At 63.9% G+C, this 56,115-nt stretch carries 57 protein-coding genes and 1 tRNA gene; 18 read left to right on the forward strand and 40 right to left on the reverse strand.

Features of this window, described 5'->3' with window-relative positions; translation table 11 throughout:
* From WN73_RS17690 to WN73_RS17705, 3 genes are all read left to right on the forward strand, one after another.
* A partial coding sequence (locus tag WN73_RS17690) for a Crp/Fnr family transcriptional regulator (RefSeq protein ID WP_271554015.1) occupies positions 1-442 on the forward strand: 442 nt, incomplete at its 5' end.
* Positions 443-1,009: 567 nt separating this feature from the next.
* On the forward strand, positions 1,010-1,411 hold the full coding sequence (locus tag WN73_RS17700; protein WP_271554097.1) for a hypothetical protein: 402 nt from the start codon (positions 1,010-1,012) through the stop codon (positions 1,409-1,411).
* 193 nt (positions 1,412-1,604) lie between these two features.
* Positions 1,605-1,868, forward strand: a complete 264-nt coding sequence (locus WN73_RS17705) for a tyrosine-type recombinase/integrase (RefSeq protein ID WP_271554088.1) — start codon at positions 1,605-1,607, stop codon at positions 1,866-1,868.
* Between the two features lie 163 nt (positions 1,869-2,031).
* On the opposite strand, the gene WN73_RS17710 is transcribed toward WN73_RS17705, so the two are convergent.
* From WN73_RS17710 to WN73_RS17720, 3 genes are all read right to left on the reverse strand, one after another.
* The gene (locus tag WN73_RS17710) at positions 2,032-2,352 is read right to left on the reverse strand and encodes a hypothetical protein (protein WP_271554018.1); all 321 of its coding nucleotides are present in this window, start codon (positions 2,350-2,352) and stop codon (positions 2,032-2,034) included.
* A 615-nt stretch (positions 2,353-2,967) separates the two neighbouring features.
* Positions 2,968-3,465 (reverse strand): MaoC/PaaZ C-terminal domain-containing protein, encoded by a 498-nt coding sequence (locus WN73_RS17715; protein WP_271554019.1) that lies wholly within the window; start codon positions 3,463-3,465, stop codon positions 2,968-2,970.
* Between the two features lie 17 nt (positions 3,466-3,482).
* On the reverse strand, positions 3,483-3,845 hold the full coding sequence (locus WN73_RS17720; protein WP_271554020.1) for a hypothetical protein: 363 nt from the start codon (positions 3,843-3,845) through the stop codon (positions 3,483-3,485).
* A gap of 59 nt (positions 3,846-3,904) precedes the next feature.
* On the opposite strand from WN73_RS17720, the gene WN73_RS17725 reads away from it, so the two are divergent.
* The gene (locus WN73_RS17725; protein ID WP_271554022.1) at positions 3,905-4,609 is read left to right on the forward strand and encodes an MFS transporter; all 705 of its coding nucleotides are present in this window, start codon (positions 3,905-3,907) and stop codon (positions 4,607-4,609) included.
* A 311-nt stretch (positions 4,610-4,920) separates the two neighbouring features.
* Here WN73_RS17725 and WN73_RS17730 read toward each other — a convergent pair whose 3' ends face one another.
* The 8 genes from WN73_RS17730 to WN73_RS17765 all read right to left on the reverse strand — a co-directional run bounded on the left by WN73_RS17730 (position 4,921) and on the right by WN73_RS17765 (position 15,130).
* A complete protein-coding gene (locus WN73_RS17730; RefSeq protein WP_271554024.1) occupies positions 4,921-6,972 on the reverse strand; it encodes a 3-hydroxyacyl-CoA dehydrogenase NAD-binding domain-containing protein in 2,052 nt (683 codons plus the stop codon).
* 14 nt (positions 6,973-6,986) lie between these two features.
* The gene (locus tag WN73_RS17735; protein WP_271554090.1) at positions 6,987-8,189 is read right to left on the reverse strand and encodes an acetyl-CoA C-acyltransferase; all 1,203 of its coding nucleotides are present in this window, start codon (positions 8,187-8,189) and stop codon (positions 6,987-6,989) included.
* A 62-nt stretch (positions 8,190-8,251) separates the two neighbouring features.
* Positions 8,252-9,427 (reverse strand): acyl-CoA dehydrogenase family protein, encoded by a 1,176-nt coding sequence (locus WN73_RS17740; protein ID WP_271554025.1) that lies wholly within the window; start codon positions 9,425-9,427, stop codon positions 8,252-8,254.
* Between the two features lie 16 nt (positions 9,428-9,443).
* On the reverse strand, positions 9,444-10,553 hold the full coding sequence (locus tag WN73_RS17745) for an acyl-CoA dehydrogenase family protein (protein ID WP_271554026.1): 1,110 nt from the start codon (positions 10,551-10,553) through the stop codon (positions 9,444-9,446).
* The gene (locus WN73_RS17750; RefSeq protein WP_271554028.1) at positions 10,550-12,028 is read right to left on the reverse strand and encodes a CoA-binding protein; all 1,479 of its coding nucleotides are present in this window, start codon (positions 12,026-12,028) and stop codon (positions 10,550-10,552) included. The genes WN73_RS17745 and WN73_RS17750 overlap by 4 nt, the downstream gene beginning before the upstream one ends.
* On the reverse strand, positions 12,025-13,191 hold the full coding sequence (locus WN73_RS17755; protein ID WP_271554030.1) for an acyl-CoA dehydrogenase family protein: 1,167 nt from the start codon (positions 13,189-13,191) through the stop codon (positions 12,025-12,027). Before WN73_RS17755 ends, WN73_RS17750 begins: the two co-directional genes overlap by 4 nt.
* The gene (locus WN73_RS17760; protein WP_271554031.1) at positions 13,188-14,249 is read right to left on the reverse strand and encodes an acyl-CoA dehydrogenase family protein; all 1,062 of its coding nucleotides are present in this window, start codon (positions 14,247-14,249) and stop codon (positions 13,188-13,190) included. Before WN73_RS17760 ends, WN73_RS17755 begins: the two co-directional genes overlap by 4 nt.
* Positions 14,250-14,365: 116 nt before the next feature.
* Positions 14,366-15,130 (reverse strand): IclR family transcriptional regulator, encoded by a 765-nt coding sequence (locus WN73_RS17765; protein ID WP_271554032.1) that lies wholly within the window; start codon positions 15,128-15,130, stop codon positions 14,366-14,368.
* A gap of 113 nt (positions 15,131-15,243) precedes the next feature.
* Between WN73_RS17765 and WN73_RS17770 the strand changes: the two genes are divergently transcribed.
* The gene (locus WN73_RS17770) at positions 15,244-16,020 is read left to right on the forward strand and encodes an enoyl-CoA hydratase/isomerase family protein (protein WP_271554033.1); all 777 of its coding nucleotides are present in this window, start codon (positions 15,244-15,246) and stop codon (positions 16,018-16,020) included.
* A 130-nt stretch (positions 16,021-16,150) separates the two neighbouring features.
* On the opposite strand, the gene WN73_RS17775 is transcribed toward WN73_RS17770, so the two are convergent.
* The 5 genes from WN73_RS17775 to mnmA all read right to left on the reverse strand — a co-directional run bounded on the left by WN73_RS17775 (position 16,151) and on the right by mnmA (position 19,646).
* A complete protein-coding gene (locus WN73_RS17775) occupies positions 16,151-16,630 on the reverse strand; it encodes a LysE family translocator (RefSeq protein ID WP_271554091.1) in 480 nt (159 codons plus the stop codon).
* A gap of 438 nt (positions 16,631-17,068) precedes the next feature.
* Positions 17,069-17,145 (reverse strand) — tRNA-Met (locus WN73_RS17780).
* A gap of 252 nt (positions 17,146-17,397) precedes the next feature.
* Positions 17,398-17,760 carry a hypothetical protein gene (locus WN73_RS17785; RefSeq protein ID WP_271554034.1) on the reverse strand — a complete coding sequence of 121 codons (363 nt, stop codon included), beginning with the start codon at positions 17,758-17,760 and terminating at the stop codon, positions 17,398-17,400.
* A 44-nt stretch (positions 17,761-17,804) separates the two neighbouring features.
* A complete protein-coding gene (locus WN73_RS17790; protein WP_011089732.1) occupies positions 17,805-18,443 on the reverse strand; it encodes a class I SAM-dependent methyltransferase in 639 nt (212 codons plus the stop codon).
* Positions 18,444-18,464: 21 nt separating this feature from the next.
* Positions 18,465-19,646 (reverse strand): tRNA 2-thiouridine(34) synthase MnmA, encoded by a 1,182-nt coding sequence (mnmA, locus tag WN73_RS17795; RefSeq protein ID WP_028173122.1) that lies wholly within the window; start codon positions 19,644-19,646, stop codon positions 18,465-18,467.
* A 343-nt stretch (positions 19,647-19,989) separates the two neighbouring features.
* On the opposite strand from mnmA, the gene WN73_RS17800 reads away from it, so the two are divergent.
* The 8 genes from WN73_RS17800 to flbD all read left to right on the forward strand — a co-directional run bounded on the left by WN73_RS17800 (position 19,990) and on the right by flbD (position 28,340).
* Positions 19,990-21,636 (forward strand): flagellar hook-length control protein FliK, encoded by a 1,647-nt coding sequence (locus tag WN73_RS17800; protein ID WP_271554035.1) that lies wholly within the window; start codon positions 19,990-19,992, stop codon positions 21,634-21,636.
* A gap of 13 nt (positions 21,637-21,649) precedes the next feature.
* Positions 21,650-22,357 carry a flagellar hook assembly protein FlgD gene (locus tag WN73_RS17805; protein WP_011089735.1) on the forward strand — a complete coding sequence of 236 codons (708 nt, stop codon included), beginning with the start codon at positions 21,650-21,652 and terminating at the stop codon, positions 22,355-22,357.
* 384 nt (positions 22,358-22,741) lie between these two features.
* On the forward strand, positions 22,742-23,017 hold the full coding sequence (gene sciP, locus WN73_RS17810) for a CtrA inhibitor SciP (RefSeq protein WP_002714638.1): 276 nt from the start codon (positions 22,742-22,744) through the stop codon (positions 23,015-23,017).
* Between the two features lie 180 nt (positions 23,018-23,197).
* Positions 23,198-24,811, forward strand: coding sequence for a flagellar basal-body MS-ring/collar protein FliF (gene fliF / locus WN73_RS17815; RefSeq protein ID WP_011089736.1), 1,614 nt, complete (start codon positions 23,198-23,200; stop codon positions 24,809-24,811).
* A gap of 17 nt (positions 24,812-24,828) precedes the next feature.
* Entirely contained in the window at positions 24,829-25,920 is a 1,092-nt protein-coding gene (gene fliG, locus WN73_RS17820) for a flagellar motor switch protein FliG (protein WP_011089737.1), read from the forward strand.
* Positions 25,920-26,540 (forward strand): FliH/SctL family protein, encoded by a 621-nt coding sequence (locus WN73_RS17825; protein ID WP_271554036.1) that lies wholly within the window; start codon positions 25,920-25,922, stop codon positions 26,538-26,540. The genes fliG and WN73_RS17825 overlap by 1 nt, the downstream gene beginning before the upstream one ends.
* 3 nt (positions 26,541-26,543) lie before the next feature.
* Positions 26,544-26,894 carry a flagellar motor switch protein FliN gene (gene fliN, locus WN73_RS17830; RefSeq protein WP_028173120.1) on the forward strand — a complete coding sequence of 117 codons (351 nt, stop codon included), beginning with the start codon at positions 26,544-26,546 and terminating at the stop codon, positions 26,892-26,894.
* A 60-nt stretch (positions 26,895-26,954) separates the two neighbouring features.
* Positions 26,955-28,340, forward strand: coding sequence for a sigma-54-dependent transcriptional regulator FlbD (gene flbD, locus WN73_RS17835; protein ID WP_271554040.1), 1,386 nt, complete (start codon positions 26,955-26,957; stop codon positions 28,338-28,340).
* Between the two features lie 165 nt (positions 28,341-28,505).
* Here the strand turns inward: flbD and WN73_RS17840 are convergent, their stop codons facing one another.
* Positions 28,506-28,838, reverse strand: coding sequence for a GYD domain-containing protein (locus WN73_RS17840; protein ID WP_028173118.1), 333 nt, complete (start codon positions 28,836-28,838; stop codon positions 28,506-28,508).
* Positions 28,839-29,213: 375 nt separating this feature from the next.
* Here WN73_RS17840 and WN73_RS17845 point away from each other — a divergent pair, with 375 nt between their 5' ends.
* Both WN73_RS17845 and WN73_RS17850 read left to right on the forward strand, forming a co-directional pair.
* Positions 29,214-30,464 carry a vanadium-dependent haloperoxidase gene (locus WN73_RS17845; RefSeq protein WP_271554042.1) on the forward strand — a complete coding sequence of 417 codons (1,251 nt, stop codon included), beginning with the start codon at positions 29,214-29,216 and terminating at the stop codon, positions 30,462-30,464.
* Positions 30,465-30,733: 269 nt separating this feature from the next.
* Positions 30,734-31,882 carry a M20 family metallopeptidase gene (locus tag WN73_RS17850; protein ID WP_271554043.1) on the forward strand — a complete coding sequence of 383 codons (1,149 nt, stop codon included), beginning with the start codon at positions 30,734-30,736 and terminating at the stop codon, positions 31,880-31,882.
* Between the two features lie 113 nt (positions 31,883-31,995).
* On the opposite strand, the gene WN73_RS17855 is transcribed toward WN73_RS17850, so the two are convergent.
* The 11 genes from WN73_RS17855 to opgC all read right to left on the reverse strand — a co-directional run bounded on the left by WN73_RS17855 (position 31,996) and on the right by opgC (position 41,445).
* Entirely contained in the window at positions 31,996-32,151 is a 156-nt protein-coding gene (locus WN73_RS17855) for a hypothetical protein (protein WP_027544964.1), read from the reverse strand.
* A gap of 96 nt (positions 32,152-32,247) precedes the next feature.
* Positions 32,248-32,829: a flavin reductase family protein gene (locus WN73_RS17860; protein WP_011089744.1), complete on the reverse strand. Its 582-nt coding sequence runs from the start codon at positions 32,827-32,829 to the stop codon at positions 32,248-32,250.
* A gap of 31 nt (positions 32,830-32,860) precedes the next feature.
* A complete protein-coding gene (locus WN73_RS17865; RefSeq protein ID WP_271554046.1) occupies positions 32,861-33,697 on the reverse strand; it encodes an ATP-binding cassette domain-containing protein in 837 nt (278 codons plus the stop codon).
* Positions 33,698-33,717: 20 nt separating this feature from the next.
* Positions 33,718-34,524: an ABC transporter permease subunit gene (locus WN73_RS17870; protein WP_271554047.1), complete on the reverse strand. Its 807-nt coding sequence runs from the start codon at positions 34,522-34,524 to the stop codon at positions 33,718-33,720.
* Positions 34,521-35,684, reverse strand: coding sequence for an FMNH2-dependent alkanesulfonate monooxygenase (ssuD, locus tag WN73_RS17875; RefSeq protein WP_271554048.1), 1,164 nt, complete (start codon positions 35,682-35,684; stop codon positions 34,521-34,523). Before ssuD ends, WN73_RS17870 begins: the two co-directional genes overlap by 4 nt.
* 16 nt (positions 35,685-35,700) lie before the next feature.
* Positions 35,701-35,823, reverse strand: a complete 123-nt coding sequence (locus tag WN73_RS17880; protein WP_257787562.1) for a hypothetical protein — start codon at positions 35,821-35,823, stop codon at positions 35,701-35,703.
* 2 nt (positions 35,824-35,825) lie between these two features.
* Positions 35,826-36,776 (reverse strand): sulfonate ABC transporter substrate-binding protein, encoded by a 951-nt coding sequence (locus WN73_RS17885; protein ID WP_271554050.1) that lies wholly within the window; start codon positions 36,774-36,776, stop codon positions 35,826-35,828.
* Between the two features lie 383 nt (positions 36,777-37,159).
* On the reverse strand, positions 37,160-38,326 hold the full coding sequence (locus WN73_RS17890; RefSeq protein WP_271554052.1) for a cytochrome P450: 1,167 nt from the start codon (positions 38,324-38,326) through the stop codon (positions 37,160-37,162).
* A gap of 186 nt (positions 38,327-38,512) precedes the next feature.
* Positions 38,513-39,046 (reverse strand): methyltransferase family protein, encoded by a 534-nt coding sequence (locus WN73_RS17895; protein WP_271554053.1) that lies wholly within the window; start codon positions 39,044-39,046, stop codon positions 38,513-38,515.
* 85 nt (positions 39,047-39,131) lie between these two features.
* On the reverse strand, positions 39,132-39,581 hold the full coding sequence (locus WN73_RS17900; protein WP_271554093.1) for an IS5 family transposase: 450 nt from the start codon (positions 39,579-39,581) through the stop codon (positions 39,132-39,134).
* A 490-nt stretch (positions 39,582-40,071) separates the two neighbouring features.
* Positions 40,072-41,445, reverse strand: a complete 1,374-nt coding sequence (gene opgC / locus WN73_RS17905) for an OpgC domain-containing protein (RefSeq protein ID WP_271554054.1) — start codon at positions 41,443-41,445, stop codon at positions 40,072-40,074.
* 482 nt (positions 41,446-41,927) lie between these two features.
* Between opgC and WN73_RS17910 the strand changes: the two genes are divergently transcribed.
* Positions 41,928-42,590, forward strand: coding sequence for a response regulator (locus tag WN73_RS17910; RefSeq protein WP_271554056.1), 663 nt, complete (start codon positions 41,928-41,930; stop codon positions 42,588-42,590).
* On the opposite strand, the gene WN73_RS17915 is transcribed toward WN73_RS17910, so the two are convergent.
* From WN73_RS17915 to WN73_RS17930, 4 genes are all read right to left on the reverse strand, one after another.
* Complete coding sequence (locus WN73_RS17915) at positions 42,585-44,816, reverse strand: MASE1 domain-containing protein (protein WP_271554058.1); 2,232 nt, start codon at positions 44,814-44,816, stop codon at positions 42,585-42,587. The genes WN73_RS17910 and WN73_RS17915 overlap by 6 nt on opposite strands.
* Before the next feature lie 35 nt (positions 44,817-44,851).
* Positions 44,852-45,085, reverse strand: a complete 234-nt coding sequence (locus WN73_RS17920) for a hypothetical protein (RefSeq protein ID WP_133415036.1) — start codon at positions 45,083-45,085, stop codon at positions 44,852-44,854.
* Positions 45,086-45,295: 210 nt separating this feature from the next.
* Entirely contained in the window at positions 45,296-46,078 is a 783-nt protein-coding gene (locus WN73_RS17925; protein ID WP_271554060.1) for a helix-turn-helix transcriptional regulator, read from the reverse strand.
* Between the two features lie 236 nt (positions 46,079-46,314).
* A complete protein-coding gene (locus tag WN73_RS17930; protein WP_060910315.1) occupies positions 46,315-46,521 on the reverse strand; it encodes a hypothetical protein in 207 nt (68 codons plus the stop codon).
* Between the two features lie 292 nt (positions 46,522-46,813).
* On the opposite strand from WN73_RS17930, the gene WN73_RS17935 reads away from it, so the two are divergent.
* The gene (locus tag WN73_RS17935; RefSeq protein ID WP_156149870.1) at positions 46,814-46,957 is read left to right on the forward strand and encodes a hypothetical protein; all 144 of its coding nucleotides are present in this window, start codon (positions 46,814-46,816) and stop codon (positions 46,955-46,957) included.
* 85 nt (positions 46,958-47,042) lie between these two features.
* Here the strand turns inward: WN73_RS17935 and WN73_RS17940 are convergent, their stop codons facing one another.
* From WN73_RS17940 to WN73_RS17960, 5 genes are read right to left on the reverse strand one after another with little or no spacing between them, the layout of a single operon-like run.
* The gene (locus WN73_RS17940) at positions 47,043-47,531 is read right to left on the reverse strand and encodes a hypothetical protein (RefSeq protein WP_271554062.1); all 489 of its coding nucleotides are present in this window, start codon (positions 47,529-47,531) and stop codon (positions 47,043-47,045) included.
* Positions 47,532-47,545: 14 nt separating this feature from the next.
* Positions 47,546-50,692, reverse strand: a complete 3,147-nt coding sequence (locus WN73_RS17945; RefSeq protein ID WP_271554064.1) for an efflux RND transporter permease subunit — start codon at positions 50,690-50,692, stop codon at positions 47,546-47,548.
* Positions 50,689-51,765 carry an efflux RND transporter periplasmic adaptor subunit gene (locus WN73_RS17950; protein ID WP_271554066.1) on the reverse strand — a complete coding sequence of 359 codons (1,077 nt, stop codon included), beginning with the start codon at positions 51,763-51,765 and terminating at the stop codon, positions 50,689-50,691. Before WN73_RS17950 ends, WN73_RS17945 begins: the two co-directional genes overlap by 4 nt.
* Positions 51,762-52,889 carry an efflux RND transporter periplasmic adaptor subunit gene (locus WN73_RS17955; RefSeq protein ID WP_271554067.1) on the reverse strand — a complete coding sequence of 376 codons (1,128 nt, stop codon included), beginning with the start codon at positions 52,887-52,889 and terminating at the stop codon, positions 51,762-51,764. Before WN73_RS17955 ends, WN73_RS17950 begins: the two co-directional genes overlap by 4 nt.
* Complete coding sequence (locus WN73_RS17960; RefSeq protein ID WP_271554068.1) at positions 52,886-53,743, reverse strand: sensor histidine kinase; 858 nt, start codon at positions 53,741-53,743, stop codon at positions 52,886-52,888. Before WN73_RS17960 ends, WN73_RS17955 begins: the two co-directional genes overlap by 4 nt.
* Before the next feature lie 212 nt (positions 53,744-53,955).
* On the opposite strand from WN73_RS17960, the gene WN73_RS17965 reads away from it, so the two are divergent.
* Positions 53,956-54,618: a TetR/AcrR family transcriptional regulator gene (locus WN73_RS17965; protein WP_011089760.1), complete on the forward strand. Its 663-nt coding sequence runs from the start codon at positions 53,956-53,958 to the stop codon at positions 54,616-54,618.
* A gap of 18 nt (positions 54,619-54,636) precedes the next feature.
* Here WN73_RS17965 and WN73_RS17970 read toward each other — a convergent pair whose 3' ends face one another.
* Genes WN73_RS17970 through WN73_RS17980 form a run of 3 tightly spaced genes read right to left on the reverse strand, consistent with a single transcriptional unit; the run spans position 54,637 to position 56,046 of the window.
* Positions 54,637-55,305 carry a TetR/AcrR family transcriptional regulator gene (locus tag WN73_RS17970; RefSeq protein ID WP_028173098.1) on the reverse strand — a complete coding sequence of 223 codons (669 nt, stop codon included), beginning with the start codon at positions 55,303-55,305 and terminating at the stop codon, positions 54,637-54,639.
* Positions 55,306-55,313: 8 nt separating this feature from the next.
* Entirely contained in the window at positions 55,314-55,751 is a 438-nt protein-coding gene (locus WN73_RS17975; RefSeq protein ID WP_049832451.1) for a hypothetical protein, read from the reverse strand.
* 28 nt (positions 55,752-55,779) lie between these two features.
* A complete protein-coding gene (locus WN73_RS17980; protein WP_039187265.1) occupies positions 55,780-56,046 on the reverse strand; it encodes a hypothetical protein in 267 nt (88 codons plus the stop codon).
* Between the last annotated feature and the right edge of the window lie 69 nt (positions 56,047-56,115).

Consider the following 56,115-nt stretch of genomic DNA (forward strand, 5'->3'; position numbering starts at 1 on the left):
CGCCTCGCGGATCCCCGCATCGCGATTCCACGCCGCTTTCAGCCGGAGCCCCGCGATCCGTCACGCAGTCCAGATTCACTTCAAGGCGATGCTGATACAGCTACAAATCGGCGGGGCCTGCAATGCGCTGCATTCGGTCCAAGCCCGCATGGCGCGCTGGCTGCTCCATCTTCGCGACCGCGTCGACCACGACGTCCTCCCGCTCACCCAGGAGGCGCTTTCGCAAATACTAGGTGTGCGACGAACGACGGTGACGCTCCTGATGCGGAATCTGCGCGCTTCCGGAGCGATCATATCTGAACGGCGAGGCGAAATCGAGATCGACCCTTCGCGGCTCGCAGCGGTGGCGTGCGAATGCCGCGACACCATGCGTCTCGAAATCGAGGGGATCTTCTCTATGAATGCAACCCAATCTCGCGTTTTGGTTCTGCCGACGCAGTAATTGAAACGGGCGATGTAGCCGCTTCGGCGCGGCCGGTGAAGTCGGCGAAGACGGGGCTGGATAGCGGATTCTTCGGGCCCATCAGGCCGCCGCCCCATGCCTTGACCGGGACCTCCCACCTAATGTCCGTTGCGGGTCACGAGCCGTGCGGTGAGCAAATCAAGTCGGCTCTGCCTTCCTCAGCAAGACCTCCTACATTTGTCGAGACGGGCCAACAGGGGAAACAGCGCGGCTTGACCGTTCACTGAACAAGCACGTCCTCATGGCGTCCGGCGGCGGCCAAGCCTGGAATGCCTCAGCGACAAGACTAGCGGAAAAGCCGCCGCCGGGTTGAGAGCGGCGACGGCTTCTTCTTTACGCGCTCAGACGGCCGCGACTACCCGCCGCGTCGCATGAAGGAAACGGTTAGCGGGCGCTGCGACGCCATCAATTGGATGACGCTCCTGTTTGCGCAATTCATCGACTAGACGTTCAAGGTAGGGCGGCAGAGGCGAGGCTTCGCGAGATAAGTTCTGTTGCAATCTGTCACCCACCTCGTCACAGATCGAGCGGGCAGTCTTATGATCGATGTGGTCCGATATTCGATTGGTCGGTTCCATATCGCGACAGCGGTTGGTGTTTGAATTCGCGCTTGAGACCGTTTCCCGGCGGGGCGAGGTTGTCCACTTTGGCCCGCAGCATTGCTATGTCGGCAGTGAAGGCGAGTGGCGGATCAGGATCGAGCGCACGCATGGCTCTAGCAATGTCGATATCCCGATGTCGGACGCGCTGGCCGCCGCGATCGACGCGATGCCGGTCCCGACCGCGATCAACGGGATTGTCCCGCTGACCTTCCTGCACACCGAGCGCGGCAAGATGCGCAGCAAAAAGGCGCTCGGCAACGACTTTGCGGGATGGGTGAAGCTCGCAGGCTTGCCGGATCAGTGTCGCCTACACGGTCTCAAGAAGGGCGGGGGTGGCTCGTCTTGACGTTCTGCGAGTTCGTAAACGGCTTGAAAGCGGTCGAAGACGATGCTGAGCATCCCGCACTTGCGGAGGATGCGTTGCGACGGGTCCACGAGGCCTTCGAATGGTTTTCGGACCAAGAGATGGCCGGCATAGCCTCCCAAACAGTGTTGGTATTGAAACCAGGCTATAGCACGCTAGGCTAAGCGACGTTCGTATTCATGACCTCCGTCACACATTCGCATCTGGCGGGCTGCTCGTTGGTGAGCGGCTAGCTATGATCGGGAAGCTACTCGGACATACGCAGGTTCAAACAACGGCGAGGTATGCGCATCTCGCGTCCGATCCGGTCAAGCAGGCGGCGACCAAGATTTCAGAGCGACTCGCTTCGTCACTGCTTGGTGCAATTGACAAATCGGGTGCCGACAGGCGGTTGAGCAGACCAGCCGGCGATCAGACTAATGACACAGTCGCGGCCTGAGCAGGAGCGAGCACGTCGCTTGCGAGTAAGGCTCGAACGATAAGTCCGAGGCTTAGGCGCTGGTCGTTACCTGCGACGACGGCGGTGCTGGGGCTGATCAGAATCCCGTCGAGCAAGTGCTCAGTATAGCCGGCGATGGTGAGTGGCTATTGCTAACCCAGTGCTAGGCCACCCCATATGCCGAGCGAAGAAGTGCGATGGCTTCATCGCGCGTTAGCTGCACGTCAAAGGCTTTCGGATCGAGGGTCGCATCAGCCGCAGCCAGGTCAAGGAATTTGCGGAGATCCTCGCGAATGGGATCCGCCATCACGATTGAAGCATCCTTTGGCAGCAACTGAGCCAGGCGGAATGCGTCGTTGCGATGCTTCTTGATGTTCTTGGCATCGATCTTCTCGCCAGCCTCCGCCCGAGCGGTCAGATCGAGAAAGGCGCGGGCCTTGAAAGGAATCAGTAGCGTTTCGTCGATGACGGTGACACCGTCCATCTGACGTTTCGCCGCTTGCAGGGCATCAAACGCGAGAGCGGCATCAGTCAGTGGCGACCGAGCTCCGGAATAGGTCCGTCCCGGCCGTTTCCTGCCCTATTCGATCGCAGCAAGATTGGGGCCGATTGAGGTGGTTCGCTAAAACAACTTCCCGGTCCAAAAATTGGACAAATCTGTAGTCGAGGCAGATATGGCGCCGAACGATGCGCCACCATAGTGCCGCCGCTCATGCTCCGTGCCAGGAAGCCACAGAAGGGGCTCAAATCACATCGAGTCATCGCGCGCTGGCCGTTCTACGCTAAGATCGTCCTCCCACCGCTTCCACGAGCGAAATTTCCAGGCGAATTTAGAGCAACGAAAAGCCCCCGAAATCGGCGTGATTTCAGGGGCTTTGGACTGGTTGCGGGGAGGCGCAACCACCGATACCGACATTCGGTTCAGGTTGCGATCTGACCGAGGCGCGCCCCCTGCCACTCGAACGCAGTGACCACCTTCTAAACTATTGATTTTACTGATACCGACGGGCGTTTCCGTCACCCTTTGTTCACGGTCATTTCACCCAATTCGTTGCGACGGTCTGAGCGAGACCGCCCGTAGGGCGGGATGGCGCCTGCCTCAGTCGAAAAAGACGTCCGTACGTTGAGACGTCAGTGCCCGTTGTCCGGACTTCAGTTCGAGATCACACGATGCGTCCACCTGGACGAAACGCGGCCGTTGCTCCACGAGGGTCAATCGCGCCCGTAGCCGGAACACATCGCCGGGACGTACCGGGAAACGGAATCGAACTGCGCGGAGAGCCGCCGCACGGCTTTGCGCGGCATCCACGACGACATAGGCCTCCTGCAAGAGCGCTGGTACGAGCGCCAGGAGCAATTGGCCGGGCACAATCGTCGTTCCTCCGTCGAGTTCGTGCATGGCGCGCTCAACATCGGTATGAACCCAGTTCCGATCACCCGTCAGCACGACGAACTGATCGACCTCTTCCTGGGTCACCGAACGCCAGCGCCCAGGAGCGAGTTCCGTGCCCACGAAGGCAGCAAGATCGATCGCCCGCGCGACACGAAACACCTTCGCCTGTGTCAGCGGTTCGGGGCCCCCTGGCATTTGGATCATCCCGGCCCGTCCCTCTCTTAGATCGTCGCAAGTAGCGCGCTGCCGAGCCCGCCCGCAGCCGCAATAGCCGCCAGCCCAACCGCTCCGGATGTTTCTGATTGCATCTCATGCCAGAGGCGTACCGCCAGGATCGCGCCCGATGCGCCGATCGGATGCCCTCGTGCTAGCCCACCGCCCCTACGATTAAGCGACGACAACGGCAGCCCGATTCCGTCGACACATGCGATCGCCTGAACGGCGAAGGCCTCCATGACCTCGCTAACCGCTATCCGTGTCGGCGCGATCCGTTCCGCTGCCAGGAGGCTCTCGGCCGCTGCAATAGGTGCCGCACCCGGCACAGCCGGATCCCCACCGCGGCGGACCGCCGATATTATCCGCACAGGCCGCCTCGCGTTGAGGCATCGATTCCCCGTCGACGCGCGTCAGCCTCGGCTCCGCCGTGCGGCTCGGCCTGAAGGACGTCGTCATCCTGATCAAGGATTTGCCGAGACAAAGAAACATCTTCAAATTCTTGATCGCCCGAACCGTCTATGGCGACGGTCTGCACACGCTGATCAAGCTGGAGGGAATTTATGCTTCCGGCGTAATGGGCTGGCACGCCTTCGACCTGCTGGCCTTTGCAATCGTCAAGATCGTGTTCGCAAGCTTCGGCGGTCTGCTGGCGAGTGCGCTGAACGTACGCATGGGAACGCGCCGCGCGCTCATCCTGGAGCTCTGCTGCACGATCCTGCTGCTCCTGATGGTCCTCGGTACAACGCCGAAGACACTCCTGTATTTCTGGCAATATGACGCGGGCGCCCATGCCAAATTGTGGTCTGGCCCGGTGTTCCAGACCCTGCCGGAACTCGCCTTCCTTCTGATCTCGGCCTCGATGACGGCGTTCGCCGTTGCCACTGCGGCGTCCGGACGCGCGATGGTGGTGGAGATCGTTCCGCCCGATCGGCTGGGCTCCTTCTTCGGGCTCTTCCACGTCAGCGCGAGCGCCACGGCCTGGATCGCTCCGGCGCTGATCGGTGTCTTCACCGCGTACTATCACTCGCAGTCAATTGGCCTGGTTCCGGTCGCGGTCCTGCTCGCCATTGGTGCAGCGATGTTGCTGTTCGTGGAGGGAGGCGAGCGCCACCATGCGCGTGCCGGCGGCTGAGCCCGTGCTCACACCTTGTCGGGGGTATCTGTACAAGAACTCTCTGCCCAACAAGGTTTGCAGCGATCACAAGAATCGCGCCGGCAAGCGTGGGCAACGCCCGATCCGTCAAAACAGACGGATCGGGCGGCTGATCGAAATCCATCGTCAGCACGATCAGCCTGGTCATCATCGCGGGGCAGGACAGATGGCGGCGCGCCTTCAACAGCGAGCGCGTGCGCGCAATCAACCCGATGCAGCGTCTACAGCGGGGGCCAAAAGCTGGGATTGAACATCACGTGCCGGTGGCGAAGCGCAAGCGACGCTCCCGATCAATTGAAGCGGCCGCCCTCACTGGTCTTGCGCAGAAGCAGCGGCGAGAGCATGAAATCGGCGCCAAGCCTCGCCTGATGGGACTTGAGTCCGGCAACGATCGTTCCCAGGCCAAGACCATCCGCCCAGAACATCGGCCCTCCGGTAACCGTCGGCCAGCCATAGCCGTTGATCCAGACGACGTCGATGTCGGACGCGCGCTGCGCAATCCCCTCTTCGAGGATCCTGGCTCCTTCGTTGATCATCGGATAGAGCAGGCGCTCCAGGATTTCCTGCTCGTCGACCGAGCGCGGACGATAGCCGCGGCTCGCCGCGTATCCAGCGATGATCTCCTCGACTTCCGACGAGGGCGACGGCCTTCGACTCTCGTCATAGTCATAATAGCCCTTGGACGTCTTTTGTCCGCGCCGATCGCGCTCGCAAAGCAGATCGCGAATGCTTTCGCCCTTCGAACTCTCTCGACGCCAGCCGAGGTCGAGCCCGGCCAGATCGCTCATCTGGAACGGTCCCATGGGAAATCCAAAATTCGTCAGGACCCGATCGACATCCCACGGCTTGGCGCCTTCAAGGATCAGCATTTGCGCCTGCTTCGACCGTTGCGCCAACATGCGATTGCCGATGAACCCGGGACAGACACCGGACACAACAGCGACCTTGCCGATCCGCTTCGCGACATCCATCACGGTGGCAAGCTGTGAGGGTCCTGTCTTGGCGCCACGCACCACCTCCAGCAGCCGCATGACGTTGGCTGGCGAGAAGAAATGCAGACCGATCACCGCCTCCGGGCGCTCGGTTTCCGCGGCCATCGCATTGAGATCGAGGCGGCTGGTGTTCGACGCCAGGATGGCGCCCGGCTTGGCGATCGCATCGAGCTTGCGAAACACTTCTTTCTTGACCGCCATATTCTCGAACACGGCCTCGATGACCAGATCGCAATCCGCGAGGTCCTCGATCGCCAGGCTCGGCCTCAGCAGCGCCATCGCTCGTTCGACGTCATTCTGCGTAAGCCGGCCGCGGCTTGCCGTTCGCTCGTAGTTGCGGCGGATCGTCGCGATGCCTCTGTCGAGCGGCGCCTGGTCGCGTTCAACAATGGTGACGGGAATGCCGATCGACAGGAAGTTCATCGCGATCCCGCCGCCCATCGTTCCGGCACCGACGATACCGACCCGTGCGATCGGGATGCGGGACGTGTCGCGCGGAATATCCTCGATCTTCGCAGCGGCCCGCTCGGCAAAGAAGATATGGCGCAGTGCCCTGGATTGCTCGCTCTTCACGAGTGATGCAAACAAGGCACGCTCCTTCGCCACGCCTTCGGCAAACGGAAGCTTCACGGCGGCCTCAATCGCCTGGATGCAGGCCTCGGGCGCGGCGAAGCCCTTGACCTTGCCGGCGATCTCATGACGAAACCGATCGAACAGGGCGGGATCACGCACGGCCTCGGCGAGGCGTTCAGTGCGCTTGGAGGTGCGTGGATGTTCCTTCAGGAGCAGTATTTCGCGCGCGAAGGCGATCGCCTCAGGTTCGAGGCTGTCATCGCCAGCGAGGCGATCGACAAGGCCGATCTCGAGGGCGCGCCGGGCAGGCACCGCCTCTCCGGTCGTGATCATCGAGAGCGCCTCGGGTATACCAACCAGACGCGGCAGCCGCTGCGTTCCACCTGCACCCGGCAGAAGCCCGAGCTTGACTTCGGGCAGCCCCAGTTTCGCCGATGTCGTGGCGATGCGGTAGTGACAGCCAAGCGCGACCTCCAGCCCTCCTCCGAGCGCATTGCCGTGGATCGCCGCCAGAACGGGCTTTTCGCTTGCCTCGATGGCATCGATCACCGCCGGCAGCGACGGCGGACTTGATGGCTTGCCAAATGATGCGATATCGGCGCCGGCAAAAAAGCCGCGGCCGTCGCATCGTATGATGACCGCGCGCACGGCGGGGTCCGCAACGGCAGCCGTGACCGCCTTGCCCAGAGCATGGCGCATGGCTTCCGACAAGGCGTTGACCGGCGGATTGTCGGCGATCACGACCAGTACATCGCCATGACGGTCGGTACGAATCATCCTTGCCCCCGCCTTCAAAAGATCTCAAACAGGCCCGCGGCGCCGATCCCGCCGGCGCAGCACATGGTGACGACGCCGTAGCGTGCGCCTCGCCGCTTACCCTCATGCATGAGATGCCCGACGCAGCGGGCGCCGGTCATCCCGTAGGGATGGCCGATCGAGATCGCGCCGCCGGAGACGTTGAGCCGCTCGTTCGGAATGCCGAGCCGGTCGCGGCAATAGAGCAGTTGGGATGCGAAGGCTTCGTTCAACTCCCAGATATCGATGTCCTCGATCTTGAGTCCATTGCGTTCAAGCAGTTTCGGCACCGCGAACACCGGGCCGATGCCCATCTCTTCCGGGGCACAGCCGGCGACCGCGAGGCCACGATAGGCGCCGAGCGGCTCCAGCCCCCGCTTGGCCGCCTCCTTGGCCTCCATCAGCAGCACGGCCGCGGCGCCGTCAGACAGTTGCGAGGCGTTGCCGGCCGTGATGAAGCGTCCTTCCTTGACAAAGCGACCGCCCTTGAAGACGGGCTTGAGCCGCGCAAGGTCCTCCAGCGTCGTTCCCGGGCGATTGCCCTCATCCTTTGTCAATGTCACTTCGCGTTCGGACGTCTCCCCGCTCTCGCTGTTGGTAACGGTCATCGCCGTCGTCAGTGGGACGATCTCGCGATCGAAGCGACCCTCGGCCTGTGCCTGCGCGGTGCGGTGCTGCGACTGCAACGCATATTCGTCCTGCGCCTCACGACTGACGCCGTAACGTTCAGCTACGATCTCGGCGGTCTCGATCATCGTCGTCGGAAGGCCCGGCACATTCTTCAGGATCCAGTCGTCCCAGGCCCGGTACCGATTGACCTTGTCGTTCTGCACGAGACTGATCGATTCCAGGCCGCCGCCGACTGCTATCGGCGCTCCATCGTTGACGATGTATTTCGCCGCCGTCGCGATGGCCATCAGCCCGGACGAGCATTTGCGGTCGATCGACATCGCAGCGACGCTGTCGGGAAGTCCCGCATGCAAGGCCGCATGGCGCGCGACGTTGTTCCCGGATGTGCCTTGCTGCTGCGCTGCTCCCATCACGACGTCATCGACCTCACGCGGGTCGATCCCGGCACGTTCGACCACCGCACGGATCACATGCCCGCCGAGCCGGGGCGAGGTCGTGTTGTTGAATGCACCCCGATAGGCCCTGCCAATCGGGGTCCGGGCCGTCGCAACAATTACCGCTTCGCGCATCATACATCCTCCCATTGCGACGCAGCGCGCCGCCGCGTCGTTGTTCGTTGTCGTCGGCCTCGTCAGGTGAGTTCCGAAGAGGAATAACCCAGTATTGCCCGCGCGATGACGAGCCGCTGGATCTGTCCCGTACCTTCGTAGATATCGGCGATGCGGCCGTCCCGGAGATATTGCTCGGCGAAATGGTCGTGGCTAAGGCTCATGGCGCCCAGCACCTCCATCGCGCGTTGCGGGCCCGAGCGGCAGACTTCACCTCCCTTCGCCTTGGCCACCGACGCTTCAAGATTGTTCGGCTCGCCTCGCGCGGCGAGCCAAGCCGCCCGCATCACCGTCAATGTTGCCGCTTCGATGTCGGCCTCGAGTTCAAGCAACGTCTGCGCCGTGGTACTGCGACCATGAGGGCTTGCGTCGAAGTCGACGACGACGCCTTCCTTCGCGAGTGCTTCCTGAGCAAGGCGGAACGCGCCGAGCGCCTTGCCAATGCCGCCCGCCGCCACGAACGGGCGCGTCATGTTGAAGGTTTTGAGCACTCCCTTGTAGGATGCCGATCCCTCGCCTTCGCCGCGCGGCACTCTCTCATCGCCGCCGATCAGGTGATCGCGCGGAATGCGGCAGTCACGGAACGCGTACGCGGCGGTATCGCTGCTGCGGATACCGAGCTTCCTTTCCTTGCGGACCAGTTCAAATCCGGGCGTCCCCTTCAGCACCAGGAATGACTTGATTCCGCCACGGCCGGCCGACTTGTCGACCGTCGCCCAGACGATCGCGCCATCGCAACGCACCCCGTTGGTGACGAAAATCTTGTCACCGTTCAGCACCCATTCCTCGCCATCGAGCCTGGCGGTGGTCTGGATCGCCTTGGTATCCGAGCCTGCGCCGGGCTCGGTGATCGACATCGCAAGCATCAGATGTCCCCAGCGTGCCTTCTGGGCTTCGGTTCCGGCAGCGTCCAGTGCCGCGTTGCCGAGCGCGGTAGGCGGCTGACGCAGGGGCACGCCGCAATGGGATTCGCGTTCGATCCTCATCAGCACCTGCAGCAGCAGCATCGGCGTGTCGCTGCGGGATCGCCCACGCAACCGCTGCTGAACCGGCGGGAACTGAGAAGCTTCCGGGAAGGATTTCGGCAGAAGCTCCTCTTCATGGCTGTCATAGTGGCGAGCATATTTCTCGCCGATTTCGGCTTCGGCGGCGACGCTCTCGAGAACGGCGCGATCAAAATCCGACAACGAAAAATCCACCACTGACTCCTTCTCCTCAGGCAGCTGCGATCGCATGGTGGTTGGTCAGCGCAGACATGTTGCGCAGCCACGTCTCGAGCGGGAAATCGCGGATGTAGCCGTGCCCGCCAAAGATCTGGAGACCATCGTCGGCAATCCTGAGCGCGTGCCGATTGACATAGTTCTGTGCGAGCACGGAGGCCCGAGTGGCGTCGCGACCGGCGTCAGACTCGGCCGCCGCCTTCCACACCATCCATCGCATGGCTTCGCATTCGACGTGCATATCGGCGAGCATGAAGGCGATCGACTGCTTCTTCGCGATCGGCTCGCCGAAAGCGACACGCTCCTTGGCATAGGGAATTGCGAAATCGGTCACTGCATGCGCGAGCCCAACCGCGAGCGCCGCCCCTCCGATCCGCAAGCTCGCAAGAAGAGGCCGGATATCTGCGCCCTCGCCGTCTCCCAATACGGCGTCTGCCGGCAACGACACCCGAGCAAGTTCGACGCGAGCAAAGCCGGCCGCCGTCAGGCCGATCGTTCCATTGTCCCGCTCTATTCTGACGCCCGGCGCATTGGCGCTGACGATGAAGGCCTTGATTCCTGCAAGTCCTGGCGCATCCGATGCGCGTGCCAGCACGAGCAGATGGCTCGCATGTTCACCCATTGGAACAAGCCGCTTGGTGCCGCTGATGACCCAGCCCGTCCCGTCCCGCTCGGCGCGCGTCGCCATGCGTGCTGGATCGAACGCAAGTGACCCCTCATGGAACGCAAGGGTCGCGGCGCGGCGCTCTCCCCGGCAGAACTCAGGAAGGTAGCGAAGCTGCTGCTCTTCAGTGCCGAGGTCGATCAGTGGATTCACGAACAGCATCGAGGCGAAGGCCGCGCTCGCGAGACCAGCACACCCGTAACCGAGGGCTTCCAGCATCAGCGCGCTGGTCAGGAGCGAGCGCGGCGCCCCACCACCCCCGCAGGCTTCCGGAATCGAGAGGCCGGTGAATCCGAGCGACCATGCGGTGTCGAGCAGATCTGTCGGTGCGGTGCATGTCTCATCGGCATCCCGCGCGCGCGAGGTCAATTCGTTCCTTGCAAAAGCCAGCAGCGTATCGCGAACCTGGTTCTGTTCTTCCGTTAATGCAAACGAGATCATGGTGCCGGCATCCCGGTTTCGGTCGACGACGACGGCTTGCGACCACCGGCCGTCTGCAACGCTTGGGCAGCGCTGACGAGATCCCGCAGGTAAGCGAAGATCGGCAGACCCACACGCCGGAAGGCGCGACGCGCGAAGGCCGAGGGCAGTGTATAGCTGTAAATCAGGATCGGCTTCGAACTGTGCGCCGCGAGCTTCTGCAACTCGTCGACATCGAGCGAGACGCTGCGCTCGCTCGACAGGCCCACGGCAAATACGACGAGATCGACCTGGTCGCCGTCGAGCAGCACCTTCAGCGCCTGCACCGCGCCACCGGTGAAGATGCCTTGCGCGGTCACGTCGACTGGATTCGCCGCCGATCCGTAAGCCGGAAAGGTCGGGCGAAGCGAGACCTGGAGTTGAGCGCTCAACGCCGGGATGGCAAAGCCTGCCGCCGAAAGGCACTCGGACAGGACCGTACCCGCGCCGCCCGCCGTGGTCACGATCCCGACCCGCTTGCCGACGGCAACCGGACTCGTGGCGAGCGCGAGCGCTGCCGCGACCGCTTCGTCGGGTTCGCTGACGACGACCACGCCCAGCTCCGCGAGCATGTCGCTTTCGCCGGCAATGGTATCCGTCAAGCTGCCGGTATGCGCGAGCGCTGCGCGCCGCCCTGCTTCGGACCGACCGATCTTGAGGGCGATGATCGTCTTGCCGGCCGCGCGAGCGCATTCGGCGGCCGCCCTGAATCCTGCGACATCCCGGATTTGCTCGAGATAGGCGATGATGACCCTGCTCTCGATGTCGCCGGAAAAATGCGCAATGAAATCGGCCGCGGTCAGATCACACTCATTTCCAGTCGTGACGATGTGACTGAAGTCAAGCCCGATCGCGCGACCGCGATCCAGCATGGCAAAACCGAGGCCCCCGCTCTGCGCGACGACGGCGACCTTGTCGGCATTGGCGATCACCTGTTCAGCGCCCTCCGCCGGCTCTGCCGCAGTACTGAAAGTTGCCGCGACACCATCGACGAGATTGTAGAATCCCTCGCAGTTCGGCCCGCAGATCCGTATCCCGGTGCGGCGCGCGATCTCGGACAGGCGGGCCTGCAGGCGGGCTTTATGGACACTCTCCTCGGCAAATCCGGACGAGATGACGACCGCGCCGCGCACGCCCGCGGCCGCGCATTCCTCCACGACGTCACAGACGAACTCGGCCGGGATCGCAATGATTGCAAGATCAGCCGCGAGGCCTGCCGCGGTGACCGACGGATAGCAGCGAACGCCGTTGATCTCTTCATAGCTCGGGTTGACCGGTATGATGCGGCCCTTGAACCCGCCGCGGCGCAAGATGCGCATCAACAAGCCGCGGATCGTTCGCTGCTCGGCCGGAGCAGCCCCGACGACCACGATGGACTTCGGCCGCAGGAACGCGCCGATCGCCGCCATGCCGGCATCCTGACTTGCCCCTTCGGGAGCGATTGATCGAGTATTCATGAGCGTGGCAATCCGACCAGGTTGCGCGCGATGATGATCCGCTGGATCTGCCCGGTGCCCTCGACAATGTTGAGCGCCTTGGCGTCGCGGAACAGCTTTTCGACCAGGCAATTCCCGGCTCCGGCCTCCAACCCCACGATCTCCATGCCGGCCGTCGCGAGCTCATGCGCCGTTTCGGCCGCGAATACCTTGGCCATTGAAGCGTCGACGATGTTGGGGGTCTTCTGGTCTGCCATCCAGGCAGCCCGCAGCGTCATGAGCCACGCCGCGCGCAACTGCCGTTGCATCGCCTCAAGCCGGTCTCGCACGCGCAAGGACTTGATGGCGCCGGATTGTCTTGCGAATTCGAGCGTCTCGTCATAAGCGGACCGTGCCAGGCCAACTGCACTCGCCGCCACGCCTACCCGGGTCGTATTGAGCGATCCCATCGTCGCCCCGTAGGCACTCGATCGCGACGTGCGAACCGGTCGTTCCCCGCCCAGGATGTTGTCGGCCGGTATCTCGCAGTCCTCGAGAATGAACGAGACCGACTCATAGGCCCGCAGCCCCATCTTCTTTTCGATCTTGATTCCGGTCATGCCCGGCGTTCCGCGCTCGACGAAGAACGAACGCTGGCCGGCGCGCCCCTTTTCAGGATCGAGGTTGGCCTGGATCAAGACCCAGTCGGCACGAGCCGCGTTGCCGATGAAGCATTTGGCTCCATTGAGCAGGTAGCCTCGATCCGTGCGGGTGGCGCGGGTGCGGAACGCCGCGGTATCGGACCCGCCACCAGGCTCGGTGAGTGCGAAGCTTCCCCAGCGCGGCGCGTTCGCGCCGCGAAACGGTCCGAGAAAGCGCTCGCGCTGCTCGGGCGTACCCATGGTGGTGACGATCGCGGCAGGAAGACCCGGCCCCGGGGCGGCAACGCCCATACCGCGATCCCAATAGGCATTCTCTTCCTGAAGCACGGCCATTCGGAAGGCCGAACCCTCGGTGATGGCATCGTCCTCCGCCGGTGCAGGATGTTGGCGGCGAAAGTCGACGAACTTCACGAAGTAGGGATGATCTACCGGCAGCGGCGCGCCGTCGCGATCGGCCTCGAGCCCCGCTGGCCGGACCTCCCTTTGACCCCACTCCCTGGCGCGCTCGATATGCGCACAAAGCGCCACACTGAAGCCGCTCACGCTGCTATCTCCATCGGATTGGCGATCGCAAGCGTCGCGCCGGCGTCGTCCTGCGCGGCAGAGCAGCCACCGGCGAGCAGTCCGAGCGCGCGGCTATCGCGCATCGCCTTTTCGACGGGATAGTCCCGCATGAAGCCATGGCCGCCGAGGATCTGCACCGCGTTCGGCCCGATGAATTGGCTTGCCTCAACCGCGTCGATGAATGCCGAGGCGGCGGGGCCGGTCCCGTCCAGTCCGGCATCGATCAGTCGCGCAGCACTTTCGATGAGAAGGCCGACGCGCTCGACCGCAATGTGCATATCGACAATCAGGAAGGCGAGCCCCTGATGGTGTGCGATCGGCTTGCCGAACGCCACGCGTTCAAGCGCGTAGCGGCGCGAGAAGCCGGCTGCATCGACGAGAACACCCCAGATCAGAGCAGCATAGTAGAGCCGAATTTTCGCCCAAGCCTGCGCCGCCGATGCCGGATCATGCCACGCGTACGCTGGCCTACCTTCATAGCGGATGTGGCCCGCGCCGGCCGCGTGCAATGCAGCGCCGCGGACGGCTTCAAGCTTGAGCCCGTCCTCCAACACCCATGCACCTTCGCGTCCAAGGCCAACCAGAACATCAGCGTTTGCGGATGGGATCCATGCCGCTTCGCCACGAATTGATCCGTCGCTTGACGCGCCGGCATCGGAGTCAATGACAAGCGCGAGCCGCGCCTCTGGACGACGCTCGAGCAGGTCACGGCATTTCTTCAGAAGATCGCCGCCACCGAACGCTTCGATGACATAGGCTGCCGGCCCGAAACGATCCAGCGCGAGCGCGGCACCGGCATCGGCTTCGGCCAGCAGGCGGTTCACTCGGACGCGGCTGGAAAGGCCAAGCCCTGCGCCTCCGAGAGCTTCCGGCAGATCGATCGCAGCAAGACCGAGCGACTCGAAGCGCTCATGCACGTCCCCGCTTACCGACCTCGCCGCCTCGAATTCACGCAGCTTCGGGCGGAGTTCTTCGGCTGCAAACCGCCGGACGGTCTCCGACAGCATGTCGTCAGTTTCGTTGGAAGAGAAGTTCATCCGGCCCCTTCACCGTGGAAAAACCTGCCCGCAGCAGGTCAGCCACGAATTAGGGGCGGCTCGTCACCCTCGCAACGAAATTCGGATAGAGAGGCCGATTTCCATATAGGAAGAAATCAGCGTCGCAGGGCTGATGGATCAGGCAGAAAGGCCTTGATTGCTCGTCGCATCGCCACGAGGTTTGACGACAGGTTCTTCTCCAGACGTCGGACCGGCCCGCCGAGCGCAATGACAAACGTCCTGTTATAGGGCGCAACGGGCAGCGGCATGGCGATCACTCCGACGCCCTCGGTATAGAGATGGCGGGAGAAGAAGTAGCCCTGCTTACGGATCACAGTGACTTTCTCCATCACCTCCTTCAGCGCGACGCGACGAGCCCGGTTCGCCTCGTCGTAATTGCTCCGATAGACGAGCGTGTCTATCTCGGCGTCCGATTTGGTGCTCAACAGCACCAATCCGACGCCCGATCGGGTCAACGGCCGCAACGAGCCCGGCTCGGCCGAATAGCTCAGCGGCTGTGGCGAGCGCAGCACGTGTACGTACTGCGCCCGGATTTCGCTCTGCGTCCCGAGGATGATCGTTTCGCGGGTGCGCTCGCGCAAATCGTCCATCAATGGCAGCATCTTGAATTCGTTAAAGAGCTGGTCGGCGACCCAGCGGCCGAGCACCGCAATGCGCATGGTCGGCAGATAGGTTCGAGTCACCCGGTCATACTCGAGATAGCCGAGCAGCATCAGGCTCTTCAGCATCGCCGCTCCGCTCGAGACGGGATAGTCGAGCGCCTCACAAATTTCCTTAAGGCCGAGCGCTCGCCGCTTCCGGTCGAAGAATTCCATGATCTCGATGACGCGACGGGCTGACTTGATGGTGGAGTTGGCCATGGCTCTGTCCGATCAGAATCCTTCTATATGGAAATGACATCTGTATCAGAGAATCGCTTCCAATTCGGAAGGTCGCGTTTACGTTCGCCCCTGGCAAGACGGGACAGGAAGTGATGGACGTTTTCGCAAGGAACGATGTCGTTGCGACCATTGAAGACTTGGTCGGTTTGGTTGAAATCCGAAGAGGGCCGAACAATTTCTTCGATGTCGACCTGATCGAGGCGATCGCCGATGCATTCACACTTCTTGCCGCGGACGGGACATGTCGTGCAATCGTGCTGGCATCGGAAGGCAAGGCGTTTTGCGCCGGCGCGGATTTCTCAAGGAGAACAGGGACAGGCAACCAGGGATCCGGGGCAAATCTGTATCGGGCGGCGGTCCGGCTGTTCGAGTGTCCGAAGCCGATCATTGCTGCCCTGCAGGGCCCGGCGATCGGTGGCGGATTGGGGCTGGCGCTCGTCGCCGACTTTCGCGTGGCGGCACCGGAGGCGCGCTTTGCCGCCAATTTCGTGAAACTCGGCATTCACCCCGGGTTTGGCATCACGGCGACACTGCCCCGCCTCATTGGACCGCAAAGGGCCAGCCTCATGCTCTACACCGGCCGGCGCATAAGGGGGGAAGAGGCCGTGACGTGGGGCCTCGCCGACATGCTCGCTCCACAGGACCAATTGCGTGCTGCGGCCTGCGCGCTTGCCGCTGAAATCGCGGAGGCGGCCCCACTTGCCGTGCTGGCCACCCGCGCGACGATCCGCAAAGGGATTGCCGAACTCGTGCGCGCGCAGACCGAGCACGAGCTTGCCGAGCAGACCAAGCTGTTTGCGACGGCCGACTATCGTGAAGGCGTCCGCTCCGTGGCCGAGCGCCGCCCGGGCCGGTTCGTTGGAGCTTGATCAGGCGCGCTAACGGCCTCCGGAGGCGAACTGCCAACGACGAAAGGGGCGCTTGCGACCGCGCCTGTTTTTGCTTACGTCCGGGCGTCTAACGAGTTGTTCGAAGAGTGGGCCAGAAAGAGGCACCATCTCAGTTCGTAGCGCGTCGGTAGACCGCCATGGTTCCAGCGAGGGCGAGAAATACTCCGCCGCAAAGGCGATCCAGCCAAACCGATGCGGTTGAACGCAGGAATTTCGCCACTCGAGAGCCGAAGCTGGCGTAGGCGAACATGACGACGAAGTCGATCGTCGCGAACACGATTGCCAGCGTGACGTATTGGACGAATTGTGGCTTGGCTAAGTCAATGAATTGCGGGAGGAACGCCGAGAAGAATAGATAACCTTTCGGATTCGTTGCGGCGACGAAGAAGCAGCGAGCGAAGATTTCAGCCGCCGCAACATCTGCTGAATGAGATGTCCGATCCAGCGCCACCGCTGCTGAACCGCTAGACCTCAACAGCACAAGGCCGAGGAACGCGAGATATGGCCGAGGAGTTGAAAGATCCGCGTCTGATCGAGACTTATGTGCGCAGCTATAACAGTGAACGAGAGCGGCTTGCGGGGGACGCAGTCGCGGTGCGTGCGCGACTAATGGCGAAACGTGATCGGATCGAAGGCGAACGGCAACGCAACATTGATCTTGTGATCAAGTACGTCATCTCCGAAGAGGATGCCAAGCAGCGGATCGCGGAGCTAAAGGAAGAGCGGCTGCGCGTCGAGGCCGAAATGGCCGCACTCGAAGAAGCCCCAGTCCCCGTCGCGCTCCACCCAACTGCCCTGGATCGCTACATAAGTACAGTGAACGCACTTGCCGAGACAATGGCTGGTCATTCGAAGGCGGAGGACGACCGTGGTTCCCTGGTCCAAGATTTTCGTACCCTCGTGCACAGCGTCACCGTCCACCCAAAGGGCGCTTGGAAAGGCTTCGAGGTCGAAGTGAAAGGCAAACTCGCCACTCTGATAGGCGGCGAGGTCTTTCCTCAGGCCCACCATAATAGTGGGGGATACATGGTAGCGGGAGAGGGACTCGAACCCCCGACCCCAGGATTATGATTCCCGTGCTCTAACCAGCTGAGCTACCCCGCCACAGGGTCGCGAGGGCCGAAACGGCCGATCTCGCGAACGCGCGGCATATAAGGAAGGGGGCGGCGGGCTGTCAATCCGGGTTTGCGAAAGCTTTGACGGATATGGCGCTTGAGAGGGGAAAACCGACCCCTTTTAGCGCTGGAGTCGCGATTTCGGGCACCAGACTCGCGGAGAGTCCCCCTCACCCGGATCGCATCTTCGATGCGCGCCGGCCTCCCCCCGCAGGCGGGGAGAGGCGAAGGAAGAGCGAGCCTATTTCGGCCGGACCGTCGGGTCGCCGCCGGGGCTGCCGGGGGGCGGGATGACGGGGGTGTTGCCGCCGCTTTCGGGGGCGGGGGCGTGCATGTCGGGGTCTACGCCCGAGGGCGGGCAGAGCACGCCGTCGGATTTGGCCAGCCTGTCGCCGAGCGGTTCCCGGGACTGGCCGGTGGTGGTGCCGTCGGGCGCGGTAGCGCGGTTCGGGCGGTCCTGGGGCAGGCAATTGGCGGCGTGCTGCGCCGATGGCGGCGCGGTCGCTTGCGGCGGCGTCGCAGGTAGCGGCGGGGCCTGCGCGATCGCGGCGCCTGAGGCAGCGATGACGAGGCCCGCAAAGATGAGTTTTGATGTCGTGCGCATGGGAGGGAAACGCCGGGGTAAGGCCCGGTGTTCCCCCAACGCGATCACGATTTGCGGTAGCGGATCAGCGAAAAGTGGCCCATCGGCGGCATCGGGCGGCGCTCGGCCAGCGTGATGCCGCCGTGCTTTGCGGCCCAGTCGACCAGGCGCTGCCACGGGAATTCCGGGCGCCAGCCGAGGCGGCGGGCGACGGGCGCGAAGGCGAGCTCGAACAGCTTGCGCGGACCGCTCTCGGCGCCGATGTGGTTGACGAGGATCAGCTCGCCGCCAGGCTTCAGCACGCGCACGAACTCGTCGAGCGTGCCTTCGGGATCGGGCACGGCGGTGATGACATATTGCGCGACCACCGCGTCGAAGAAGTTTTCGGGGAAGGCGAGGTTCTTCGCGTCCATCACCGAGAGCACCTCGACATTGCTGAGCCGCAGCGCGCGCACGCGCGCCTGCGCCTTGCGCAGCATCGGCTCGGAGATGTCCACGCCGCAGATCTTTGTGGTGCGCGAATAGTCGGACAGCGAAAGCCCGGTGCCGACGCCGACGTCGAGGATGCGGCCGCCGATGCGGTCGGCCTCCGCGATGGTCGACTGCCTTCCGGCGTCGAACACCTTGCCGAACACGAGATCGTAGACCGGCGCCCAGCGGCCATAGGCCTTCTCGACCCCGGCCCGCGAGATGTCTGCTGCCATGCCCCCTGCCCCGGAAATTTTCTAGCCGCGCACCGCTTCCACCAGCGGCCTCGCAGCGTTGCTCGCAACCTTCGCCGCGGCGCTCTGGATGAAGCCGCCGCCGAGCACGCGCGCCTGCCCCGAGGGCGCATCGTAGAACACGCAGGCCTGGCCCGGCGAGACGCCCTCCTCGCCGGCGACGAGCTCGATCTCGTAATGGCCGCCAGCGCCGCGCAGCCACGCCGGCTGGGGGCTGCGCGTCGAGCGCACGCGCACGAACATCTCGAGGCCATTGCCGATGGCGCTATCGATATCACCGCCGCCCAGCCAGTTGACGTCGCGCAAGCTGATGCGGTGCATCTTCAGCGCCTCGCGCGGGCCGACGACGACGCGGCGATTGGCGGCCTCGAGCCGCACCACGAACAGCGGCGCGTGAGCGGCGATGCCGAGGCCGCGGCGCTGGCCGACGGTGAAATTGGCGATGCCGTTGTGCCGGCCGAGCACGCGGCCGTCGAGATCGACGATGTCGCCGGGGTCCATCGCGTTCGGCCGCAGGCGGGTGATGATGTCGGTGTAGCGCCCCGTCGGCACGAAGCAGATGTCCTGGCTGTCGTGCTTGTCAGCGACCGCAAGACCGAAGCGGCGCGCGAGCTCGCGCGTCTCCGGCTTGGTCATGTCGCCGAGCGGAAAGCGCAGATAGTCGAGCTGTTCCTGCGTGGTCGCGAACAGGAAGTAGCTCTGGTCGCGATCGGCATCGGCGGCGCAGACCAGCGCGCGCGAGCCGTCGTCGAGACGGCGCGAGGCGACGTAATGGCCGGTGGCGAGCGCCTGGGCCCCTAACTCGCGCGCGGTCTTGAGTAGGTCGCGAAACTTGACCGAGCGGTTGCACTCGATGCACGGCACCGGCGTTTCACCAAGAGCATAAGAGTCGGCGAAATTGTCGATGACGGACTCGCGAAAACGGTCCTCGTAGTCGAGCACGTAATGGGGAATGCCGAGCTTGGCGGCGACGTCGCGGGCGTCGTGGATGTCCTGGCCGGCGCAGCAGGCGCCCTTGCGATGGGTCGCCGCGCCATGGTCGTAGAGCTGGAGCGTGATGCCGACGACGTCGTAGCCCTCAGCCTTGAGCAGCGCAGCCGTCGTCGAGGAATCGACGCCGCCCGACATGGCGACGACGACCCTGGTGTCCTGCGGACGGCCTTCGAGATCCAGACTGTTGAGCATGGGTTCTTAAGGTGTGACGGCGGCGTTCGGCGATCCGCGATGTGCCTTTGGCCGGGACATCGGTGGTCCCGGGGAACTTCGGTTCCCGCAGGGCGCGACTGGCCCGGTCGAAAGCGGCTGAGAGCGATCTCTTTAATATAGGGGGCATTCCGGTGAAGCAATCACAGGGGAGGCCGGCTTAGGGCAATTCTTGCCGGGGCGGCAGAAATGGCGGGGTCGCGGAGGGCCCTGCGGCGGCAAGCTCGACGCATCAAGATATTGATTTTACTTCTAAATTTTCCACGCTCGGCGCTGGCCCGCTCCTTGCTACCCCTGTACCGAAGATGTTTTCAAGAGGTCGCCTGTGGTCGGTCGGACGTCAGATGTAGCTGCCAGCGTGCCGGTTCCTGGCGCGCAGCAAAAGACTGCACGCTCGCAAGGGCCGAAGGACACGTCGACGAACGACGCCTTCGGCTCGCTGGTCGACAGCAATACCCAGGCGATCAGCAACAACGCGGCCTCGCAGGCGCAGGACAGCGCGCCGCGGCGGACCGATTCGGCGTCGTCCGCGTCGGACAAGAGCCCGCGCGACACCTCCTCGACCGACCCGTCCTCGCAGAGCAAGGCGAGCGACGACACCGACAATTCCGCGCCCGCCGGGAGCGAGACGACGGACGATCCGGCCCAAGCCACGGACACGGCGTCGGCCAAGAGCAAGGACAAGACCAAGGACAAGCCGGAGGCGTCCGACGCCAAATCGGCGGACAAGTCCGACGAGACCAAGGGCGACAAGGCCGACGGCACCGACGGGCTCGCCGCCGCCGTCGCAATCGATGCCGCCGCGGCCGCGCAAGTGGACGCGACCCAGGCCGCCGTGCCCGATCCGAACGCGATCGTGGTGACCGCGCCGGTCGTGCCTCTCGATCCGAACGCTGCGGCGAACCAGGCCGGCGATGCCGCCGCCTCGCCGCTGACGATCGCCGCCGCCGGCCTCGCCGCCAGCGCCTCCACCGCGGCGCAGATCGCCGGCGCCAAGACCGATACCGCGACGGCGGGCGACAAGAGCGCCAAGGCCGCGGGCGCCAAGGTCGATGCCGAGACCTCGGCGACGCTCGCGGACGCCGCGACCGGCACCACCGACGGCACCGCGACCGACGCCAAGACCAATGGCGGACTGATCGCCGCCGCCGTTGACCAGGGCACACCGAAGACCTCGTTCAAGGCCGCCGCCACTGCGCCAGGCGCGAGCGACGTCTCCAATATCGGCCAGGACGCGGGCAAGGCGAACGCCGCGACCGCGCAAACGCCGGCGACCGCGACGGGCGCCGCCGCGCACCCGCAAGCGGCCAAGCCGCAAGACGATGCCGGCGCGACCGACGCGAAGGCTGCTCCCGCCGACCGAGCCGCCGATGCAGCGCCTGGCGCACCGGCCACGCACGCCCATGCGAATGCGCCGGCCAATGTAGCCGCGACCGACACCAGCGCACAGGCCGCCTCCGCCGTGCAGGCGCCGCTGACCACGACGACGTCGGCCGCGACGGCATCCACCGCAACGCTCACCGCGACCGCGGCAACTTCGACCGCCGTGCCGATCAACGCCGTGCCGATCGAGATCGCGGCCGCCGCGCGCGCCGGCAAGACGCGCTTCGACATCAGCCTCGATCCGATCGATCTCGGCCGCATCGACGTCCGCATCAATGTCGACCGCAACGGCCAGGTCACCTCGCATCTCACCGTCGAGAAGCCGGAGACGCTGCAGATGCTGCGGCAGGACGCGCCGCAATTGCAGCGCGCGCTCGACGATGCCGGCTTCAAGACCGGCAGCAACGGGCTCTCCTTCAGCCTGCGCGACCAGAATTCGTCGGGCCAGAACTCCGGCCAGAACAACGACAATGGCGGCAATGCCCGCCGCCTGATCATCAGCGAGGACGACACCGTTCCCGCAGCGCCCGTGGGACGCGGCTACGGCCGCATGCTCGGATCGAGCAGCGGCGTCGACATCAGAGTGTGAGGAGTATTCGCAAATGACCACCACGAATGCCGCCACCGCCCCTTCCGTCGTCTCCGGCACGACCGACGTCCCGAAATCGTCCTCGTCGAACTCGCTGAGCTCGAGCACGGGATCGACGCTCGCCGGCAACTTCCAGACCTTCCTGACGCTGCTGACGACGCAGCTGCAGAACCAGAACCCGCTCGATCCGCTCGACACCAACCAGTTCACCCAGCAGCTGGTGCAGTTCGCCGGCGTCGAGCAGCAGCTCAAGACCAACGATGCGCTGTCCCAGCTCGTCACGCTGCAACAGACCACGCAGGCGACCCAGGCGCTGGGCTTCGTCGGCAAGACCGCGCTGGTCGACGGCTCGACCGCGACCATGAAGAACTCGTCGGCGACCTGGCATCTCAACGTGCCCAGCGACTCGACCGTCGACATCACCGTCGCCAATTCCAGCGGCCAGACCGTATTCACCGGCAAATACACCGCCGCCGCCGGCACCGACATTCCCTTCACCTGGAACGGCCAGGGCAATGACGGCACGCAATGGCCCGACGGCAAGTACACGATCTCGGCCACGGGCAAGGACGTCGCGAACAACAATGTCGGCATCGCCGCGCAGGTGCAGGGCGTGGTGTCGTCGGTCGACCTGACCCAGTCGCCGCCGCTGCTCACCATCGACGGCGCCAGCTACACCCTGAGCCAGGTGAAGAGCATCATCGCGACGAGCAGCAATTAAAGGCCTGCGCGGCCGCCACACACGAGATGTCATCCCCGCGAAGGCGGGGATCCATAACCACAGAACGTCGTTTTCGCGTGAGACCGTAACCCCGAGTCGTCGTCAAACTGCTCCCTGGGGTTATGGGTCCCGGGCTCGCGCTCCGCGCGCCCCGGGACGACGGTTGAGAGCTTTGCAGCGTCGCGCTCGGGCCCGGTTTGTTAGTAAAGTATTTACCTTCTGCCCGCCCGGCCGGCCGAGATTACGTCTCCAGCCCTCCGGGCCGGCCGTGTTCCCGCAAGTTTCAACGAGAATTGTATTGAAGCCTTAGGCTTAGCGGATTTTTAAGCCGCCGCGCGTAGGGTTACGGCGTGAGTTCAGTGGTTGAGAGTTTGTGAGTACGCCATGACAGAACCCCATCGCCCGAGGGTAAAATACGTCATCGGGCCGGACGGCAGTCCGCTGACGATCGCAGATCTGCCAGCACCCGGCACCAAACGCTGGGTCATCCGCCGCAAGGCTGAAGTCGTCGCCGCCGTCCGTGGCGGACTTCTCTCCCTTGAGGAGGCCTGCAGCCGTTATACGCTGACGGTCGACGAATTCCTCTCTTGGCAGTTTTCCATCGACCAGCACGGTCTGGCGGGTCTTCGCACCACCCGCATCCAGCAATATCGCCAGTAAGCGATCCGGAAATCTGCGGCTTTTGACGAAAATCGGCCTCGCCCTGCGATGCCGATTTTTTTCATGACGCGACTTTTGTCCCAGCTCTTAACCTTCGTTAACCATATCGAAACCATCACCTAGGCAATAATTGCCCAGTCGACCGCTCTGGAATGCGGATCGAAGCTTCGGGGCGGTTGCTTGCAAGGTCTTGCGGACTTTTTAAAAGGTATCGGCGCCGCCCGCTTCGGGGCGATGATCGCGGTCACCGCCGCGCTCGTCGGCTTCTTCGCGTTCGTCATCATGCGGGTCACCACGCCGCAGATGACGACGCTGTTCACCGACCTCTCGGTGGAAGATTCTTCCAGCATTATCAAGGACCTGGAACGCCAGGCCATCCAGTTCGAGCTGCGCAATGAGGGCACCATCATCATGGTGCCCAAGGACAAGGTGACGCGGCTGCGGATGAAGCTCGCCGAGGGCGGCCTGCCCAAGGGCGGCGGCGTCGGCTACGAGGTGTTCGACAAGTCGGACGCGCTCGGCACCACCTCTTTCGTCCAGAACATCAATCATCTGCGCGCGCTGGAAGGCGAGCTCGCCCGCACCATCCGTGCCATCGACCGCATCCAGGCCGCCCGCGTCCATCTGGTGCTGCCCGAGCGCCCGCTGTTCTCGCGCGAGGCGCCGGAGCCGTCCGCCTCGATCGTGGTGCGGGTCCGCGGCGCGCTGGAGGCGCAGCAGATCAGGGCCATCCGCCATCTCGTCGCCTCCGCCGTCAACGGACTGAAGCCGCAGCGGGTCTCGATCGTCGACGAGGCCGGCCAGCTGCTCGCCGACGGCGCCGCGACCGATCCGGAGCAGGCGCTCGGCGACGAGCGCCGCACCACCTTCGAGAAGCGGATGCGCAAGCAGGTCGAGGACATCGTCTCCTCGGTGGTCGGGTCGGGCCGCGCCCGCGTCCAGCTCTCCGCCGATTTCGACTTCAACAAGATCACCCAGACCTCGGACAAGTTCGACCCCGAGGGCCGCGTGCTGCGCTCTACCCAGACCCGCGAAGAAAGCAGCATGACCGCCGACAACAACGGCCAGGTCACCGTCAACAACGAGCTGCCGGGCAATCAGCAGAACAACGGCGTCGCGGCCAAGGACCAGAGCAAGAAGACCGAGGAGACCAACAATTACGAGATCTCCCGCACCACCAAGACCGAGGTGACCGAAGCCGGCCGGGTCAACCGCATCTCCGTCGCGGTGCTGGTCGACGGCATCTACAGCAAGAACGACAAGGGCGAGCTGGCCTATCAGGACCGCACCAAGGAGCAGCTCGACCGCATCGCGACCCTGGTGCGCTCGGCCATCGGCTTCGACCAGAAGCGCGGCGACCAGGTCGAGGTCGTCAATCTGCGCTTTGCCGATGCCCCCTCCACCGCCCCGATCGCCGAGCCGTCGGGCTTCCTCGGCATGCTCCAGTTCACCAAGGACGACGTCATGTACTTCGTCGAGCTCGGCGTGATGATGCTGCTCGGCCTGGTCGTGCTGTTCATGGTGATCCGCCCGCTGGTCAAGCGCATCCTGGCTTCCGACGAGGTCGCCGCCGCCATCAGTGGCGTGCTCTCCGGCCCGGCCGCCTCGGACGAGGCCGCGCCGGCCGCCGGCCAGGCGCTGCTGCCCGGCGGCGCCGCCAGCGCGATCGACGTCGCAACCATCCAGGGCCAGGTCCATGCCCAGTCAGTTCATCGTGTCGGCGAGCTCGCCGAACGCAACCCCAACGAAACCGTCGCCATCATCCGCCAATGGCTGACCGAACCCGCGAAATGATCGAGAAGTGAACTGACATGGCCGCCAACCTGCAAAACGCCAACTCCAACGACATCACCAGCGTGATCTCGACGCTCGGCGCCCGCCAGGGCAGCCGTGCGGGCGCCAAGACCGAGGCGGTGGCGGGACCCAAGCGCGCCGCGATCCTGATGCTGGCGCTGGGCGAGCAGTACGGCGGCAAGATCTGGTCGATGCTCGACGACGACGAGGTGCGCCAGCTTTCGCTGGAAATGTCGACGCTCGGCACCGTCGAGGTCGACACGGTCGAGGACATGCTGCTCGAGTTCGTCTCGCGCATGTCGGCCTCGGGCGCGCTGATGGGCAATTTCGACGCCACCGAACGGCTGCTCCAGCAATACCTGCCGCCGGAGCGCGTCAACGGCATCATGGACGAGATCCGCGGCCCCGCCGGGCGCAACATGTGGGAGAAGCTTTCCAACGTGCAGGAAGAGGTTCTCGCCAACTATCTCAAGAACGAATATCCGCAGACCATCGCGGTGGTGCTGTCGAAGCTGAAGCCGGAGCACGCCGCGCGCGTGCTCGGCATCTTCCCCGAGGACCTCGCGCTCGACGTCGTCAACCGCATGCTGAAGATGGAAGCGGTGCAGAAGGAGGTGATCGAGAGCGTGGAGAAGACGCTGCGCACCGAATTCATGTCCAACCTGTCGCAGACCCGCCGCCGCGACGCCCACGAGGTGATGGCCGAAATCTTCAACAATTTCGACCGCCAGACCGAAACCCGATTCATCACCTCGCTGGAAGAGGACAACCGGGAATCGGCCGAGCGCATCAAGGCTCTGATGTTCACCTTCGACGACCTCGTGAAGCTGGATTCCGGCTCGGCCCAGACCCTGATGCGCAACGTCGACAAGGACAAGCTCGGCGTCGCGCTCAAGAGCGCCAACGAGGACGTCCGCAACTTCTTCTTCGGCAACATGTCCTCGCGCGCGGCCAAGATGCTCCAGGACGACATGGCGGCGATGGGCCCGGTCCGCCTGCGCGACGTCGACGAGGCGCAGGCGCTGCTGGTCAACCTCGCCAAGGATCTCGCCGCCAAGGGCGAGATCATGCTGACCAAGAACCGCGCCGACGACGAACTGGTGTATTGATGGCCGCTCCGGCAAAATTCCTGTTCGACACCGACTTCGCCGCGCCGGACCGGACGCGCGAGAAGGCCGCGACCGCGGCCGAGATCGCCCAGAAGGTCGCGGAAGCGGAGGCGCGGGCCTATCAGGACGGCTTTGCCGCCGGCCAGCGCGAGGCCAAGGCCGAGAGCGACCGCCGCGTCGCGCTCGCCATGGAAGAGATCAACATCGAGATCCGGGGCGTCGCCTCGGGCATGGGCAACATCGAGATCAAGATGGAGACCGAGGCGGTCGAGGTCGCGGTCGCGGTGGCGCGCAAGCTGTGCGCCGACCTGGTCGCCGCCGAGCCGCTCGGCGAGATCGTGGCGCTGGTCAAGGACTGCTTCTCGCATCTGGTCGCGACGCCGCATCTCGTCGTCCGCATCAACGACGCGCTCTACGACAGCGCCCGCGAGAAGATCGAGCGGCTCGCCAAGCAGAGCGGCTTCGAGGGCCGGCTGGTGATCCTGGCCGAGCCGGAGATTGCGACCGGCGACTGCCGGATCGAATGGGCCGATGGCGGCGTCGTGCTGGAGCGCGGCGCCATCGCGGCCAAGATCGACGAAATGGTCGGACGCTATATCGCGTCCCGCAGGGGGAGCTAAGCCATGAGCGACACCGACGGACAGGTCCCGCTGCCCGATCTCAACGGCCCGATGCCGCCAACCGGCACCGATGTCGGCTACAGCGAGGACGAATATGCGGCGCGCGCCGCCGCCGACCTCGAGGCCGTGTTCGACGTGCCGGTGCAGGTCTCGGCCGTGCTCGGCCGCTCCAAGATGGACGTTGGCGAGCTCCTGAAGCTCGGGCCCGGCACCGTGCTCGAGCTCGACCGGCGCGTCGGCGAGGCCATCGACATCTACGTCAACAACAAGCTGGTCGCCCGCGGCGAGGTCGTCCTGGTCGAGGACAAGCTCGGCGTGACCATGACCGAAATCATCAAGACCGAACGCACGTAATTATTGCGCGAACGCAGGGAATGACGCGCGGCAGCGCGACCAGACGGACAGGAGACTGACATGCGGCTTCTCATCGTTGGCACATTGAAGGGCCAGCTCACCACCGCCACCAAGATCGCGATGGAGAACGGCGCCACCGTGACCCACGCCGAGGATCACGAGCAGGCGATGCGCGTGCTGCGCGGCGGCAAGGGCGCCGACCTCCTGCTGGTCGACGTCGCCCTCGACATCCGCGACCTCGTGATGCGGCTGGAGGCCGAGCACATCCACGCCCCGATCGTCGCCTGCGGCATCACCAACGACGCCCGCGCCGCGGTCGCCGCGATCCGCGCCGGCGCCAAGGAATACATCCCGCTGCCGCCGGATCCGGAGCTGATCGCGGCGGTGCTGGCCGCCGTCGCCAACGATTCCCGCGAGCTGGTCTATCGCGACGAGGCGATGGCCAAGGTGATCAAGCTCGCGCAGCAGATCGCAGGCTCGGATGCCTCGGTGATGATCACCGGCGAATCCGGCACCGGCAAGGAAGTGCTGGCCCGCTACGTCCACACCCGCTCGTCGCGCGCCAAGCGCCCGTTCATCTCGATCAACTGCGCCGCGATCCCCGAGCATCTCTTGGAGTCCGAGCTGTTCGGCCACGAGAAGGGCGCCTTCACCGGCGCGATCGCCCGCCGCATCGGCAAGTTCGAGGAAGCGACCGGCGGCACGCTGCTGCTCGACGAAATCTCGGAGATGGACGTCCGCCTGCAATCGAAGCTGCTGCGCGCCATCCAGGAGCGCGTGATCGACCGCGTCGGCGGCACCAAGCCGGTGCCGGTGGACATCCGCATCATCGCGACCTCGAACCGCAATTTGGCCGAGGCCGTGCGCGAAGGCTCGTTTCGCGAGGACCTGCTGTTCCGCCTCAACGTGGTCAACCTGAAGATCCCGCCGCTGCGCGAGCGTCCCCTCGACATCCTCGAGCTCGCCCAGCACTTCGTGAAGAAGTACGCCGAAGCCAACGGCGTGCCGATGCGCCCGATCTCGTCGGAAGCGCGCCGCGTGCTCTCGACCAACCGCTGGCAGGGCAACGTCCGCGAGCTCGAAAACACCATGCACCGCTCCGTGCTGATGGCGCAGGGCGACGAGATCGGACCCGACGCGATCCTCACCCCGGACGGCGACCGCCTCGACCTCGCCAAGACGGTACCGGCCGTGGCGCATGCCACGATGGCCGCCGAGCAGGTGACGCGCGCGCTCGTCGGCCGTACCGTGGCCGATGTTGAACGCGACCTGATCCTGGAGACGCTGAAGCACTGCCTCGGCAACCGCACCCACGCCGCCAACATCCTGGGGATTTCGATCCGGACGCTGCGCAACAAGCTCAACGAATACGCCGACGGCGGCATCCCGATTACGCCAGCCGGGACGCCGGGTGAGTACCCGCGGATGCCGATGGTGGGGGCGTAAGGCTTCTGCGAATATCGAGAGGATGCGAATGCCCGGGCTCGGCCCGGGCATTTTCTTTTTGAGGAGAACGCGACCAGTCACCACACAATAAGTGTCGTCCCGGCCTAGTGCGAATTGCGCACTAGGCTGGGACGACGTTGGGAGATATAGCGCGCCCGCGCGAGTCTACTTGCCCGGCGGAACGTAGGTGCTCACGAGTTTGGAAGCCTTCTCCGCGATGCTCTTGAACTCGCTCATCTTCCAAGCGCGTACGGTTTCGATCTTGGAGACGGCGCCAGCCGCAGCGGCCACCATTCCAATCGCAATGGCATCGGAGCCGTCAGGAAACTCCGTGACGAGCACTGCATCGTGTTGACCAGTGGTCATGAAAGCTCCCTGAAGCTTCCCACCGGCCTTCTCGACCAGCGCGCCGATGGCCGACGTGCGATCGGCCGGCTTGTCGACCATTCCCTTGATACCGGCATTTGAGTATGAGACGTACGAGATGAACAACGGCATGTTTCTCTCCGTTGAGGTTACACCGTGACAATGTCGTCCTAGAAAAGACGCCCTCAAACGAGAGCAAGGCACGGCCTGCCGACGGCATGCGAGCTGCCTTGAAAATTGAGCTACGGACTTCGGCACGTCCAACTGGCAGCTTGCGCCGACTATAGCCGACTGCACAATGCGGCGCGAACGGTAAGCCAAGCCTACCCATTCGGGACACCACTGTTCTGCCGGCCGAGAAAAATCTGCTTCTCGGTTGAACCGCGTGCGGCAAGTGAAGCAGTTCACAATCAAGCCACATCAAGATCGCTAGAGTCCGCGGGCAGCGCGACGCGACGTCGGCCAGAGCCGCCTCGCGAAACGTCCTTCAGATCGAAAGGGCACGCCATGAAATGCTCCTCGTGGACCATCTCCCGCTTATCGCTGATTGTAGCGCTGATCGCGGCCTCGGCGTCGCTGGCACGCGCCGACGTGATCATGGACTGGAATGCAAAGGCCGACGCGATCGCTGCCGAGAAGCAAATTCTTCCAGCGCCCCACAGCCGCGTCTTGTCCATGATGCACGTCGCGATGTTCGAGGCGGTCAACGCGATCGACCGCCGGTACGCGCCCTACAAGCTCTCCTTGCCCGCGGATCGTTCGACGTCGCGGGAAGCTGCGGCGGCAGTTGCCGCCCACGACGTGCTGCTGTCGGTCTATCCGGACCTCAAGCCGGACCTGGATGCGACGCTGACGAATTCTCTGGCGCCGATTGCCGACGGCGAGTCCAAGATCGCCGGCATCAGCCTCGGGAAAGAGGCCGCAATGCAGATCATCGAGCTTCGTGCGAACGATGGCAGCGCCGCTCCGGAGACCTACCGCCCCCTGACGACACCGGGCGCGTACGTTCCGACCACCGTTCCGCTGTTCTCAACCACGGGCGCGACGACGCCCTGGGTCATGGTTTCCGGATCGCAGTTTCGCCCCGGCCCGCCGCCGGCGCTTGGTTCAGAGGTGTGGACCCGGGATGTCAACGAAATCCGCGAGGTCGGCAGCCGAAGCAGTACAACCCGGACGCCGGAGCAAACGACGATCGGCCGATTCTGGTTCTTTGTCGGTGCCCGCACCTACAATCCGATCGTGAGGCAAGCTGCAATGGCCAAGGGCATGGATCTCGTCGACTGCGCCCGGCTGTTCGCGCTGACGTCAATTGCCGGCAACGACGCCCTCGTTGCGGTGTTCGATGCAAAATACCATTACAATCTCTGGCGACCGATCACCGCCATACGCAACGCCGACCTGACGTCGAATCCGGCGACGCCACGCGACCCGTCCTGGCTGCCACTCGGCGAAACGCCGATGCATCCGGAATATCCCTGTGCTCACTGCATCACGTCGGCGGCGATTTCGACCGTGCTCCAGAGCGTCGTTGGAGATTTCGGCGAGTTCTCGCTGACCAGCTCCACGGCACCAGGTGTCACGCGCAAATGGTCGCGGCTCCAGGACTACAGCGACGAAGTCTCCAACGCCCGCATCTGGGCCGGCTTTCACTACCGGTTCTCGACCGAGGTCGGCAAGGACATGGGTCGGAAGATCGGCGCACTGACCGTCGCGACCCAGCTTCGCGGTGTGGAAGCGATGGCGGAGCCGAAGCGTTAAGGCTGGTGCCCACATCCGCAGTGTCGTCCTGGCGAAGGCCAGGACCCATTACCCCAGGGAGGAGTTTGACGAAGATTCGTCGTCCGGTACTCCTACCGCCCTCCATCGGTAGATTCCGCGGTATGGGTCCTGGCTTTCGCCAGGACGACGATGAGGAGACAGTGTGCGTCCAAACCCGCAGACGGCGGCATGGCCGCACCGCGTTCTCCGACTAGGTCGCGCCTGCGCAAGGCCGTATAACCCCGCGTGAGAACCACACGAGGGTAAACATGTCTGAAGCTCAAATCACGGACTGGCTGGCGTCGCAGCGGCAGGCGATGATCGATCTGTTGCGCGACGTCGTGAACATCGATTCCGGGTCTTATGACAAGGAGGGCGTCGATGCGGTCGGGGCGCGGTTCGAGCGGCACTTCGCCGAGCACGGCATCCCGTTCCGGCGCGAGAGCAACTCCACCTTCGGCGATGCGATTCATGCCGAGGTGGCAAAGCCCGGCAGCAACGAGAAGCCGGTGCTGTTGATGGGCCATCGCGACACCGTGTTCGGCAAGGGCGAGGCCGGACGGCGTCCCTTCACGATCCGCGACAACCGCGCCTATGGCCCCGGCGTCGCCGACATGAAATCCGGCGTCGTGATGAACATCTTCGTGGCGACCGCCTTCCACAAGTTCGGCGGCAGCCCGCACCCGATCAAGGTGCTGATCACCTCCGACGAGGAGATCGGATCGCCCTCGTCGCGACCCGTGATCGAGCGCGAAGGACGTGCCGCGCGTGCGGTGTTCAACTCCGAGCCGGGCCGCCCCACAGGCAACGTCGTCACCGGCCGCAAGGGTGGCATCTTCATGCATCTGGCCATCACCGGCAAAGCTGCGCATTCCGGCGCCAATTTCGCCGCCGGCGTCAGCGCGATCGGCGAGCTCGCGCACAAGATCGTCCAGGTCCACGCGTTGACCAATCTCGACAAGGGCATCACGCTCAATGTCGGCCTCGTCTCCGGCGGCCAGTCCGTCAATACGACGGCGCCCTATGCCGAGGGCCAGATCGATCTGCGCTATGTCGATCCCGCAGATCGCGCCACGGTGATGGCCGCGATCGAGACAATCGTCGCGACCTCCTATGTGCCGGGCACGAGCGCAACGCTGACGATCAAGGGCGAGTTCGTGCCGGTGGTGCAGAGCGAGGCCTCGAAGACGCTGTTCGAAGGCTATCAGGCCGCCGCAAGGCAGGTCGGCCTCACCACGCTCCAGGGCGAGTTCTCCGGCGGCTGCGCCGATTCCGGTTTCACCGCCGCGGTCGGCACGCCGACCATCTGCGGCCTCGGCCCGGTCGGCGGGCTCGCGCACACGCCGGAGGAATATCTCGAGATCGACAGCATCGTGCCGCGCGCACAGGCGCTGGCGCTGGCGATTCTGAGAGGGTGAATTCGTAACTTCCGTAGGGCGGGCAAAGCGAAGCGTGCCCACCATTTCGTTCGCAGCGAAGATGGTGGGCACGGCGCAAGTGCGCCTTTGCCCACCCTACGAGATCTCGGGCGTCACGAATAACTCGGTGCGTCGGGCTTGCGGAAAATGTGGATGGGGTCGCCGGGAATGATCGGCTGGCCGCTGAACATGGCATAGGCGTAGAGCGCGAGATAAGCGATCGCCAGCGCGCCGATGGCGTAGAAGGCCCAGGTCGCGACGCGCTTCATCGTTCCGCTCCGTTGCCGTCCCGGACGGGAGGCTCAGGGCGCTTCTAGAGCGATGACAGGGAAAAGGCCAGCCTGCGTGCTGCCTCTTTGCGGCGATCAAACGCCGCGCCGGGTGCGCGCGGGAAGGCTGACCTCGGCGAGCCTTGCCGCGTCTTCATCCTGGTCGACCGCCACGTACTGGCCGTGCCAATAGGCAAGCGCCGCGGTCCGCGTCGAACTCCTGACGTCCCTGACACGGCCGATGACGATGCCGTGCGAGTGCCGCTCGACGATCTCCTCGACCTCGCAATCGAAGGCCGACAATGCGCCGACCAGCAGCGGGACTCCCGAGACCGCCGTCACCCACCGGGCGCCGGCGAAGCGGTCTGCGCCCTTGAGCCCGCCCTTGCCGGCGAAGCGTTCGGCGACGTCGAGCTGGTCGGCGTTGAGGATGTTCACGCCGAAGGCGCCGTGACGCCGGATCAGCGGGAAGGACGAGGCATCGCGGTTGATGCTGACCAGCAGCGTCGGCGGCTCGACCGACAGCGAGGTGACCGAGGTCACCGTCATGCCGGAGATGTCCTTGCCCCGCCCGGCGGTGATGACGCTGACGCCGCCGGTGAGGTGGCGCATGGCGCCGCGGAAATCGGCGGGCGAGACGGGGATTTCAGTCATGAGATCGCGAGGCACTACATTCATGGCGTGGTCCCCGAAGCGGGGTTCCCTCTATTTAGGTACGATCGTCCGCCGACAAAAGGTGGCTCAGGATCGAGCCTTCGAGGCCCGCAAGCTCGACCGAGCCGCGCTCCCGGGGCCGGGCTGCGTTAACCACGACGTCATGGGCGATCCGGCCCTCCTCGATCACCAGCACCCGGTCCGCCAGCGCGACCGCCTCGGACACGTCGTGGGTCACCAGGATCGCGGTAAAGCCCTGGTCGCGCCAGACCCGCTCCAGAAGCCGCTGCATCGAGATGCGGGTCAGCGCGTCCAGCGCGCCGAGCGGCTCGTCGAAGGCCAGCACGCGCGGACGGGAGACCAGCGCGCGGCCGAGCGCGACGCGCTGCTTCTGGCCGCCAGACAGCACTGAGGGCCAATGGCCCCGCTTGTCGGCGAGGCCGACCTCGGTCAGCGCCTTCTCGGCGCGGGCATGCGCATCGGCGGATGAACGATCGCGGCCGAGACCGACCTCGACATTGGAGAGCACGCGGGCCCAGGGTAATAGCCGCGGCTCCTGGAACATCACGCGGATATCCTCGGGCTGGACGTCGCTGCCAAAGCTGATGCTGCCGGCATCGATCTTGTCCAGGCCGGCGATCAGGCGCAGCAGCGTGCTCTTGCCGCAGCCGCTCTTTCCGACGATGGCGACGAACTGGCCGGCCGGGATGTGCAGGTCGATGCCGCGCAGCACCTCGTTGTCGCCGAAGGACTTTCGCAGCCCCCGGATGCAGAGCGGCAGGCCGCTGGCCTGCACCACCCGCTCCTCGCGCACCACGCGGGCGTGAGGCGCGAAATTGGCGCGGCTGGCGAGCTCGGTTTCGGGAAGGGAGGTCCGAAGGGCTGTCTGCATGTGATTCCCAGTATTTCTGCTCAACGTTTCTGGAAGGCGGGGTGCCAGGAGAGCGTCGCCCGCTCCAGCACGCGGGAGGCGCTGTCGGCGAGCTTGCCGAGCAGGGCGTAGATCAGGATCGAGAGCACGACGACGTCGATCAGCATGAACTCGCGCGCCTGCATCGCCATGTAGCCGAGGCCCGAGGATGCCGCGATGGTCTCGGCCACGATCAGGGTCAGCCACATGATGCCGAGCGCAAAGCGGATGCCGACGAAGATCGAGGGCAGCGCGCCCGGAAAGATCACGCGGCGGAACAATTCGCCATCGCTCATGCCGTAGATACGGCCCATCTCGATCAGTTGGGGATCGACGGTGCGGATGCCGTGCAGCGTGTTGAGGTAGATCGGAAAGAACACCCCGAGCGCCACCAGGAACAGCTTTGCGCTCTCGTCGATGCCGAACCACAGGATGACCAGCGGGATCAGCGCCAGATGCGGCACGTTGCGGACCATCTGGAGCGTGGTGTCGGTGAGCTTTGCCGAGAGCTGCGACAGGCCGTTGGCAAGCCCGAAGGCGAAGCCGATGCTGCCGCCGATCAGGAAGCCGATCGAGGCGCGCCAGAACGAGACCCAGATGTTGCGCGCGAGCTCGCCGGAGAGCAGCAGCTTCCAGCCGGCGAGCGCGACGTCGCTCGGCGCCGGCAGCACGCGCGTCGGCACGAGGCCGGTGACGCAGGCGAGCTGCCAGATCGCGACGATGGCGAGCGGCACGATCCACTGCACCAGGCCGCCCGCACGCGGCAGGCGGACCCGGCGCGGAAGAGAAATACTGTCGATGAGGCTCATGATTGCGATGCCAGCCTGGAGGGACGGTAGTCGTTGCCGACGGTCTCGCCGAACGGACCGCTGTTGTGGTGCAGCCGCGTCACGTTGCTGCCGTGATCGAGCGAGAGCAGCGGGAACACCAGCTCGGCAAAGCGATAGGCTTCCTCCAGATGCGGATAGCCCGACATGATGAAGGTATCGATGCCGATGTCCTGATACTCCTTGATGCGCGCCGCGACGGTCTGGGCGTCGCCGACCAGCGCCGTGCCGGCGCCGCCGCGCACCAGGCCGACGCCGGCCCACAGGTTCGGGCTAATCTCGAGCTTGTCGCGCTTGCCGCCATGGAGCTGCGCCATGCGCTGCTGGCCGACGGAGTCCATGCGCGCAAAGTTCTTCTGCGCGGCGGCGATGGTGTCGTCGCTGACATGCTTGATCAGCTCGTTGGCCGCACTCCAGGCCTCTTCATTGGTCTCTCGGACGATGACGTGCAGGCGAATGCCGAAGGACAGCTTTCGGCCCCGCGCGCTCGCGACCTCCCTCACCTTCGCGATCTTCTCGGCAACCTGGGCCGGCGGCTCACCCCAGGTGAGGTATTTGTCGACGGTATCGACCGCGACATCGATGCCGGCGTCCGACGAACCGCCAAAATAGAGCGGCGGCCGCGGCGACTGCACCGGGGGGAACAGCAGCTTGCCGTCCTCGATGCGGATGTGCTTGCCCTCGACATTGACGGCCTTGCCGCCCAGCAGGTCGCTATAGACGTTGAGGAACTCGCGCGTGACCTCGTAGCGCTCGTCATGGCCAAGGAAGATGCCGTCGCCCTTGTTCTCGACGGGATCGCCGCCGGTGACGACGTTGATCAGGAGCCTGCCGTTGGTGATGCGATCGAGCGTCGCGGTCATGCGCGCGGCCACGCTCGGCGATTGCAGGCCGGGCCGGACAGCCACGAGATAGCGCAGCCGCTCGGTGAACGGCGCGACCGAGGAGGCGACGATCCAGGAATCCTCGCAAGACCGCCCGGTCGGCAGCAGCACGCCGAAATAGCCGAGCTGGTCGGCCGCCTGCGCGATCTGGCGCAGATAGTTGAAGTTGACCTCGCGGCCGCCGGTCGCGGTGCCCAAATAGCGACCGTCGCCATGGGTCGGCAGGAACCAGAGGATGTTGCTTTTGGATTGGCTCATGGATGGGCTCCGATGACTAGCCGTAGGTCGTGCCGACGGCGGCCGCGACGATGCTGATCGACATGACGATGGCTGCGATCACGCGTTGAACGATGCGCCTCATGTCTAGACCTTTTGAAACGGGGAGATTGGTCGGCACGATCAGGCTGCCGGGTTGCGCCAGACGATGTCGCGGATCACGATCGGCTTGGGGATCAGGCCGAGCTTGTGGAAGCGGTCGGCGACGCCCTGCTGGGTCGCGACGATGTCGTCGGTGACGGGACCGACCACGAAGGCCGAGCGGTTCGCCGCGATGGTCTGGATCTCCAGGGGAATGCCTGTCACCGCCGCCAGCGATCTGGCGACCTCGTCGCGGTGCTGCTCGGCCCATTTGGCCGTCGCGGTCGTCACGTCGACGATCTGTTGCAGGATGGCGCCGTGGTTCTTCGCGAAGTCGCGGTTGGCGATGTAGAAGGAATTGGTCTTGGTGACCTCGCGCGCGTTGATCAGGATGCGGCCGTTCTGCCTCGTCTCGCCGATCGCAAAGTACGGATCCCAGATCGCCCAGGCCTCGATGCTGCCGTTGGCGAAGGCGGGGCCGGCGTCAGGCGGCGTCAGATAGACCGGGGTGATGTCGGCATAGGTGAGGCCCGCCTTCTCCAGCGTCTGCACCACGATGTTGTGGGCGCTGGAGCCCTTGGTGAAACCGACGCGCTTGCCCTTCAGCTCGGCGATGGCGCGGATCGGCGAATCCTTCGGCACCAGAATGCCCTGGCCGTTGGTGATGGGCTGGCCGGCGGCATAGACGATCGCGGCGCCCGCGGCCTGCGCGAACACCGGCGGGGAATCGCCGACCGCGCCGTAGTCGACGCTGCCGACATTCATCGCCTCCATCATCGGCGGGCCGGAGGAGAACTCAACCCATTTCACCTCGATGCCTAAGGCTGCGAAATGTTTTTCCAGGGCGGCCTGCTGGCGCGTGATGACCAGCACGCCGTTCTTCTGATAGCCGATACGAATTTCCTTCACCGCGCCTTGCGCGCGGACGCGCGAGGCGACCGCAGCCGCGGCTGCCGTTCCAACGGAAAGTCTCAGAAAGTCACGACGCTGCATTCCACACTCCCGGCCGCATGCGGCCGTCATTCATTCACGCCAGGGAATGATGGTGCGGCTTGCCGGAGGTGTCGAGACACGCGGAAAAATAGCGATGCGAGCACTGCGCGCGTGGCAGGGCGCATGATTAATCTTTCAAGCGGCCGCGATGATGCAGGGAGAATTTTTCCGCACGCGAATGTGAGAGCCGCGGGGATTTGGTGCGACGATGCAGGGCCGGAACATAAAACGTCGAAAACAACCCCATGCACAGTAGCCGACCATAGTCGGATCAATAGCTTACGCGGCAGGCCGAGTCGTTTGACCCGTCGGGCAAGACAGGAGCATGATGGCATGATCGGCGAATGGGAGCTGTTGTGGCGCGAAGCTCCCTTCCAGCCGGCCTAGTGTAGCCATCTCGCCGGCAAATTCTGCAAGCCACGGAACGCCCAGCCGCCGATCCGCACTGGCTCGTCATCGGCAATCTCGATCCGGCCGGCACGCGCGAACAATGTCGGCAGCGCGACGTCGGCGATCATGGCGCGCGAGGCCCAGGCACCGGCGCAGAAGTGCGGGCCGGCGCCGAACGCCACGCTCTTGCTGGTGTCGCGCCGCACGTCGAACTGGTCGGCGCGCTCGAAATGCTTCTCGTCGCGGTTGGCGGAACCGAACATCAGGAACACGCGCTCATCGAGCTCGAACGCGACGTCGCGGATCGAGCATGGCTTTGCGATGCGCCGCGGCGACATGCCGATCGGCGAGATCCAGCGGGCATATTCCTCGAAGGCCTGGAGCCAGGTGACTTCGCCGCGCCGGACGAGGTCGAGCTGCTCGGGATGGGTCAGCAGCGCCCACACCGTGCCGGCGATCGCCTTGCGCGGCTCGTTCTGGCCGCCCGATATCGCGAGTTTTACATTTGCGCGCACACTCTCCATCAGCATGCCCGACGCGAGGAGCACACCGAGGATGCTTTGATCGGGATTCTTGCGCATGACCGGCAGCATGTCGTCGATCGCCGCATCGATGCCCGACGTCGCGGCATGGCAGCGCGCCTCGACGGCGGGATCGCCGACATAGTTGGCGATGCCCTCGATCATGCCTTGCGACCAGGCGTCCATCTCGGCAAAGCCGATATTGGTGAGGCCGGTGATCGACTTCAGGCATTCGCCGGAGAACGGCAGCGCGAAATCGCGCATGAAGTCGATCCGCCCCGGCTCGATCGCATCGATGATGCGGTCGGCATGGGCCTGGAACAGCGCGGTCCAGTAGCCTTTCACCGTCTTCGGCGACACCGTCGGAAACATCGCCCGGCGTTCGACCTGGTGCGCCTCGCCGTCCTTGCGCATCATGTTGTGGCCCATCAGCCGGTTCATCAGGCCGGCGGGCTGGTGCGAGGAGAACACGTCGATCTGCTTCTCGGAGATCGAGATGTCGTCGCGGCTCGTCAGCAGCGTCGAGCCGAGCTGCGGCACGAAGGCGATCGGCGCCTCCTTGCGCATGTTCGCGAGCATCGGATAGGGGTCGGCCCAGAACGCGGCCGGGTCGATGTCGATGCGCGGCGCGGTGCTCAAGGCGGTCTCCCTGCTGTGTCCCGCCAGACTAGCGCGTTCAGGAGCTGCCGTCTGTCCCCAGCGATTGGGACAACGTTCGTTAAGGCCACATTCCAACCGAGCGCCAGACAGCGTGCCTGCTCGCGGCGCCGGTGAAGGGTCCGAGACCGGTCGCGAGCAGCGGCTCGCACAGCCGCGGGCCACCGATCATTTCAACCGCCATGGGGTCATCCGCGGTATCCAGCGCGGGACGGCGGCGCGGAACGCCTCGTACTCACTCCCAAACGTCCGCTCGAGCGTGGGTTCTTCGTACGCCACGACGAAGACGTGGAAGAAGAGCCAGAGCAGCGCGCCGTAGACGATGAGGCGCCAATCGCCCATCAGCACCGCTTGACCCAGGATGATGGCAACGACCGCGACGTATATTGGATTACGCACATAACGGTAGAGACCGGTCACCACGAGATTCCGGGTCGGCGCGATGGGCGCGGGGGTGCCGAGCCCTTGCAGCGCGAAACGCGCAAATGCGTCAACGAGCCCAGGTACGCCTGCGAGAATCATTATCGCGCCGATGCCGCGCGTCAGCTCCAGACCAAGGAACGGCGGCCGGAAATGCCAACCCGTGATCGACCATGGAACGAGCCCCGCCAGCGTACATGGGGCGACCACGAAGAAAACCGCCGAGCCCAGGACGGCAATGGTTCGTTGCACGGCGGTTCCCGACACTCGCTGCGAGCTCATTCCAAGCTCCCCGTCATGGTTTCCCATCGTCATCCGGGTGCCGACACGCTCGCCATGTTATCCCAAAAGCGGAAACCGCGCACGACTAAAGCCAGAATGCCACGGCGGCAACGAGGCACAGGGCTGAGAAGTAGTTCCGAGCGAGTTTGTCGTAGCGCGTTGCGATGCGCCTGAAGTCCTTGAGCCTGCAGTAGCAGCGCTCGATGACGTTGCGATCCTTATAGGCTTGCTTGTCGTGACGTATGCGCTTCTTCCGATTTGACCGGCCTGGGATTACCGGTTTGATGCCGTCCTTGCGCAGAGACTCGCGGAACGAGTTGCTGTCATAAGCCTTGTCACCGAGCAACTCGGCGATGCCGTCGAGCAGACTGACACATGCCGGCCCGACTGTGCAGTCGGCGGTATTGCCAGGCGTGAGGATCAAGACCCACGGGCGGCACAGCTTATCGACAAGGCCGTGAATCTTGCTGTTGCGCCCGCCCTTGGTGATGCCAATCGCCTGTTCCGACGCCCCCCTTTTCCGCCGCCAGCGCAGCGATGCGCTTTGACATGCGTGCCGTCGAGAGCCATTCGTTCCGGCGGTTCAGCAGGTTCGGCCCGCCGCCTCGAAGATACTCTGCCAAATTCCCCGCGTACTGCCCGTCGCTAAACCAAACCAAGTTCGCCCGCATCTGTTGGCCCCCGATTCGGTTGACCAACCCGTTGAATCTCAACATGGATAATTGGGTCTTAACCCTAGGTCAGCCTGCGCATGCCAGTGGAAAGGGTCTCGTGTGAACCCACCGGGGTGCAGGTCGTAAATACGAGGGCAAACCGGCTGCACTGCCAGTCCGCGCCGAGCGCGGCGCTGGTGGGTGATGTCAGGTTGACCGACAGAAATGCCGCTACGCAGGCCAACGTCACGTACGCCGCGATCAACATCGCTCTCTTGTGGGTCCTTGGTTGAGAAATCATGGCCTTGGCTCCTGTACGATGGCCGGACGATCAAGGGGCAGGCTCCACAGTCCCTTGTCGGTCCTTGTGATCTAATCCACATCCTGACCCGCACTTTTCGCTGGTGGCCCGAAGGCGTGCGCGATTGCTGGCACTGGATCCGCGCGGCAGCCGGACTCGCGCACCGGAGCAAACAGCATCTTTAGTCGATCAACCTTGTCGGCACAGGCGAGTACCGCGGGCGGAACGTCAACGCCGAGTGCCCTGGCTGTCATGGGATTGATGACCAGCTCAGACCTGGTTGGCTGCTCGACGGCCTTCGCATGCAGCTGCTGCCTGGGTTTGATCATGACCAAATGCAGCAGCGCCGCCACCACGATCATCACCAGGACGCCGCCAACACTGAGCGCGATCTGCATCGTCAGCCCCTCCGAGATGTCGAGCAGCGCCAGGTGGCTGGCCAGCGTCAGCAGAACGCCAAGGCAGTAGATTGGCAGCGAATTCCGGCCACAGAGAATGGCGCCACGCATCACCGGCGTCGTCAGCCCTCGCCAATCGCGAGGCATGAGCCATACGGCCAAAACTGCAAGGGCCAGAAAATGCAGCAGTCGCAATGGAGCGAGATTCGATTTGTCCATCGGGTAAAACAGCGTCAGGAGTGCCCGAGGGACCAACGCTTCCAGCGGTTTGACGCTCCAGCTCAATGCGATGATGAGGCTGATCAGCAGATAAAGAACCGCAGGAACAAGCACGGTGCGTGAGGTCACCCACGGTCGAACTCTCTTGCCCTCGATGATCCACCACGCGCCAAGCACGAGCGGCAGCTGCCAGGCCAGCGGATTGAAGAACCAGTGGCCGTTCGGCCATGCCGGGATGGTCCAGCCGAAGACGTGCACCAGTGCGTAAAGCAGCAGCGACGCGCCCAGCGTTGCGTTCGGCGCTCGCAGCAGCAGCCACAGCAGCGGCGCAAACAAAAGGTGATAAAGCACGAAGAGCGGCAAGATGTCGGTATTCACCGGGCGGTATTGCAGGATCGCCGCGTGCGCGAGCGTCACGCCCGGCTGGTCCAACAGAATGCGCGTATTGCTCTTGTCGGCAAGAGGGCCGCCGCCTGCGAGGTGCACCACGATGGCGCAGGCGAGGGTAAGCAGTAGAAATGCGACATAAATATCCCAGCTTCGCCACAGCGTCCGGCCGATCACGCCGGTCCAGCCCCCGCTCTGCCGTGCCTTGCCGTAGGACAGCGCGCAGGTCAAACCCGAAAGAAACATGAATACTTCCGCCGCATCGCTGAAGCCGTAGTTGCGCAGCGTCAGCCAACTCCCGATGTTGTTGGGGACATGGTCAAGAAAGATCCACCAGAGCGCGATGCCGCGGCAGGCATCAATGCGCAGATCGCGGCCGTAGCCGTTCAGCTCCGGCACCGCGCCTGCGAATGGCTTCAGGGTGGCAGTTCGATCAAGCATCTGGTTCCCCGTCCGGCGTCCGAACACGTTTCAAGAGGGACCGAAACTGACGAAAAGCATCAGCCGCGCCGAACCCGGCCGCGAATTACGGCGACGCCTGGTAGAACCTCCTGGCGCGGGAGCTGTCGGGTGACGATTATCGTTCAACGGCACCGCGCGTAAATCAGCCGGAGGTCCTCACGGAGGGGTTCCTAGGTCCTATGATCAAGGTACTTACAGATATCCGCAGTCTGAATCCGCGACTCTGGCGATCCGCACTCGCTTTTTTGGGCGTCCCGTGAGCTGATTACAATTACAGCATACAACGGCATTCAACTTCTATCTTGAGTGCCTAACCGTGACCCGCTGGCTGGACCAGCGATGAAGAGTGGACGGTTTCGGGGCCGGTCTTCCCGCCAGCCTCTTCCTCGCCAAAGACCCAAGGGCGGGTGTATGATTTCTCAAATTGGATCTCCGTGCCATGGGATGACGGAGAGCTTTTCATGAAAGTCCTTATTGTTGACGATCATGCATTGATACGCGAGGCGTTGTGCGCGGTCCTGAGACAGCTGAAGCGAGAGGCCGTCATATTTGAAGCTTCGAGCAGCCGTCAGGCAATGGACATAGTCGAGGAACATCCCGACATCAGCCTCATCCTGCTTGATATCAATTTGCCTGACAGAGATGGATTCTCTGTCCTCCGCGAACTGCGAGACAGCTATCCGACCATTGCTATCATCATTCTTTCGTCCTCGAATGATCAAGACACAGTCAAGCGCGCTTTCAAACTTGGCGCGCTGGGTTTCATCCCTAAAACGACCGAACGAGAGGTCATGCTCAACGCCATTGAGTTGGTGTTCTCTGGCGGTATTTACATTCCCTCTGAAATTCTGGAGGAAGCACCGTCTCGGCGGCTCGCAAATAAACCAACGACGCCCGACTTTCTCAGGGGTCTCGGATTGACCGATCGGCAGATCGAAGTGCTTGCGCTTCTGATGAAGGGAAAAAGCAACAAGATCATTGCCAAGACGCTCAACATGGCAGTGCCGACAGTGAAAAATCACATCACGGTCGTTCTCAAGGCGCTCAGCGTAACGAGCCGCACCGAGGCAGTCATCAAAGTGGGGAAAATGGGCTGGGAATCGCCGCCGAAATCCGAGTCATGAAGCCGCCCGGGTATCCCTCCCATCGCCGTGATCCATCAAGAGCTCGTGCATGACAGCGCGGAGCCGCATCGGGTCGACAGGCTTGTGCAGCAAAATGTATCCCGTATCCTTGACCTCACGTGCTGGTTCAGGTGCCGTATCGCCGCTGATGAGAATGGCTGGAATGGATGAACCGAACGCCGCATTGATTTTTTCAATGGCTCGGATCCCGGTCTTTCCATTCGCAAGATGATAATCCGAGATGATGAGATCGGGGCGTTGCTGGCGCTCCGCAAGTCGGATAAGTGCCGCTTCGTCGGATCCGGTGGTAAGGACGGTGTATCCCCATCTGCCAAGCAATCCGCCCGTTCCCTGCTGGACAATTGGAGCATCGGCAATAACAAGAACGAGCTTGCCTTCGACTGCAAAGGCCGCGGGGTGGGGAGAGTCGACGGGCTCGGCGGATGTATCGCATTCATCGGCCATCGGAACCAGGATCGCGAATCGCGAACCTCGGCCCACGGTCGAAGCTAAGTCGATTGGATGGTTGAGAAGCAGGCGAAGCCGGTCGACAATAGCCAAGCCGAGCCCCATGCTGCCGTACCGGTTCCGGTCTCGGGCGGCCAGTTGAAAGAACTCGCCAAAGATATTCTGCTTCTGATCCTCGGGAATGCCGGGACCACTATCCCATACTTCGATGCGCAACATTTGACCGCGCCGGCGACAGCCGACAATGATCCCACCCCGCAACGTATAGCGCACAGCGTTGGATACCAAATTGAGCAGTATGCGTTCGAGCAGCATGGCGTCGCTCCGCACCCAGGCGTCACTTCGCCTGACGCGTAGACGCAAGCCTGTTTCTCGCGTTGCCTGATCAAACGTCGTCTCAATTTTTTGCAACAGGCGCGCGATCGGGAATTCAGTAATTGTGGGTATAAGGATTCCGGCATCCAGCTTGGACATATCCAGCAGCGAATTGAGCATTTCATCCATTTCCTTGCGCGTTGCATCGATCAGCTCGATCGTCCTTGTCCGTTCCCCCGATCTGAGCGGCATGCGCAGCTGGGCAATGAACAAGCCCAGTGCATGCAATGGCTGCCGCAAATCGTGGCTTGCCATGGCAAGGAAGCGCGATTTTGCTGCATTGGCGAGCTCAAGCTCCTGCGTACGCTCTGCGACCTTCCGTTCGAGTTCGACCTGCGCGCGGCGCAGACGTTTCTCCCCCCTCTTGCGGACCTCGACGTCGGCGCTTAGTAACAAGCTCGGAACCGTAATGCTGATCAGGAACATCAACACCAGCAGGAATGAAACGTTGAGGTCCGTGGTCGTGAAGGGGCCGCCGCCCGTGAGCGTCCCCCAAACCGTGATGCCGGCAAGCACCAGCGCAACCGTTGCGGTGTCACGTGGACCGCGGCGCAGTGCCGCCCACAACATTGGCAGAATCGCAAGAAAGCCCAGTGGATCTCTGCTCGGCGTTTGCTCGATCAGGGGACTGAAAGCAATAAGTCCAACAGCCGCCGCTGTTGCGAGGACGCCGACCGTCTCCAAACAATCATTGCGGTTGAAAGCATGGTCGTAGCTTGATGCCCAAAGCACGACAACGGGGGCAATCACCAGCGCGCCGGTCACATCTCCCAGCCACCATGTGACCCAGGCGTTCGCGAAATTGGTCCGATCGATGTACCCGGCGGTCGCCAGGCTGGTCAGTCCAATGCTGGCGCTGATCGGCGTCGCGATCACGATGCAGATCAGAGCAAACTTCGCGACGGAGTTTGGTCTCGAGAACGTATGACGGCCGCGCGACCATCGATTGACCAGATAAGCGCCAACGACGGCCTCAAGAGTGTTGCCGGAAGCAATCGCAATTGCGGTGGCAACAGAGCCGGCGGTGGTCGCATTGGCGATCACCGCTGCAATGAAAATTGCGGGCCAGGTCCGATATCCCCACAACAGCACCGCCGCCAGCGCGAGACCCGTCGGTGGCCAAATTGGCGTTGCACTGGGATGAACAGAGGCGAGAGCGAGGCCGCCCTTTGCCAGGACGAAATAGATCACTCCAATCGCGACCAGGACGCCGGCATATCTGGTGCCTTGGCGGAAATTCATCTCCGGCGTTAGCGATCGTGGATCGGACATCGTCGACGCCTGGACCAGGCAGTTGGATTGTCCATCATGGCTGACCTTTTGATCTCCCTGATAAAGATCGAAGATCGCTACTTTCCCGTTCACCAAGCGGTTGATCGACACCCCTACGTCCGATCGGTGCGACAATGCAGATGCGCTCAGATCGGATTGATCACTGCAGTGCCGACGGACGAAGAGATGGCGCGCGTTTGGTTCACGAGGGCAAACTCTCTGCCGATGCCGATCGGCATCGGCCTGGGGGCTGGAATGGGCGTGGCGGTGAATATAACGAAGACGGAGCCTTCCGGAGGAATGCTTTGGGCCTGGACATTGCCAGCCATGAGAACGGTAGCAACTAAGGACATTGACAGAACTGAATAGACATTTGCCATTGCGGCCTCCTAGAACTGCGAATTGGAGCTACAGCTCGAGGATCTAAAGTCGCACAAACCTATCGGAGCTGAGCGGCCCGTCGCTGACTCTGATAGAAACCAAGGCCGCCCCCTACAACCGCGGCGGCCACCGCAATTGCCCTGCATCATCGCAAATCGGGTTCATTGAGGAAACTACCCATTTCGAGTTAGCGGACCTGAGAGTACCCCTTAGTTCAGGCCGCTCGGTCCCGCGAGCAGGCGCAGCACGATCGAAAACAATTCATTCTGCGAGGAGATACCCAGCCGCCCATAGGCGCGCTTGCGGTAGGTCAGCGTCGAATGCAAGCTGATGCCGAGCGCCTGCGAGATCGCCTCGGAGCTGAAACCTTCGAGGATGCGCCGGCAAACCTCCCGCTCGCGCGGCGTGAGATCGGCAAGCGGCGCGTGGGTGGCGAACAGCGCGGCGAGAGACTGATCGGGCGTTGCGCTCCGCTGAAAATGGCGCGCGACGCTCGCCCCGATCGCAGGTGCGATCGCCTGGAGGCGTTCGCGCTGGGCGTCGCTGAAGCGGCCCTGCGCGGCGATGCGATAGAAATTGACGTAGAAGCAGGTGTCCTCGACCCAGATCGCGGTCGCGCATTTGTCGACGATGCCGGAATCGTTGAAGAAGATCTTGCGGTAGCGCGCGCCGTACATGCGCGGGGCGAAAGTCGGAAGCACGATCGACGCGCCGCCCTCGCCTTCGAACAGCGCATCGCGGTTGGGGTCGGTTTCGTGGAACTGCCCGGCATAGGCCGCGCCGAGATCGCCGCCGATCGGGATGTTGCCGGCATCGAGCAGGCAGCGGGCAGCGCCGGCCCGGCTCAGCGCAAACACCATGCAATGGCCGACATCGGCCTGCCGGCGCAGCGTATCGATCAGCACGCTCGGAAAATCCGGCCGTCCGATGGCGAGCACCGCGGGCGTGACATCGCCAGCCGCTATATTCGAGGCCATCCCGTGGGGCCGCATCGTTATCCTCCGCCAAACGTCTTTTGGCGGAGAATATCAGCAAGGGCGGCGTGCCGGAAGCTGGCCGTTACCATGCCGCCTCCGGGTCCCGGCCCGGCGCCGTAGCGCTACGCCCCGTCGGCGGCGCGCTGCTGCGTCACTCTTCGGGAAGTCCCAACGCACATCCCGATCCAGCTGCTTGTACGTGACCGCACCGCTCGACCAGGTCCATCAGCGAAAGGGATCTTGAAGCCTGATCACCGATCATTGTTGGGGACCCATTCCTCCGCGGCTGTGTCCCAATGATGGGTATCGTCGAAGTATTTCCAGGGCGGCCGCCTCGGCTTGCTTTCGCCCTTCCGTCGATTTGCATTCAGTGCACGGAGTTGGACGGCGAGCGCCCCAACCATCATCCCCCATTCGCGCGCGTTGTATCGGGAGTTCCATTTGATTGCTGCGAGCATTGGATGCCTCCTTCAAAGCAAGAAGCTTCCGCCACGTTAGCCCGGGCCAAGAACACGGGATGTAAGCTACTTCACAGTCGGCCAACATCTTCGACATAGCCGCGGGCGATCTCTGTGTACGGCGACCGGAACCTACGTTCGCTCGATATTCGGGCGCCGGGCATAGGTCATGTTGCCGCGCGATCAAAGCGCGCGCGGCGAAACGTAGCATTGTCCCTGTGCGCGAAGGCACGTCCTCTCGACAGAGCGCATTTTATCGCTGGTGGACGCCCGCTCAGATAGAGGCCAGCGCATGCTTGAGCTTTGGAACAGCTGGTACGACACCCTAGCCTCGGTGGAGGCGCTTGCCACGGTCATCGTCATTGTCCTGGTGGCTAGCGGCGCCATTACGCTGGCGGAAACTCGGCGGCAAAAAACGCGTGCAACAAGGGATTGATCTAGGGGAGTACACGCCCTACCCCGCCGCCGCCTTCGCCGGGGCGGCGTTGATGGCGAGCTCGCCGTAGCGGTCGGTGTGCGGTCTATTCGCACACCATCACGCGCCGGTAACGTCTGTAAACGTAGTAGCAGTCACTGTCAGAGGAATAGCGCGAGCCGCCATAGGCGTAGCCGGCAGCGGCTCCGGCGTAGGCGCTGGCCGCATACGCGGCGCGATAGCCGTACCGGGCTCCACCGTAGCGGCCGTAGCCTCCGAAGCGGTTGTAGGTGACGGATGTGGCGCGAGCGGCGTTCGCCACCGCCGGGCTGCCGCGCCCGCTTCCAGCGAGAGCCCCGCGCGGTGCAGCTCCAGCACCGAGGCGGGGCGCCGGGCCGCCGAGGCCGGCATGCGGCACACCGCCAGGTCCGATCGGCGGACGAGCCGCGAAGGCCGGAGGACCTCCGGCTGCTATCGGCGGAGGCCCCGCCATGGGCGGCGGCGGCGGGAATTGCGCGGACGCCGGATTTGACGTCAACGTCACCGTTGCAAGTGCCGCACCGATGGACAACATCAGACCTGTGTTGCGAAGCATTGTACTTTCCCTTGTTAAATCTGTGGTTCGAGAACCGGCACCGGCGCGGCCGCGGAGACCGGCTCCGGCGAAATGCCGTGCGCGGGCGCTGCGGGCTCGTGCATGGATGAGTTATCGTTGTGATCGGGGTGAATGCGGAACCAGGCCACATACAGCGCCGGCAGGAACAGCAGCGTCAGCAGCGTGCCGACGATGATGCCGCCCATCATCGCGTAGGCCATCGGCCCCCAGAAAATCTCGCGCGCGATCGGAATCAGCGCGAGGCTTGCCGCGGCCGCCGTCAGCAGAATTGGCCGCATACGATGCTCGGTCGCTTCCACCACTGCGTCCCATGCCGGTCGCCCCTCCTTCCTGAGATCCTCGATCTGCACGATCAGGATCACCGAATTTCGGACGAGGATGCCGATCAGGGCGAGCACGCCGAGGATGGCGACGAAGCCGAGCGGAGCACCGCTCGGCAGCAGCGCCATGACGACACCGATGACGGCCAGCGGCGCGACCGCGAACACCAGAAACAAGCGATGGAAGCTCTGCAGCTGGATCATCAGCACCGTGGCCATGACGAACAGCATGAGCGGAACGACGGCGACGATCGGCGCCTGGCTCTTGGCGCTCTCCTCGACGGACCCGCCGATGTGCACCGAATAGCCGGCCGGCAGCGCCTTGGTGAACTCCGCGACTTTCGGCGCGAGCTGATCCACGACGGTCTTTGGCTGCGCGTTGCCGACGATGCCGGCCTTCAACGTGATGGTCGGGATCCGCGCGCGCCGCCAGATCGTCGGCTGCTCGAGCTCGTAACGCAAATTGGCCACCGCACCGAGCGGCACGGCCTGGCCGCCGAGCGCGGTCAATTGCAGGTCGCGCAGGGTGTCGATGGAGGCACGTTCAGCCGCCGTCGCACGTCCCGTGACGCTGACGAGATAGATGCTGTCGCGCACCTGGGTAATCGGCGTGCCCTCGAGCACGGAGTTCAAGGTGGAGGCAATGTCCTCCGAGGTGACGCCGAGCTGCCGCGCCTTGTCCTGGAGAACGTCCACCTTGACGACGCGGGCCGGCTCCATCCAGTCGAACACGACATTGCCGAGATCGGGGCTGCTCCGCACGATGCCGGCGAGCTTCTGCGCGAGGTCTCGCACCCTCGCGATGTCGGGCCCGCTCAGGCGAAACTGCACGGGACGCCCCACCGGGGGGCCGACCTCGAGCAGCTTGACGTAGGTGTCGGTGCCGGGGAACGTCTTCTTCAGGTAGTCCTCGAACTGCGCCTTGACCTGGTCGCGCGCCTTGATGCCGCCCTTGGTCACGACCACCATCTGGCCGAACCAGGTGTTGGCGGTCTGCACGTCGAAGGACAGGACGAAGCGCGGCGAGCCGGTGCCGACATAGGACGACCAGTGGTCGACCGAATTGCTGCCCTGGAGCTGTTCGCGCTCGAAGCGCGCCATCTGCGAGTTGGTATCGGCAATGGACGCGTTCTGCGGCAGATTCCAGTCGATCACGAGCTCGGCGCGATCCGAAGACGGGAAGAACTGCTGCTGCACGAAATTCATGCCGAACAGCGCCAGCAGAAAGGCGGCGACGGTAACACCGATCGTCGTCCAGCGGCGATGCATGCAGACGAGCAGGAGACGCGTGAACAACTGCGCTACGCGCCCCTTCTGCTCGTGATGGCCCTTCATCCTGGCGGGCAGGATGGTGACGCCGAGCAACGGCGTGAACAGCACCGCCACGATCCACGAGACGATCAGGGAGACGGCGATGACCACGAACAGCGTGAAGGTGAACTCGCCCGCATTGCTGCTATTGAGCCCGATCGGAATGAAGCCAGCCACGGTCACCAGCGTTCCGGTCAGCATGGGAAAGGCGGTCGAGGTGTAGACGTGCGTCGCCGCCTTTTCCAGGGGATCGCCGACCTCGAGACGCGCGACCATCATCTCGACGGCAATCATGGCGTCATCGACCAGCAGGCCGAGCGCGATGATCAGGGCGCCAAGCGAAATTCGCTGCAACGAAATGCCGGCATAGGCCATCACGACGAAGGTGATGGCGAGAACCAGCGGAATCGCGATCGCGACGACAAGGCCGGCGCGCATGCCCAGGCTGAGAAAGCTGATGCCGAGAACGATGATCACGGCCTCGAACAGCGCCTCGGTAAAGCCGGACACGGCATGCTCGACAACGACGGGCTGATCGGCGACGAGGTGAACGCCGACGCCGACCGGCAAGTCGGCGGTAATTCTCGACATCTCCTCCTTCAGCGCCTCGCCGAAATGCAGCAGATTCGCGCCGGACTTCATGCCGATGGCAAGCGCGATCGCCGACTCGCCGTTGTACCTGAACAAGGTCCTGGCCGGATCGGCATAACCGCGCGTGATGGTTGCGACGTCGGTCAGGGGAAAGAAGCGATCGTTGATGCGCAGATTGACCGCCTTCAGACTTGCCTCCGACGTGAACTGGCCGTTCACGCGTACGCTGATCCGCTCGGGCCCCTCCTGGAATACGCCGGATGGGGCAACCGCATTCTGCCCCTGCAAGGAGCTCATGATCGCGTGAACGTCGAGGCCAAGGGCCGCGATCTTGCGGGTGGAGAATTCGAGATAGATCACCTCGTCCTGTGCGCCCAGGATGTCCACCTTGCCGACATCGGGCACGGTCAGGACCTTGGCACGGATGTCCTCCACATGATCGCGCAGCTGACGTTGGCTCAGGCCGTCGCTGGTGAAGGCATAGATGTTGCCGAACACGTCGCCGAAGCGATCGTTGAAGCCGGGCCCGATCACCCCTTGCGGGAAGTCGCCCTTGATATCCGCGATCATGTTGCGAACACGAATCCAGGTCGGCTTCACGTCGGCAGCCTTGGTGCTGTCGCGCAGATAGACGAAGACGGTGGTCTGACCCGCAACCGTCACACTCTTGGTGTAATCGAGCGATTCCAGCTCCTCGAGCTTCTTCTCGATCCGGTCGGTGATCTGGCGCGTCATCTCCTCGGGTGACGCACCCGGCCACTGCGCCTGGACGACCATGGTCTTGATGGTGAAGTCGGGGTCTTCCTGCCGTCCCAGCTGAAGATAGGCAAAAAGTCCCGCCGCCATGAAGGCGATCATGAAATACCAGACGAGCGAGCGATGACCGAGCGCCCAGTCGGAGAGGTTGAACGACTTCATGGCTGCTGATCCTGTTCGATACGGACGCGCTGTCCTTGCTTGAGACTGTGGACCCCGGCGGTGACGACGCGTGCGCCAGCAGCAAGTCCGCCGGTGACGCGCGCCCCGGTTTGGCCAGCCGCCACATCGATCTTTTGCAGCGACACCGTGCTGGCGGGCTGATTGACGATCCAGACGAAATTGGCGCCATCCTTGGCGAGCAGCGCCGACGCAGGCAGCCGGAGAACCGGGCCTTGCTGCCTGCCGAGCTTTGCCGTGACGGTCGCGCCGAGCCGGAAGCTGTCAGGCGGATTGCTGAGTGCGATGCGGACCCGCCGCAGGCGCGTTGCCGGATCGGCCTGCGGCGCAATCTCGCGAACGGTGCCTTCCACTTGAACCGCCGGCAGGAGCTGCAGGCTGACCGTGAACGGCAGACCGACCTCCAGCGGCAGCGGATAGTCCGGTCCGATATCGACGACCGCTTCGCGGATATCGGGCCTTGCGATCGTCACCACGCTTTGGCCGGGGGACACCACCTGGCCGACGTCCGCACCGACTGCGGTGACCACACCGGCGAAGTCGGCCTTGATCTGCGAATAGCCGAGCTGCTCGATCGCCTTGGTCAGATTGGCCTGTTCGCGCGCGACCGTCGCTTCGGCGCCGGCACGCGCCTGCTCGGCGTTATCGAGCATCTGCTTCGTGGTTGCATCGGTGGTGATGAGCGTTCGCTGCCGTTCCTCCGTCGCGCGAGCGGTCGCGAACTGCGCCTCGGCCCTGGCAAGCTGGCCTTTGGCCGCGCGAACGGCGAGCTCAAGGGCGGTCGAGTCAATCGTGCCCACCGCCTGTCCTTCAGTCACGAGGTCACCGACGTAGACGGGACGCGTGATCAGACGTCCCAGCACACGGAAGCCGAGATTGGTTTTGTAGCGCGGTTCGATAACGCCCACCGCAGCGACATCGTCCGCGTGGTCCGCTGCGAGAAGCAGCGACTGGACGGGCCGCACGGCCTCGGGCGCCTTCGTCTCCTGCTGGCATCCGGCAAGCGCGAGCGCGCATGCAAGCGTGCCCGCCACGATCGTTGCGCGGCCCGTCATGAGGGGTCTCCTTCATAGGTCACGGGCTGGCCCACGCTCAAAAGCTTGCCGCCGTCGACGACGACGCGCTCGCCCGGATCCAGACCTGCCTTGATCAATACTTCTCCGGCCTCGTAGCCACCGACCGTCACCGGCTTCAGCGAGGCGGTCCGTGTTGCCGGATCGACGGTCCAGACCGCAGGGCTGGTGCCCGCCGCCATCAATGCGCGCCAGGGCAATGCGATCTGCGGCTCGGTCTTCACTCTCACAGTTCCCGCGACGGCGCTTCCAAGCGTCATTGCGGCAGGCGGGTCCTTGATCGCCACCTTGACCCGAATGGTCGCGCTCCTCGCGTCGACCGCCGGCGAGACCTCCCGAACCTGACCGCCTGCGGTCACGGTCGCATCGGAGATCAGCACCAACGAAACGCTGCTTCGGTCGGCAGCACCGAGGAAAATGGACTCATAAACGTCAAAGACGACGTCCCGGTCCCCGTCCTGCGCCAGTGAAAATACCGGTTGGGCAGCCTGTACGACCTGACCGGTCTCCACACTGCGTGCGGTGACGACGCCGTCGGCTTCGGCTCGCAGCGCGGTATAGCCGAGCACGTCCTTCGCGGTTCCGAGCTGCGCTCTTGCCGCTTCAAGCGCACCTTCCGTGGTTCGCAACCCTTCCTGCGCCTGGTCGTAGGCCGTGCGCGTGGTGAAGCCGCTCGCGATCAGCGCCGTCTGCCGATCGAAAGTCGCCTTTGCCACACGCAGCTGGGATTCTGCGGCGAGAACGGCGGCGGTGGCGGCATCGACATCGGCCTCCTGCTCGGCCGGGTCGAGAATGGCCAGCACTTCGCCGGCCTTCACGTGGGTCCCGACATCGACATAGCGCGCGAGGACGCGCCCGCTGACGCGGAACGACAGATCCGCCCGAAAGCGGGCCTGCACCTCACCGGTCAGGGTAAGCGAGGATTGCCGATCTCTCGGCTGCACGATTTCCGTACGCACGACAGCGGCGCGCGCGGAAGGACTGGCAGCGCGATCGTCGCAGCCGCCGAGCGCGGCAGCAACAAGTGCGAGGGCCAGGCCGCCGAGAGGCCGCAGCAAGCGCTCAGTTCGACCGATTTTGGAGAGGTTCGAATAACGCGGGTTCATAGCGCGTCCGTACGGTGAGAGGGTGACAGGAGATTGCCCAGGACGTCCGGGCCCGTGGTCAGCGTGGCCCGTTCGTTCGGGCGCGCTCGCAGTGAATCTGGATCCGCGCGCATCGCGGCCGGACGCTCGATCTGATCCGGGAGGCCGGCGCCCGAGCCGGGCGTCACGGACGCGTTGGTCTTCAGCCGGCGCGGCCGCCTCATGCGGCGAGCCGCCATCGACCAGCTTGCCTGCCGCTCCCGCTCGCTCAGGTGAAACGAGACCACGACGGATGTGAACTCGGCAGCGAAGCCGTGCTCGATCCGTCCGCCGAGCCCTTTCGCAAGGTCATTGCTGATCTCGAACTCCCGGCCCAAGGCCCGCGCCGGCCGCGAGCCGTTGTCCAGCACCACGCAGTTCGCGACCGAGCCGATGCGCGACAGCTTGACCTTGATCTCGCCGGAGCGCGCGTCGAAATACGCATGCTTCGCTGCGTTGACGATGAGGTCGTGGACGATCAGGCCAAGCCGTCCGCACCGCTCGGGCTGAAGCGGGAGAGACTCGGTGGTGAGCGTCAGCCGGATCCCCATTCGATCCAGAAAGGATTGGCGCATGGCGCAGCCCAGTCGGCGAATGTAAGTCGCGGCATCGTTGAGGACATCGCCCTCCGGCATGGCCAGCGCCCGATGCAGCTCCGCATGTCCGTGCAGCAGCTCCACGACGTCGCTCAGGGCGGCCTTTGCTTCCGCTCCGTCGGCGCGGATGACCGCCGCCGAGACCAGATCGATCGCCGAGGCGACTCCTTTATCGACCCTGTGATGCAACTCGCGCAGCAGGATGCCGTGTTGTGGGCGGTCCGGGTCGGGGCACGACATATTCGCTCTCTCCTGAGGTCGACCGGACGATCGCAAGGCCAATGCACACAGGTTTGCGGCTTCGACTGTCCGGGAGGTGCCGCCGCGGGTCCTGATGGACATCGCGGCGATTAAATAAACTATACCGTATATTTTCTTTTTGTTGCCTTTTCCGGCCCGCCATGTCAAGTGCGATCTGCGCGCGCACAGACTCGTGACTGGAGGATCGACGGATGACCAAGAAGAGCACCCCGAAACGGGGCAGACCGACCAAAGACCTTGCCGGCGACGTCCAGGTCCGGATCCTTGACGCAGCCCAGCAGCTTTTTCTCGAGAAGGGCTATCGCAGTGCCAGCATCGACGACATCTCCGAGCTGGCGCCGGCGAGCAAGCCAACCATCTACGCGCACTTCCCCGGCAAGGAGGCGCTGTTCGCGGCGGTGGTGGCCCGCACCATCAGCAGGCTGACGGATTTCGAAGGCGTCGAGCCCGAGGGCCGCACCCTTCATGACAAGCTCTCGAACCTCGGCACCACCATCGTGGAAAAGCTCATCGAGGAATCGTTGGGCATGGTTCGCGCCACGATTGCTGAAGCGCAGCGTTTTCCCGAGTTGAGCCGCAACGTCCACGACGCCGCGCGCGATCGCTCCGTCAACGCCGTTTCCCAACTCTTGAATGAAGCGACGCAGAAGCTGGCGCGCGCTCCAAAGGGGCCCTTCAGCGGCAAGCGAAGCCTTGCCACCGCTCAGATCTTCCTGGATCTGATCCTGCTGCCGATGCTGTTTCGGTCGCTGGTCGGGGAAACACCGAAGGAGCTGAGACGGGAGCTGCCGTCCTTCATGCGCGAACGCGTCGGCTTCTTCCTTGCGGCCTGTGAGGCAGACTGGACACCGTGAGCCAATCGAGCGTCGGGTTTAGCAGGCGGATTTGTAGCGCATACTGGCCTGAACGTCGATGAGTTGATGGGACGCCGGGCCAGCGAACGCTGGGTTGCCAAGCGCCCCCGCGCAAAAGCGCATCATCTCGTCGAACGTTGGCCGAAGGGCGGTCGCCTTGACACGGGAGGGGTTGAGGTAAGCATCCATCGCGTCCAGCAGGCAGCAGGCGAGCGCCATCGGGCTCCCGCCGCGGAACTCCCCGCTCACCTGCCCCGACGCGATGATCGACCGCACCACACCACGAAGCCGATCCGCATGAGACAGGCTGGCCAGCCAGTTCGCCTGTCCTGCGGCCACCACCAGTTCGTGCAAGCGGACATCGTTTGCCAGCCGATCTTCATGCAGCCGGGAGATCGCGCCAAACGTTGCATTCAGGCGCTCCAGGCCCGAGCGGCCGCTTCGCGCTGCACTTGCGGCCGCCGCCGACACCTCGTCGAGCAGCTCCGTCACGACGGCCTCCTCGAGCGCCCGGCGGGAGGGATAGAACCGGTAGAGATTTGCGGGGGACATTGAAGCGTCGCGAGCGACGTCGGCAACCGTGGTTTTCCGGTACCCGATCTCCCGGTACAAGCAGATTGCAGCCTGCACGATTCGTTCACGCGTGCAGGACAATCCAGCCTGGCGGGTCGTCTGCGCCTTCAGCATGCTCGGCCTCAACGCAACGGAATCGCGTGCATCTCACGCCGGCAGGCTTCGCCGAATTCACGCAACGGATCCATCTCCTCCAGGAAGCCCGGCAGGTCGACGAACGGGGTGTTCGGTGCAAGGTAGGTCTCGATGATCAGCCGGCCAGCCCGCTCTGCGGCATGGACCACCTCATCCTCGGACAGAATCCGCATGCGCCCGATAAGCGCATACAAGTTCACCAATGCCGGGATCTCGGATTTGTCGCTGGTGAGCGCGTCCGCGTAAAGTCGGGACGCCTCCTCAATGAAGCTGCGATAGAGCTTCTCGCGCTTCGACACCGCGTGCGCCTGATGGCGCTCGCGGAGTCTGCGGCGCCGGGACATCCATCCCGTCACGATCGTGGAAATCGCTCCGAAGGCCGAGCCTCCGAACGCGGCGAAAGCAGGCGCATATATCGTATTCATACGATCGTTCCTCATTCCTTGCGCCGCGCTATCGGTGCGACCCGACGGTCCTGACCGAAGCCGCAGCGGCTGCATGGTCGAACACGGCTCTGCAGGCTTCGCTCAGGTCCGACTTTCTTTGCCTGAGACAGGCTTCCACATTGGTGGGGTCGGGGATGTAGCCGGCGCACAGGCGAAACGCGTCAGACGTGCACGCCGCTCTCTGCTCAGCCGTGCCGCGATCCTCCTGCGCGAACGCAGCGGCGCCCGACGCAACGAGCACCAGGAGTGCGAGCACCAACCGGTTCTTGAACATATCGAATCCTTTCTCAAGTTGAGGCATCTGCTTTCAAAGGGAACCTTGACCTCACTCCGAAGTCCCCTC

Origin of the sequence: Bradyrhizobium sp. CCBAU 45394 (assembly GCF_028128655.1) — a bacterium.
GTDB lineage: Bacteria > Pseudomonadota > Alphaproteobacteria > Rhizobiales > Xanthobacteraceae > Bradyrhizobium > Bradyrhizobium diazoefficiens.

Bases quoted from the DNA above. Each gene is read 5' to 3' on its own strand.
- WN73_RS17935 (WP_156149870.1), top strand. From the start codon at position 46,814: ATGCTTGAGCTTTGGAACAGCTGGTACGACACCCTAGCCTCGGTGGAG.
- WN73_RS17860 (WP_011089744.1), bottom strand. From the start codon at position 32,829: ATGAATGTAGTGCCTCGCGATCTCATGACTGAAATCCCCGTCTCGCCC.
- WN73_RS17925 (WP_271554060.1), bottom strand. From the start codon at position 46,078: ATGCGGCCCCACGGGATGGCCTCGAATATAGCGGCTGGCGATGTCACG.
- WN73_RS17765 (WP_271554032.1), bottom strand. From the start codon at position 15,130: ATGGCCAACTCCACCATCAAGTCAGCCCGTCGCGTCATCGAGATCATG.
- WN73_RS17865 (WP_271554046.1), bottom strand. From the start codon at position 33,697: ATGCAGACAGCCCTTCGGACCTCCCTTCCCGAAACCGAGCTCGCCAGC.
- WN73_RS17945 (WP_271554064.1), bottom strand. From the start codon at position 50,692: ATGAAGTCGTTCAACCTCTCCGACTGGGCGCTCGGTCATCGCTCGCTC.
- WN73_RS17715 (WP_271554019.1), bottom strand. From the start codon at position 3,465: ATGATCCAAATGCCAGGGGGCCCCGAACCGCTGACACAGGCGAAGGTG.
- WN73_RS17850 (WP_271554043.1), top strand. From the start codon at position 30,734: ATGTCTGAAGCTCAAATCACGGACTGGCTGGCGTCGCAGCGGCAGGCG.
- WN73_RS17770 (WP_271554033.1), top strand. From the start codon at position 15,244: ATGGACGTTTTCGCAAGGAACGATGTCGTTGCGACCATTGAAGACTTG.
- WN73_RS17840 (WP_028173118.1), bottom strand. From the start codon at position 28,838: ATGCCGTTGTTCATCTCGTACGTCTCATACTCAAATGCCGGTATCAAG.
- WN73_RS17855 (WP_027544964.1), bottom strand. From the start codon at position 32,151: ATGAAGCGCGTCGCGACCTGGGCCTTCTACGCCATCGGCGCGCTGGCG.
- WN73_RS17965 (WP_011089760.1), top strand. From the start codon at position 53,956: ATGACCAAGAAGAGCACCCCGAAACGGGGCAGACCGACCAAAGACCTT.
- WN73_RS17745 (WP_271554026.1), bottom strand. From the start codon at position 10,553: ATGATCTCGTTTGCATTAACGGAAGAACAGAACCAGGTTCGCGATACG.
- WN73_RS17930 (WP_060910315.1), bottom strand. From the start codon at position 46,521: ATGCTCGCAGCAATCAAATGGAACTCCCGATACAACGCGCGCGAATGG.
- flbD (WP_271554040.1), top strand. From the start codon at position 26,955: ATGCGGCTTCTCATCGTTGGCACATTGAAGGGCCAGCTCACCACCGCC.
- WN73_RS17975 (WP_049832451.1), bottom strand. From the start codon at position 55,751: ATGAATACGATATATGCGCCTGCTTTCGCCGCGTTCGGAGGCTCGGCC.
- WN73_RS17825 (WP_271554036.1), top strand. From the start codon at position 25,920: ATGGCCGCTCCGGCAAAATTCCTGTTCGACACCGACTTCGCCGCGCCG.
- WN73_RS17920 (WP_133415036.1), bottom strand. From the start codon at position 45,085: ATGGCAAATGTCTATTCAGTTCTGTCAATGTCCTTAGTTGCTACCGTT.
- WN73_RS17980 (WP_039187265.1), bottom strand. From the start codon at position 56,046: ATGTTCAAGAACCGGTTGGTGCTCGCACTCCTGGTGCTCGTTGCGTCG.
- WN73_RS17805 (WP_011089735.1), top strand. From the start codon at position 21,650: ATGACCACCACGAATGCCGCCACCGCCCCTTCCGTCGTCTCCGGCACG.
- WN73_RS17700 (WP_271554097.1), top strand. From the start codon at position 1,010: ATGTGGTCCGATATTCGATTGGTCGGTTCCATATCGCGACAGCGGTTG.
- WN73_RS17970 (WP_028173098.1), bottom strand. From the start codon at position 55,305: ATGCTGAAGGCGCAGACGACCCGCCAGGCTGGATTGTCCTGCACGCGT.
- WN73_RS17735 (WP_271554090.1), bottom strand. From the start codon at position 8,189: ATGCGCGAAGCGGTAATTGTTGCGACGGCCCGGACCCCGATTGGCAGG.
- fliN (WP_028173120.1), top strand. From the start codon at position 26,544: ATGAGCGACACCGACGGACAGGTCCCGCTGCCCGATCTCAACGGCCCG.
- WN73_RS17885 (WP_271554050.1), bottom strand. From the start codon at position 36,776: ATGCAGCGTCGTGACTTTCTGAGACTTTCCGTTGGAACGGCAGCCGCG.
- WN73_RS17730 (WP_271554024.1), bottom strand. From the start codon at position 6,972: ATGATTCGTACCGACCGTCATGGCGATGTACTGGTCGTGATCGCCGAC.
- WN73_RS17910 (WP_271554056.1), top strand. From the start codon at position 41,928: ATGAAAGTCCTTATTGTTGACGATCATGCATTGATACGCGAGGCGTTG.
- fliG (WP_011089737.1), top strand. From the start codon at position 24,829: ATGGCCGCCAACCTGCAAAACGCCAACTCCAACGACATCACCAGCGTG.
- mnmA (WP_028173122.1), bottom strand. From the start codon at position 19,646: ATGCTCAACAGTCTGGATCTCGAAGGCCGTCCGCAGGACACCAGGGTC.
- WN73_RS17845 (WP_271554042.1), top strand. From the start codon at position 29,214: ATGAAATGCTCCTCGTGGACCATCTCCCGCTTATCGCTGATTGTAGCG.
- WN73_RS17895 (WP_271554053.1), bottom strand. From the start codon at position 39,046: ATGAGCTCGCAGCGAGTGTCGGGAACCGCCGTGCAACGAACCATTGCC.
- WN73_RS17710 (WP_271554018.1), bottom strand. From the start codon at position 2,352: ATGGACGGTGTCACCGTCATCGACGAAACGCTACTGATTCCTTTCAAG.
- ssuD (WP_271554048.1), bottom strand. From the start codon at position 35,684: ATGAGCCAATCCAAAAGCAACATCCTCTGGTTCCTGCCGACCCATGGC.
- WN73_RS17960 (WP_271554068.1), bottom strand. From the start codon at position 53,743: ATGTCGTGCCCCGACCCGGACCGCCCACAACACGGCATCCTGCTGCGC.
- sciP (WP_002714638.1), top strand. From the start codon at position 22,742: ATGACAGAACCCCATCGCCCGAGGGTAAAATACGTCATCGGGCCGGAC.
- WN73_RS17950 (WP_271554066.1), bottom strand. From the start codon at position 51,765: ATGACGGGCCGCGCAACGATCGTGGCGGGCACGCTTGCATGCGCGCTC.
- WN73_RS17785 (WP_271554034.1), bottom strand. From the start codon at position 17,760: ATGCGCACGACATCAAAACTCATCTTTGCGGGCCTCGTCATCGCTGCC.
- WN73_RS17790 (WP_011089732.1), bottom strand. From the start codon at position 18,443: ATGGCAGCAGACATCTCGCGGGCCGGGGTCGAGAAGGCCTATGGCCGC.
- WN73_RS17870 (WP_271554047.1), bottom strand. From the start codon at position 34,524: ATGAGCCTCATCGACAGTATTTCTCTTCCGCGCCGGGTCCGCCTGCCG.
- opgC (WP_271554054.1), bottom strand. From the start codon at position 41,445: ATGCTTGATCGAACTGCCACCCTGAAGCCATTCGCAGGCGCGGTGCCG.
- WN73_RS17760 (WP_271554031.1), bottom strand. From the start codon at position 14,249: ATGAACTTCTCTTCCAACGAAACTGACGACATGCTGTCGGAGACCGTC.
- WN73_RS17750 (WP_271554028.1), bottom strand. From the start codon at position 12,028: ATGAATACTCGATCAATCGCTCCCGAAGGGGCAAGTCAGGATGCCGGC.
- WN73_RS17955 (WP_271554067.1), bottom strand. From the start codon at position 52,889: ATGAACCCGCGTTATTCGAACCTCTCCAAAATCGGTCGAACTGAGCGC.
- WN73_RS17940 (WP_271554062.1), bottom strand. From the start codon at position 47,531: ATGCTTCGCAACACAGGTCTGATGTTGTCCATCGGTGCGGCACTTGCA.